Annotated in this window: 46 protein-coding genes (2 of these 46 running past the window's edge); 37 read left to right on the top strand and 9 right to left on the bottom strand. The window is 71.7% G+C overall.

From position 1 onward, the window contains the following. The 7 genes from miaA to hflX all read left to right on the top strand — a co-directional run. Window positions 1-324, top strand: the final stretch of a protein-coding gene (gene miaA, locus ACWCXC_RS13675; protein WP_450681924.1) for a tRNA (adenosine(37)-N6)-dimethylallyltransferase MiaA. 615 nt of this gene lie to the left of the window's left edge; the window shows 324 of its 939 coding nt (coding positions 616-939); its start codon lies beyond the left edge, outside the window; the stop codon is at window positions 322-324. A 107-nt stretch (window positions 325-431) separates the two neighbouring features. Beyond that, window positions 432-872 carry a hypothetical protein gene (locus tag ACWCXC_RS13670; protein WP_450681986.1) on the top strand — a complete coding sequence of 147 codons (441 nt, stop codon included), beginning with the start codon at window positions 432-434 and terminating at the stop codon, window positions 870-872. 51 nt (window positions 873-923) lie between these two features. Continuing rightward, on the top strand, window positions 924-1,796 hold the full coding sequence (dapF, locus tag ACWCXC_RS13665) for a diaminopimelate epimerase (RefSeq protein WP_450681925.1): 873 nt from the start codon (window positions 924-926) through the stop codon (window positions 1,794-1,796). 140 nt (window positions 1,797-1,936) lie between these two features. Then, window positions 1,937-4,051, top strand: coding sequence for a RelA/SpoT family protein (locus ACWCXC_RS13660; RefSeq protein WP_450681926.1), 2,115 nt, complete (start codon window positions 1,937-1,939; stop codon window positions 4,049-4,051). A gap of 212 nt (window positions 4,052-4,263) precedes the next feature. Next, entirely contained in the window at window positions 4,264-5,250 is a 987-nt protein-coding gene (locus ACWCXC_RS13655) for a quinone oxidoreductase family protein (RefSeq protein WP_450888760.1), read from the top strand. A gap of 102 nt (window positions 5,251-5,352) precedes the next feature. Then, window positions 5,353-6,816 (top strand): M1 family metallopeptidase, encoded by a 1,464-nt coding sequence (locus tag ACWCXC_RS13650; protein ID WP_450888758.1) that lies wholly within the window; start codon window positions 5,353-5,355, stop codon window positions 6,814-6,816. Window positions 6,817-6,949: 133 nt separating this feature from the next. Further along, window positions 6,950-8,470: a GTPase HflX gene (hflX, locus tag ACWCXC_RS13645; RefSeq protein WP_450681929.1), complete on the top strand. Its 1,521-nt coding sequence runs from the start codon at window positions 6,950-6,952 to the stop codon at window positions 8,468-8,470. Window positions 8,471-8,549: 79 nt separating this feature from the next. Here hflX and ACWCXC_RS13640 read toward each other — a convergent pair whose 3' ends face one another. Together ACWCXC_RS13640 and ACWCXC_RS13635 are read right to left on the bottom strand one after the other, a co-directional pair. Further along, the gene (locus tag ACWCXC_RS13640; RefSeq protein ID WP_450681930.1) at window positions 8,550-9,719 is read right to left on the bottom strand and encodes a trypsin-like serine peptidase; all 1,170 of its coding nucleotides are present in this window, start codon (window positions 9,717-9,719) and stop codon (window positions 8,550-8,552) included. A 220-nt stretch (window positions 9,720-9,939) separates the two neighbouring features. After that, entirely contained in the window at window positions 9,940-11,169 is a 1,230-nt protein-coding gene (locus ACWCXC_RS13635; protein ID WP_450681931.1) for a trypsin-like serine peptidase, read from the bottom strand. Window positions 11,170-11,512: 343 nt separating this feature from the next. On the opposite strand from ACWCXC_RS13635, the gene ACWCXC_RS13630 reads away from it, so the two are divergent. Genes ACWCXC_RS13630 through ACWCXC_RS13610 form a run of 5 tightly spaced genes read left to right on the top strand, consistent with a single transcriptional unit; the run spans window position 11,513 to window position 19,596 of the window. Beyond that, a complete protein-coding gene (locus ACWCXC_RS13630; protein WP_450681932.1) occupies window positions 11,513-12,889 on the top strand; it encodes a diaminobutyrate--2-oxoglutarate transaminase family protein in 1,377 nt (458 codons plus the stop codon). 28 nt (window positions 12,890-12,917) lie between these two features. After that, complete coding sequence (locus ACWCXC_RS13625) at window positions 12,918-14,816, top strand: IucA/IucC family protein (RefSeq protein ID WP_450681933.1); 1,899 nt, start codon at window positions 12,918-12,920, stop codon at window positions 14,814-14,816. Between the two features lie 59 nt (window positions 14,817-14,875). Next, complete coding sequence (locus ACWCXC_RS13620; RefSeq protein WP_450681934.1) at window positions 14,876-15,595, top strand: GNAT family N-acetyltransferase; 720 nt, start codon at window positions 14,876-14,878, stop codon at window positions 15,593-15,595. 48 nt (window positions 15,596-15,643) lie between these two features. Further along, window positions 15,644-17,575: an IucA/IucC family protein gene (locus ACWCXC_RS13615; protein ID WP_450681935.1), complete on the top strand. Its 1,932-nt coding sequence runs from the start codon at window positions 15,644-15,646 to the stop codon at window positions 17,573-17,575. Window positions 17,576-17,625: 50 nt separating this feature from the next. Beyond that, window positions 17,626-19,596 (top strand): ATP-dependent DNA helicase, encoded by a 1,971-nt coding sequence (locus ACWCXC_RS13610; RefSeq protein ID WP_450681936.1) that lies wholly within the window; start codon window positions 17,626-17,628, stop codon window positions 19,594-19,596. Window positions 19,597-19,765: 169 nt separating this feature from the next. On the opposite strand, the gene lexA is transcribed toward ACWCXC_RS13610, so the two are convergent. Further along, window positions 19,766-20,554: a transcriptional repressor LexA gene (gene lexA / locus ACWCXC_RS13605; RefSeq protein WP_383646491.1), complete on the bottom strand. Its 789-nt coding sequence runs from the start codon at window positions 20,552-20,554 to the stop codon at window positions 19,766-19,768. Between the two features lie 571 nt (window positions 20,555-21,125). On the opposite strand from lexA, the gene nrdR reads away from it, so the two are divergent. Then, a complete protein-coding gene (nrdR, locus tag ACWCXC_RS13600; RefSeq protein WP_383646488.1) occupies window positions 21,126-21,638 on the top strand; it encodes a transcriptional regulator NrdR in 513 nt (170 codons plus the stop codon). Window positions 21,639-21,799: 161 nt separating this feature from the next. Continuing rightward, on the top strand, window positions 21,800-24,700 hold the full coding sequence (locus ACWCXC_RS13595) for a vitamin B12-dependent ribonucleotide reductase (protein WP_450681937.1): 2,901 nt from the start codon (window positions 21,800-21,802) through the stop codon (window positions 24,698-24,700). 164 nt (window positions 24,701-24,864) lie between these two features. On the opposite strand, the gene ACWCXC_RS13590 is transcribed toward ACWCXC_RS13595, so the two are convergent. Together ACWCXC_RS13590 and ACWCXC_RS13585 are read right to left on the bottom strand one after the other, a co-directional pair. Further along, window positions 24,865-25,446, bottom strand: coding sequence for a suppressor of fused domain protein (locus ACWCXC_RS13590; RefSeq protein WP_450681938.1), 582 nt, complete (start codon window positions 25,444-25,446; stop codon window positions 24,865-24,867). Window positions 25,447-25,567: 121 nt separating this feature from the next. Further along, window positions 25,568-26,104 carry a TerD family protein gene (locus ACWCXC_RS13585; RefSeq protein ID WP_450888752.1) on the bottom strand — a complete coding sequence of 179 codons (537 nt, stop codon included), beginning with the start codon at window positions 26,102-26,104 and terminating at the stop codon, window positions 25,568-25,570. Window positions 26,105-26,309: 205 nt separating this feature from the next. On the opposite strand from ACWCXC_RS13585, the gene ACWCXC_RS13580 reads away from it, so the two are divergent. From ACWCXC_RS13580 to ACWCXC_RS13565, 4 genes are all read left to right on the top strand, one after another. Continuing rightward, window positions 26,310-26,915, top strand: coding sequence for a YdbC family protein (locus ACWCXC_RS13580; protein ID WP_450681940.1), 606 nt, complete (start codon window positions 26,310-26,312; stop codon window positions 26,913-26,915). Window positions 26,916-27,015: 100 nt separating this feature from the next. Beyond that, complete coding sequence (locus ACWCXC_RS13575; RefSeq protein ID WP_450681941.1) at window positions 27,016-27,675, top strand: histidine phosphatase family protein; 660 nt, start codon at window positions 27,016-27,018, stop codon at window positions 27,673-27,675. 10 nt (window positions 27,676-27,685) lie between these two features. After that, window positions 27,686-28,582 carry an ADP-ribosylglycohydrolase family protein gene (locus tag ACWCXC_RS13570; RefSeq protein ID WP_450681942.1) on the top strand — a complete coding sequence of 299 codons (897 nt, stop codon included), beginning with the start codon at window positions 27,686-27,688 and terminating at the stop codon, window positions 28,580-28,582. Window positions 28,583-28,974: 392 nt separating this feature from the next. Further along, window positions 28,975-30,870 (top strand): DUF4153 domain-containing protein, encoded by a 1,896-nt coding sequence (locus tag ACWCXC_RS13565; protein WP_450888802.1) that lies wholly within the window; start codon window positions 28,975-28,977, stop codon window positions 30,868-30,870. An 87-nt stretch (window positions 30,871-30,957) separates the two neighbouring features. Here the strand turns inward: ACWCXC_RS13565 and ACWCXC_RS13560 are convergent, their stop codons facing one another. Then, window positions 30,958-32,511 (bottom strand): MFS transporter, encoded by a 1,554-nt coding sequence (locus tag ACWCXC_RS13560; RefSeq protein WP_450681943.1) that lies wholly within the window; start codon window positions 32,509-32,511, stop codon window positions 30,958-30,960. A gap of 209 nt (window positions 32,512-32,720) precedes the next feature. On the opposite strand from ACWCXC_RS13560, the gene ACWCXC_RS13555 reads away from it, so the two are divergent. The 3 genes from ACWCXC_RS13555 (at window position 32,721) to ACWCXC_RS13545 (ending at window position 34,822) form a co-directional block, all read left to right on the top strand. Further along, window positions 32,721-33,347, top strand: a complete 627-nt coding sequence (locus tag ACWCXC_RS13555; RefSeq protein WP_450681944.1) for a TetR/AcrR family transcriptional regulator — start codon at window positions 32,721-32,723, stop codon at window positions 33,345-33,347. A gap of 83 nt (window positions 33,348-33,430) precedes the next feature. Beyond that, window positions 33,431-34,141, top strand: coding sequence for a ribonuclease HII (locus ACWCXC_RS13550; protein WP_450681945.1), 711 nt, complete (start codon window positions 33,431-33,433; stop codon window positions 34,139-34,141). A gap of 60 nt (window positions 34,142-34,201) precedes the next feature. After that, complete coding sequence (locus tag ACWCXC_RS13545) at window positions 34,202-34,822, top strand: hypothetical protein (protein WP_450681946.1); 621 nt, start codon at window positions 34,202-34,204, stop codon at window positions 34,820-34,822. Window positions 34,823-34,890: 68 nt separating this feature from the next. On the opposite strand, the gene ACWCXC_RS13540 is transcribed toward ACWCXC_RS13545, so the two are convergent. After that, window positions 34,891-35,520 (bottom strand): hypothetical protein, encoded by a 630-nt coding sequence (locus tag ACWCXC_RS13540; protein WP_450681947.1) that lies wholly within the window; start codon window positions 35,518-35,520, stop codon window positions 34,891-34,893. A gap of 340 nt (window positions 35,521-35,860) precedes the next feature. Between ACWCXC_RS13540 and ACWCXC_RS13535 the strand changes: the two genes are divergently transcribed. The 9 genes from ACWCXC_RS13535 (at window position 35,861) to ACWCXC_RS13495 (ending at window position 48,077) form a co-directional block, all read left to right on the top strand. Beyond that, window positions 35,861-38,020 (top strand): RecQ family ATP-dependent DNA helicase, encoded by a 2,160-nt coding sequence (locus tag ACWCXC_RS13535; protein WP_450888748.1) that lies wholly within the window; start codon window positions 35,861-35,863, stop codon window positions 38,018-38,020. A gap of 116 nt (window positions 38,021-38,136) precedes the next feature. After that, entirely contained in the window at window positions 38,137-38,742 is a 606-nt protein-coding gene (locus ACWCXC_RS13530) for a TetR/AcrR family transcriptional regulator (protein WP_450888746.1), read from the top strand. A 201-nt stretch (window positions 38,743-38,943) separates the two neighbouring features. Then, window positions 38,944-39,750, top strand: a complete 807-nt coding sequence (locus tag ACWCXC_RS13525; protein ID WP_450681950.1) for an SDR family oxidoreductase — start codon at window positions 38,944-38,946, stop codon at window positions 39,748-39,750. A 102-nt stretch (window positions 39,751-39,852) separates the two neighbouring features. Continuing rightward, window positions 39,853-41,208 carry a DUF4192 domain-containing protein gene (locus ACWCXC_RS13520; protein ID WP_450888744.1) on the top strand — a complete coding sequence of 452 codons (1,356 nt, stop codon included), beginning with the start codon at window positions 39,853-39,855 and terminating at the stop codon, window positions 41,206-41,208. Between the two features lie 185 nt (window positions 41,209-41,393). After that, window positions 41,394-42,158, top strand: coding sequence for an NUDIX hydrolase (locus ACWCXC_RS13515; protein WP_450681952.1), 765 nt, complete (start codon window positions 41,394-41,396; stop codon window positions 42,156-42,158). Window positions 42,159-42,310: 152 nt separating this feature from the next. Continuing rightward, window positions 42,311-44,170, top strand: coding sequence for an ABC transporter ATP-binding protein (locus tag ACWCXC_RS13510; RefSeq protein ID WP_450888741.1), 1,860 nt, complete (start codon window positions 42,311-42,313; stop codon window positions 44,168-44,170). A gap of 196 nt (window positions 44,171-44,366) precedes the next feature. Continuing rightward, on the top strand, window positions 44,367-45,227 hold the full coding sequence (locus ACWCXC_RS13505) for a FadR/GntR family transcriptional regulator (RefSeq protein WP_450681988.1): 861 nt from the start codon (window positions 44,367-44,369) through the stop codon (window positions 45,225-45,227). Between the two features lie 322 nt (window positions 45,228-45,549). Continuing rightward, window positions 45,550-47,100, top strand: a complete 1,551-nt coding sequence (locus tag ACWCXC_RS13500) for an RNA polymerase sigma factor (protein ID WP_450681954.1) — start codon at window positions 45,550-45,552, stop codon at window positions 47,098-47,100. A gap of 146 nt (window positions 47,101-47,246) precedes the next feature. Then, the gene (locus ACWCXC_RS13495) at window positions 47,247-48,077 is read left to right on the top strand and encodes a S1 family peptidase (protein ID WP_450681955.1); all 831 of its coding nucleotides are present in this window, start codon (window positions 47,247-47,249) and stop codon (window positions 48,075-48,077) included. 103 nt (window positions 48,078-48,180) lie between these two features. Here ACWCXC_RS13495 and ACWCXC_RS13490 read toward each other — a convergent pair whose 3' ends face one another. Further along, the gene (locus tag ACWCXC_RS13490; protein WP_018105354.1) at window positions 48,181-48,411 is read right to left on the bottom strand and encodes a DUF7455 domain-containing protein; all 231 of its coding nucleotides are present in this window, start codon (window positions 48,409-48,411) and stop codon (window positions 48,181-48,183) included. Window positions 48,412-48,845: 434 nt separating this feature from the next. On the opposite strand from ACWCXC_RS13490, the gene ACWCXC_RS13485 reads away from it, so the two are divergent. The 7 genes from ACWCXC_RS13485 (at window position 48,846) to ACWCXC_RS13455 (ending at window position 57,019) form a co-directional block, all read left to right on the top strand. Continuing rightward, window positions 48,846-50,966 carry a DNA gyrase/topoisomerase IV subunit B gene (locus ACWCXC_RS13485; RefSeq protein WP_450681956.1) on the top strand — a complete coding sequence of 707 codons (2,121 nt, stop codon included), beginning with the start codon at window positions 48,846-48,848 and terminating at the stop codon, window positions 50,964-50,966. Window positions 50,967-51,174: 208 nt separating this feature from the next. Then, entirely contained in the window at window positions 51,175-51,693 is a 519-nt protein-coding gene (locus ACWCXC_RS13480) for a DUF1453 domain-containing protein (protein WP_450888738.1), read from the top strand. Beyond that, entirely contained in the window at window positions 51,690-52,853 is a 1,164-nt protein-coding gene (locus ACWCXC_RS13475; protein ID WP_450888736.1) for a sensor histidine kinase, read from the top strand. The genes ACWCXC_RS13480 and ACWCXC_RS13475 overlap by 4 nt, the downstream gene beginning before the upstream one ends. Beyond that, window positions 52,850-53,527, top strand: coding sequence for a response regulator (locus tag ACWCXC_RS13470; RefSeq protein ID WP_450681959.1), 678 nt, complete (start codon window positions 52,850-52,852; stop codon window positions 53,525-53,527). Before ACWCXC_RS13475 ends, ACWCXC_RS13470 begins: the two co-directional genes overlap by 4 nt. A 98-nt stretch (window positions 53,528-53,625) precedes the next feature. Further along, window positions 53,626-54,102 carry a DUF485 domain-containing protein gene (locus tag ACWCXC_RS13465; RefSeq protein ID WP_450681960.1) on the top strand — a complete coding sequence of 159 codons (477 nt, stop codon included), beginning with the start codon at window positions 53,626-53,628 and terminating at the stop codon, window positions 54,100-54,102. Next, entirely contained in the window at window positions 54,099-55,691 is a 1,593-nt protein-coding gene (locus tag ACWCXC_RS13460) for a solute symporter family protein (protein WP_450681961.1), read from the top strand. The genes ACWCXC_RS13465 and ACWCXC_RS13460 overlap by 4 nt, the downstream gene beginning before the upstream one ends. Window positions 55,692-55,999: 308 nt before the next feature. Then, window positions 56,000-57,019: a LacI family DNA-binding transcriptional regulator gene (locus ACWCXC_RS13455; protein ID WP_450888733.1), complete on the top strand. Its 1,020-nt coding sequence runs from the start codon at window positions 56,000-56,002 to the stop codon at window positions 57,017-57,019. A 29-nt stretch (window positions 57,020-57,048) separates the two neighbouring features. Here the strand turns inward: ACWCXC_RS13455 and ACWCXC_RS13450 are convergent, their stop codons facing one another. Next, window positions 57,049-57,671, bottom strand: the 3' portion of a protein-coding gene (locus tag ACWCXC_RS13450) for a citrate/2-methylcitrate synthase (protein ID WP_450888731.1). It continues 718 nt past the right edge of the window; the window shows 623 of its 1,341 coding nt (coding positions 719-1,341); the start codon falls outside the window, past its right edge — the gene reads right to left on this strand; its stop codon occupies window positions 57,049-57,051.

The raw sequence follows: 57,671 nt of genomic DNA, 5'->3' as shown, positions 1-57,671 counted from the left end.
GAGCGCATCGCCCGGCGCGTCGACCGGATGTGGGAGGCCGGCCTGGTCGACGAGGTCCGCGCCCTGGAGGCGCGCGGGCTGCGAGGCGGCCGCACGGCCTCCCGGGCCCTCGGCTACCAGCAGGTCCTCGCCGCGCTGGCGGGGGAGTGCACCGAGGACGAGGCGCGCGCCGAGACCGTGCGCGCCACCAAACGCTTCGCGCGCCGTCAGGACTCCTGGTTCCGCCGCGACCCGCGCGTCCAGTGGCTGAACGGCGCCGTCGAGCACCGGGGGGAACTCCCGGGCCAGGCGCTGGCGTTGGTCGAACGGGCGGTTACAGCCTGATCACGTGATGGCATCGGGACGCCCTGCCCGTCAGTTCGGCGACCCGGAGCGTGCCATCATCGAGCATCGATCGACCAGTGGAGTCCGAGTTGGGAGGGCGCGTGGCGATGGAGGCCGGCCCTCGCGACACGGAACGAGACGCACCGCCGACGCGGCACGACGCGCGCGGCCTGAGCCCCGACGGGCCCGACGAGCCGACCGTGGCTCCCGAGGTCGAGGTCGAGCTGCGGCCCGCCCGGCGGCTGCGCATCTGGCAGCTCGCGCCCATCGTGATGCTCGCGGCCCTCGGCTCGCTCATGTTCGCCTTCCCGCTCGCCTTCGAGGTGGGCGACGGCGGCCCGGTGGTCGCCATGCTGGGTCTGCTGATCAGCGGCTGCGCGGCCGGCTGGGGCATGATGGCCGCCCGCCGCGTGGGCTACACCTGGCCCGGACTGCCGTCCAGGGGCGCGGGGGAGCGCGCCGACTGGCGCGTGGTGGCCCTGTACGCCGCCGTGGCGCTCGCGCTGGTCGCGCTGGCCGTCTGGCGCGTGGCCCGGCTGCGCGGCTGAGGACCCGGCGCGCGTTTCCCGGCGGTCGCTGCCGCCTCGTACAGTTGTCCCGTGACCACCTCGCAGATCGCCTTCCTCAAGGGCCACGGCACCGAGAACGACTTCGTGATCGTTCCGGACCCGGACAACGTCCTGGACCTGCCCGCGTCCGTCGTCGCCGGGCTGTGCGACCGCCGCGCCGGGATCGGCGGTGACGGACTGCTCCACGTGGTGCGGAGCGCCGCCCACCCCGAGGCGCGGTCCATGGCGGACGAGGCCGAGTGGTTCATGGACTACCGCAACGCGGACGGCTCCGTCGCCGAGATGTGCGGCAACGGCGTGCGCGTCTTCGCCCGCTACCTCCAGCGGGCCGGCGCCGTCGAGGAGGGCGACCTCGCCGTCGCCACCCGGGGCGGTGTGAAGAAGGTGCACCTCGCCAAGAACGGCGACGTGACCGTCGCCATGGGCGGCGCCGCCCTCCCGGCCGACGGCGTCACCGTCACGGTCGACGGCCGCAGCTGGGACGCCCGCAACGTGAACATGGGCAACCCCCACGCGGTCGCCTTCGTCGACGACCTGGCGCACGCCGGCGCGCTCACCGCCGAGCCGTTCTACGCCCCCGCCTCGGTCTACCCCGACGGCGTCAACGTCGAGTTCGTCGTCGACCGGGGCCCCCGGCACGTGGCCATGCGCGTCCACGAGCGCGGTTCCGGCGAGACCCGCTCCTGCGGCACCGGGGCCTGCGCGGTCGCCGTCGCCGCCGCCCGCCGCGACGGGGCCGACCCGGCGGTGACCGGCACGCCTGTGACGTACACCGTCGATCTGCCCGGCGGCACCCTGGTCGTCACCGAGCACCCCGACGGCGGCATCGAGATGACCGGCGCCGCCGAGATCGTCGCCGAGGGAACGATCGACCCGGCGTGGCTCGAAACGCTGAACGGATAGCACTTCGCTCGAATGGGTGATCCGTTTCACGCTGGGCGAGAGCGGCACTCCGCCCCGTGGTGGGCTCGGTAGCATCAAGCACCGGCCCGGAGGCGCGACCGCACCTCCCACCCGCCGGTCGACGCAGCCGGAGGTGCCCCATGAGCGCAGAGGCCACCAATCCAGGTGCTCCCGCCCGCAGGCGGAGCCGTCCCCGGATCGATCTGCGCCGGCTCGGCCGGGTCGCGCTGCTCGGCCCGGTCTCCCGGGACCGGCTGCCCGATGCCATCGGACACGTCGCCGAGGCCCACCGGGCCCACCACCCCGACGCCGATCTCTCGGTGCTGCGCCGGGCCTACGTCCTCGCCGAGAGTTCGCACCGGGGGCAGATGCGCAAGAGCGGCGAGCCCTACATCACCCACCCGCTCGCCGTCACCCTGATCCTCGCCCAGCTCGGCGCCGAGACCACCACCCTCACCGCCTCCCTCCTCCACGACACGGTCGAGGACACCGAGGTCACCCTCGACCAGGTGCGCGAGGAGTTCGGCGAGGAGGTCTGCTACCTCGTCGACGGCGTGACCAAACTGGAGAAGGTCGACTACGGGGCCGCCGCCGAACCCGAGACCTTCCGCAAGATGCTCGTGGCCACCGGCGACGACGTCCGGGTGATGTCGATCAAGCTCGCCGACCGGCTGCACAACATGCGCACCCTCGGTGTGATGCGCCCCGAGAAGCAGGCCCGGATCGCCAAGGTCACCCGCGACGTGCTGATCCCGCTCGCCGAGCGGCTCGGCGTCCAGGCCCTCAAGACCGAGCTGGAGGACCTCGTCTTCGCGATCCTCCACCCCGAGGAGTACGCGCACACCCGGACCCTGATCTCCGCCGCCGCCACGGGTGACGACCCGCTCACCGCCACCGCGGACCGGGTCGCCGCGGTCCTCCGCGAGGCCGGCATCCCCGCCGAGGTCGTCGTCCGGCCGCGCCACTTCGTCTCCGTCCACCGCGTCCGGATGAAACGCGGCGAACTGCGCGGCAGCGACTTCGGGCGGCTGCTGGTCCTGGTCGGCGAGGACGCCGACTGCTACGCCGTCCTCGGTGAGCTGCACACCTGCTTCACCCCGGTGATCTCCGAGTTCAAGGACTTCATCGCCTCACCCAAGTTCAACCTCTACCAGTCGCTGCACACCGCGGTGGTGGGCCCTCGGGGCGAGGTCGCGGAGGTCCTCATCCGCACCCACCGGATGCACCGGGTCGCGGAGGCCGGCGTCATCGCGCTCGGCAATCCGTACGCCGCCGACGCCACCGCCACCGCCGAACCGGCGGACGGGGAGCGGGCCGACCCCACCCGCCCCGGCTGGCTCTCCCGACTCCTCCAGTGGCAGCAGTCCGCCCCCGACCCCGACACGTTCTGGACCACGCTGCGCGCGGACCTGGCCGAGGACCGCGAGATCACCGTCTTCCGCACGGACGGCGGCACGCTCGGCCTGCCCGCGGGCGCCAGCTGCGTGGACGCCGCCTACGCGCAGTACGGCGACGCCGCGCACGCCTGTATCGGGGCCCGGGTGAACGGGCGGCTCGCCACCCTCGGCACGGTCCTCGGCGACGGCGACACCGTGCAGCTCCTGCTGGCCGAGGACGCCGCCTCCGGCCCCTCGCCCGCCTGGCTCGACCACGCCCGCACCCCCGCCGCCCGCATCGCCATCTCCGGCTGGCTCGACGCCCACCCCCAGGACACCGAGGACGCCGTTCCGGCCGACACGCGCGGGCCCGTACCGCAGCCCGACCGCCCGCCCCGCACCCAGCCCCCCGATGCGTCCGCCCGGACCGTCGGCGCCGTGGTCGACGCACCCGACACCCCGGTCAGGCTGGCCGGGTGCTGCACCCCGGAGCCCCCCGACGACGTCACCGGATTCGCCGTACGCGGCGGCACCGTCACCGTGCACCGGCTGAAGTGTCCGGCCGTCGGCCGGATGGCCGCCGTCGGCCGGGTGGCGGTCCCCGTCAGCTGGGGCGACGCCCCCGCCTGCCGGGTGACCCTGGTCGCCGAGTCCTTCGGCCGCCCCCGCCTGCTCGCGGACCTCACCGAGGCCATCGCCGGGGCCGACGCGGCGGTCGTCTCCGCCACCGTGGAACCCCCCAGCGAACAGCGCGTGCGCCACACCTACACGCTCCACCTCCCCGACGCCGCCGGACTGCCCGCGCTGATCCGCGCCATGCGCGAGGTGCCGGGCGTGTACGACGTGAGCCGCGTCCAGCACTCCGCCCCCGTGCTCTAGACGTATCGCCTCCTCAGGGTCGGGGACGCGGCGGGCGGCGCGTCCGTCGATCCTTGGACGCCTCGGTCTCCTGTCCCGGACCCGGTGCGAAGCAGGCGTCCCAGCACTGAACGGCGGCGGTGTCCGCTTGCCGGGAATCGGATCGCCACCCACGGGGTTGGTGGGGGACGAGCCGATATCGGAGGGGTCTGCGAGCGATTCAGGTGGACGAAGTGGGCGGTCCCGAGGTGCTGCGGGAGGCCGAGGTGGATCCACCGCGGCCGGGTCCGGGCGAAGCGGTCGTGGAGGTCGCCGCATCCGGGGTCAACTTCCTCGACGTCTACCACCGCGAGGGCCGATACCCCCTCCCGCTGCCCTTCACCCCGGGCGCCGAGGGCGCCGGCACGGCCGTCGAGGTCGGACCCGGTGTCGCCGACGTCGCGGTCGGGGACCGGGTCGGTTGGGTGGAGATCCCCGGTACGTATGCCGAGCGGGCCGTCGTGGACTCCTCCCGGCTGGTGCCGTTGCCCGACGACATCGACTTCGAGACCGCCGCCGCCGTGCTCCTCCAAGGCATGACCGCGCACTATCTCGTCAAGGACGCCTACCCGGTCCAGGAGGGCGACACGGTGCTCGTGCATGCGGCTGCCAGCGGCATGGGGCTCCTTCTGACCCAGCTCGTCACCCATCTCGGAGGCAGGGTGATCGGCACGACGTCGACCACGGCGAAGGCCGAGACGGCGAGGCGTGCCGGAGCGGCCGAGGTGATCCTTTCCTCCGCGGTCGGTGATCTCGCCGCCGAGGTGAGGCGGCTCAACGGTGGTCAGGGGCTGCCGGTCGTCTTCGACGGCGTCGGCGCGCACACCTTCGACGCGAGCCTCGCCAGCCTGCGAGCCCGCGGCCACCTCGTGCTCTTCGGCGCGGCGAGTGGTGCCGTGCCTCCGTTCGACCCGATACGGCTCGCCCAGGGCGGTTCGCTGACCCTGATCCGGCCCAGCCTCGGGGACTTCATCGCCGATCGGTCCGAACTGCTCGGACGGGCAGCCGATGTGTTCGAGTGGGTGCGCTCCAAGGCGCTCGACGTCACCGTGACGGGCCGCTACGCCCTGTCCGAGGCCGCCGGGGCCCACAGCGATCTGGAGGCTCGGCGTACGACCGGCAAGCTGCTCCTCGTACCCGGTGCGGCCGCCGGGGGACGCCCTGAGGAGACACAGGGCTGATCGCGGGTGACGAGATTCCCCCGTCCGCCGCGTCGGACCCCGTTCGAGTGGCGCGGCGCGCGCCGCCCCTGTAGTGAGGGGCGGCGCTGGTAGCCGTAGTCCATGCCGTTCCTCTCCCGCCCGCTGCGGGCCGCCCTGCTGGCCGCCGCAACGGTCCCCACCCTTGTCGCCGCCACCCTGCCCGCCCCGGTGCCCCTGGGCATCGGGGACCCGCTCTTCCCGCACCTCGGCAACCCCGGATACGACGTCCTCGCGTACGACATCGCCCTCGACTACCGGGGCGACAACGACAAGCCACTGGAGGCCGTCACCACGATCGACGCGCGCACGACCGAGGCACTGGACCGGATCAACCTCGATTTCACCCGGGGCACCGTGCGCTCCGTCGCCGTCAACGGAGTGCGCGCCGACTTCCGGGTCTCCGGCGAGGACCTGATCGTGGAACCGCTGGGGCGCCTCCCCGAGGGCGTGCCCGTACGCCTCACCGTCCGGCACACCAGCGACCCCGGGGGCGAACGCGACACCGGCGGCTGGGTGCGGACCGCCGACGGGCTCGCCATGGCCAACCAGGCGGACGCCGGCCACCGGGTCTTCCCGGGCAACGACCACCCCGCCGACAAGGCGTACTTCACCTTCCGGGTCACCGCTCCCCAGGACCTGACCGTGGTGGCCAACGGGGTGCGGACCGGCAGGGACCGCCACGGCGACCGCACCACCTGGACCTACCGCACGGCGCACCCGATGGCCACGGAACTGGCCCAGGTCAGCATCGGCCGTTCCGCCGTCGTCGAACGGACCGGCCCGCACCGGCTGCCCGTGCGCGACGTCGTTCCGGCCGCCGACCGGGAGGAGCTGGAGCCCTGGCTGCGGAAGACGCCCGGCCAGCTGGAGTGGATGGAACGCCAGGTGGGCCGCTATCCCTTCGAGAACTACGGCGTGCTCGTCGCGGACACCGAGACCGGTTTCGAGCTGGAGACCCAGACCCTCTCCCTGTTCGAGCGCCGGATGTTCACGGACGCCTTCCCCGCCTGGTACGTCGACTCGGTCATGGTCCACGAACTGGCCCACCAGTGGTTCGGTGACAGCGTCTCGCCCCGGACCTGGTCCGATCTCTGGCTCAACGAGGGGCACGCCAGCTGGTACGAGGCGCGCTACGCCGAGGAGCACGGCGGCCCGGCGCTGGAGGAGCGGATGCGCGCCGCCTACGCACGCTCCGACGACTGGCGGGCGGCCGGAGGCCCGCCCGCGCGCCCCGCTCCGCCGTCGCCCGGCCACAAGATCAGCCTGTTCCGGCCGGTCGTGTACGACGGCAGCGCCCTCGTCCTCTACGCGCTCCGCCAGGAGATCGGCGCCGATGCCTTCGGCCTGCTGGAGCGGCTCTGGGTGCGCCACCACCGCGACGCCAACGCGACCACGGCCGACTTCACCGCCCTCGCCTCCCGGGTCGCCGGCCGCGACCTGACCGCGTTCCTCCGGGGGTGGCTGTACGGAGCGACGACACCGCCGATGCCGGGGCACCCCGACTGGCGCGCGGAAACGCCGCCGGCGGCGGGGAAACCCGCGTGACGTCCCCGGGCCGCCGTGCCACTATCAACGGGTCGCCCCCGCGGCCGGACCGGAGAGTTCCCCGTGCGGGAATCATCCCGGGAGGTCACGCGTTGTGACTGATGAAACCCACTCCTTTCGACGTAAGGATCCAATGACCTCCTCTTCTTCCCTTCCCCAGGACGCGCGGAACGCGCGGAGTGCCACGGAGAATGTCACCGAGAGCCTCACCGAGAGCCTTCGGGCCGACGCCCTGATGGAAGAGGACGTCGCCTGGAGCCACGAGATCGACGGAGCGCGGGACGGCGAACAGCTGGACCGCTCCGAGCGCGCCGCCCTGCGGCGTGTCGCGGGACTCTCCACCGAGCTCGAAGACGTCACCGAGGTCGAGTACCGACAGCTTCGTCTGGAGCGCGTGGTCCTCGTCGGTGTCTGGACCTCGGGCACGGTGCAGGACGCCGAGAATTCCCTCGCGGAGCTCGCCGCGCTCGCCGAGACGGCAGGCGCCGAGGTGCTGGACGCGGTCTACCAGCGCCGCGACAAGCCCGACCCGGCCACCTACATCGGTTCCGGCAAGGCCCTCGAGCTGCGTGACATCGTGATCGAGTCGGGCGCGGACACCGTCGTCTGCGACGGTGAGCTGAGCCCCGGCCAGCTGATCCATCTGGAGGACGTCGTCAAGGTCAAGGTGGTCGACCGCACCGCCCTGATCCTCGACATCTTCGCCCAGCACGCCAAGTCCCGCGAGGGCAAGGCGCAGGTCTCGCTGGCCCAGATGCAGTACATGCTGCCCAGGCTCCGCGGCTGGGGCCAGTCGCTCTCCCGTCAGATGGGCGGCGGCGGATCCAGCGGCGGGGGCGGCATGGCCACTCGCGGCCCCGGTGAGACCAAGATCGAGACGGACCGGCGACGGATCCGCGAGAAGATGGCGAAGATGCGCCGGGAGATCGCGGAGATGAAGACCGGCCGCGAGATCAAGCGCCAGGAGCGCAAGCGCAACAAGGTCCCCTCGGTGGCGATCGCCGGGTACACCAACGCGGGCAAGTCCTCGCTGCTCAACCGGCTGACCGGTGCGGGCGTGCTGGTGGAGAACGCGCTGTTCGCCACCCTCGACCCGACCGTGCGCCGGGCCGAGACGCCCAGCGGGCGGGTCTACACCCTCGCCGACACCGTCGGGTTCGTACGGCATCTGCCGCACCACCTGGTCGAGGCGTTCCGCTCCACCATGGAGGAGGTCGGGGAGTCCGACCTCATCCTGCACGTGGTGGACGGCTCGCATCCGGTCCCGGAGGAGCAGCTGGCCGCCGTGCGCGAGGTGATCCGTGAGGTGGGCGCCGTGGAGGTGCCCGAGATCGTGGTCGTCAACAAGGCGGACGCGGCCGATCCGCTGGTCCTCCAGCGGCTGCTGCGCAACGAGAAGCACGCTATCGCGGTGTCGGCGCGGACCGGCGCCGGTATCGACGAGCTGCTCGCGCTGATCGACAGCGAGCTGCCGAGGCCCTCGGTCGAGGTCCAGGCGCTCGTGCCGTACACCCAGGGCGGACTGGTCTCCCGGGTGCACGCCGAGGGCGAGGTGATCTCCGAGGAGCACACGTCGGAGGGCACCCTGCTCAAGGCCCGGGTGCACGAGGAGCTGGCGGCCGAGCTGTCCACCTTCGTGCCCGCCGTGCACTGACCTTCGCGTACAAGAAAAAGGCCCCGCCCCCCACAGGGGGAGCGGGGCCTTTCGCCTACCGTGCCACGGGGGCCGCCGGTCAGCGGCCGCCGAACTTGTCGCTCATCATCGTGAAGATCTGCTCGGCGCCCTCGCCCAGGTGGGGTCCGGCCAGCCAGCCCGAGGTCACCGGGCCGATGGAGGTGTTGGACACCAGCGCGAGCTTGCCGTTCGACGCCTCGCTGAACCAGCCGCCGCCGGAGGAACCGCCGGTCATCGTGCAGCCGATGCGGTACATCGTCGGGGTGGACGGGCTGATCGAGAGCCGGCCCGGACGGTCCACGCACTTGTGCATGATCAGACCGTCGTACGGCGGAGCGGCCGGGTAGCCCCAGGCGCCCATCGCGCTGATCTGCGCCACCTCGGGGGCGTCGAAGTTGACCGGCAGGGCGTTGCCCACGGTCTCCTCCAGGGACTTGGTGCCCTTCTCCGGCTTCACGTGCAGCACCGCATAGTCGTACGGGGCGCCCTCGCCGCCGGTGGGACCGCCGTCGCGCATCCACTCGCCCGAGGTCGCGGCCCAGTCCGCCCAGTACGCGCCGTACGGGGCGATCTCGTACTGCTGCGCGCTCTCCAGCGCCGCGGCGTCCTTGCCCTTGTCGTTGTACGCGGGCACGAAGACGATGTTGCGGTACCAGCCGCCCTTGGAACCGGCGTGGACGCAGTGGCCGGCCGTCCAGACGAGGTTCGACCTGCCCGGGTTCTTCGGGTCCTTGACGACGGTGCCCGAGCAGACCATGGAGCCCTCGGGCGAGTCGAAGAAGACCTTCCCGACCGGCGCGGCGTAGTTGTGGTACGGCGTCTTCTCGGCCTGGGCCCGGACCGGCCTGGGCTCGGGGTCGGTGACGCCCTGGTCGCCGGAGAAGTCACCGGCGGACATGGTCTTGGCGGGGTCCTTGGCGGACTTCATCCGGTCGGGCTTCCACAGCCCCTCGATGACCGGGTTGACGAAGTCCTTGGCCTCACGCAGCCAGGTCTCCTTGTCCCAGTTCTTCCACTCGCCGTTCTTCCACTTGTCGAGGTCGACGCCGTGCTTCTTGAGCGTGTCGGCCAGACCGTCGGGCAGACCGCCGGAGCCGTCCTTGGCCGCCGAGGCCGAGGCGCTCGGCTTGGCGGACGCCTGGTCCTCCTCCGGACCGCAGGCGGTGGCCGTCAGCGTGAGCGCGGCGACGAGTCCGGCCGCGGTGAGCAGCGGACGTATGGATCGCATGGTGAAAATCCCCCTGAAAACATGGAAAGTGGCATGAACGTGTCATGCCGCAGAGCGGGCCGGCCGCATGCCGGCCGCGGTGCGGGCACCACCCTATGACGGGCGGAAGGGTGTTCGACGCCACGTCTGCGGCGCGAAGCGGCTCAGGGGCCCTCGGCCGACGCACGCCGAAGGCCCCTGAGGGAACGTCATCCGCCCCCGGGCGGACGGAGATCCGGTGTCACTCGCCCGCGTACTTCTTGCTGACCGCGTCGTAGACGCCCTTGGCTTCCTTGCCCAGGCGCGGTCCGGCCAGCCAGCCGGCCGTCACCGGGCCGATGGAGGTGTTGGAGACGAGCGCGGGCTTGCCGTCCCGCCCGGTCGCGACCCAGCCGCCGCCGGAGGACCCGCCGGTCATCGAGCAGCCGATGCGGTACATCGTCGGGTCGTCCTCGGTCAGCGAGAGCCGGCCCGGCTTGTCCTGGCAGCGGTAGAGCTTCTGGCCGTCGTACGGCGGGGCCGCCGGGAAGCCGGTCGCCGTCATCGCGGCGATCTTGGGCACCGCCGGGGCGTTGAACTCGACCGGAAGCGCCGAACCGACGGTCTCCTCCAGGGACTTGCCGTCCGACCCCTTCTCGGGCGTCACGTGCAGCACGGCGAAGTCGTACGGCGCGCCGAGGCCGCCGACCGAGGCGCCCTGGTCGATCCACTGCTGCGAGGTCTGCGCCCAGGAGCCCCACCACACGCCGTAGGGCGCGATCTTCTCCTTGGGCGGGTTCTCGCGCAGCTCGTCGATGGACAGGCCCGTGTTGTTGTACGAGGGCACGAAGGCGATGTTCCGGTACCAGCCGCCCTTCTTGCCCGCGTGCACGCAATGGCCCGCCGTCCACACCAGGTTGGACTTGCCCGGGTGCGCGGGGTCCCGCACCACGGTCGCCGAGCAGACCATGGAGCCCTCGGGGCTGTCGAAGAACAGCTTCCCCGACTCCGGGGCGGCGTCGTGCAGCGGTGTCCGCACGCCCACGGCCCGCACCGGCGCGGGCGTCGGGTCCGTCACGCCCGCGTCGCCGGAGATGTCGTTGTCGACGGGCTGCTCGGGCGCCTTGTCGGCGTCCCGCATCCGGTCCCCGTCCCAGAGCCCCTCGATGATCGGGTTGACGAAGTCCTTGGCCTCACGCAGCCAGGTGTCCTTGTCCCAGTTCTTCCACTCGCCGTTCTTCCACTGGTCGAGGTCGATCCCGTGCTGCTTGAGCCGGTTCTTCAGATCGTCCGGAACGGTGATCTTCCCGTCCGACGACGAGCCCGTGGCGCTGCTGCTCGGCTCGGACGCCGCTTTCTCCTCGTCCGGCCCGCAGGCCGTCGCGGTGAGGGCGAGGACCGCGGTGACCGCGGCGACGGCCAGCACGGGGGAGGGCGCGCGGCGCGCGCCCCTGCCCCGGCGTGCGGTGAACCCTGGTCGTATGAGTCGCATCTGGTGATCCCCCTGGGACTTCGTAACTCGGCGTTTCCGTACTGCGCGTGCGGCCCGTCAGGACCCGGTCCGCCGGACGGCGGCTCACCCCCGGGCGGACACGCCGCGGCCGCCGGGAGGCGTCCCGGGCCACGGCACGGCCCCCCCACTATGCCGGTGCCGCCGACGCCGGAGTGCGGCAGGGCGCCGTTCCGCGAGGATCTTCGGATTTCCCCGTGATCTCCGGCCCCCGGCGTCGTTGGTACGTACGGGGGACACGCAGACAGGGTTCACCCGTGCGGTCCGTCCGTACGGAATCGTGCCGACGTGCAACGCAACTGTTACAGCGGGAGGAACAACAGCCGTGGCCGTGACCGAACCAGTTCCGGCACCGCACCCGGCGCCGCACGAGGGCATCCTGCGCCGTCAGTCGCTGCGGGAGTCGTCCGCGCGCACCTACGCGCGCTCGCTGCCCATCGTTCCGGTGCGGGCGCGCGGGCTGACCATCGAGGGCGCGGACGGGCGGAGGTATCTGGACTGCCTGTCCGGGGCGGGCACGCTGGCCCTCGGGCACAACCACCCGGTGGTCCTCGAAGCCATCAAAAAGGTCATCGACTCCGGCGCCCCGCTGCATGTCCTGGACCTCGCCACCCCGGTCAAGGACGCCTTCACCACCGAACTGTTCGCCACCCTGCCCCGGGAGTTCGCGGACAACGCCCGCATCCAGTTCTGCGGCCCCGCCGGAACGGACGCGGTCGAGGCGGCGTTCACCCTGGTCCGCGCCGCCACCGGCCGCAGCGGGCTGCTGGCCTTCACCGGCGCGTACCACGGGATGACGGCGGGCGCCCTCGCCGCGTCCGGCGGCGCCGAGGACGTCCGGGTGACCCGGCTGCCCTTCCCGCAGGACTACCGCTGCCCGTTCGGCACCGGCGGCGAGCGCGGCGCGGAGCTGGCCGCGCGCTGGACGGAGAGCGTGCTCGACGACCCCAAGAGCGGCACCCCCACCCCGGCCGGCATGATCCTCGAACCCGTCCAGGGCGAGGGCGGCGTGAACCCCGCCCCGGACGGCTGGATGCGCCGGATGCGTGCGATCACAGCCGCCCGCTCCATCCCCCTGATCGCGGACGAGGTGCAGACCGGCGTCGGCCGGACCGGGGCCTTCTGGGCCGTCGAGCACAGCGGCACCGTCCCCGACGTGATGGTCATGTCCAAGGCCATCGGCGGCTCCCTGCCGCTCGCCGTCGTCGTCTACCGCGCGGAACTCGACACCTGGCAGCCCGGCGCCCACGCCGGCACCTTCCGGGGCAACCAGCTCGCGATGGCCGCCGGAGCCGCCACCCTCTCCTACGTCCGGGAGAACCGCCTCGACCGCCGCGCCGCCGAACTCGGCGCCCGGATGCTCGCCGGACTGCGCTCCCTGGCCGGACACCACCCGAGCATCGGTGACGTCCGGGGGCGCGGTCTGATGATCGGCGTGGAGCTGGTCGACCCGGAGGCACCCGCCGACACCACGGGCGCCGCCCCGCCCGACCCGGCCCTCGCCACCGCCGTCCAGCAGGAATGCCTCCGCCGCGGACTCATCGTCGAGCTGGGCGGCCGCCACTCCACGGTCGTCCGCCTGCTCCCGCCCCTCACGCTCACCGACGAACAGGCGGCGGCGGTCGTCGACCGCCTCGCCGACGCGCTGGCCGCCGCCGAGCGCTCCCCGTACCGACGGGCCGCGACCGGGTCGGTCCGCTGATTCCGCACACCCCCACAGAAAGACCGCCGTGAACCCCACCCCCGCGCCCGAGGCCGACGGCCCGACCTGCACCCACCACCGGGGAGAAGCCGAGCCAGCAGGCCAGCTCGCCGTGGAACCGTCGACCGTGCCGCGCCAGAAGGAGGTGCCGCACGCCCAGTGGCACACCTCCAGGACCGTGTCCCACGCCCCGGCACAGTCCACCGACCCCCTGGACCACCCCGATCCGCTCCGCGCCGCCGACGCCGCCGGCATCGAGAACCTGCTCCGCTGCTGGGTCCGCGAACGGGACCTGCCCCGCCCCGAGGGCGACACCCTGCGCGTCCCGCTCCCCGCCAGCGGTACCGCCCTGCTCGTCCCCGTACGCCACTGGTCCGCCACCGGCTGGCACCGCTTCGGCCCGCCCGCCCTGGAGACCGCCCCCGTCGACGCGCCCACCGTCGACGCGGTCACCGTCGCCGCCCTGCTCGGCCGGGAGGGCGGCCACCGCGAGAGTGCCGACATGGTCGGCAGGGTCGCCGATTCGGTGCGGCGCACCGCCGGGTTCATCGAGGTGAGGCGCCGCCGCCCCGCCGCCCCGGCCACCGCCGACCTCTTCCTCACCGCCGAGCAGTCGCTCCTGTTCGGCCACCCCCTGCACCCCTCGCCCAAGAGCCGGGAAGGACTCTCCGACACCGAGTCCCGCCTCTACTCGCCCGAGACGCACGGCTCGTTCCCCCTGCACTGGACGGCCGTCGACCGGTCCGTCCTGGCCACCGATTCCGCGTGGACCGTCCGCGGCCGTACGATCCCGGCGGCCGAGCTGGTCGCCCGGCACGCCGAGGGGCTGCTCCTCCCCGCCGGCACCGTGCCGCTCCCGCTCCACCCCTGGCAGGCCCGCGACCTGATGAGCCGCCCGGAGGTCGCCGCCCTCGCGGACTGCGGACTCCTTCACGACCTCGGTTCGCACGGCCCCGCCTGGCACCCCACCTCCTCGGTCCGCACGGTCCAGCGCCCCGGCACCGATCTCATGCTCAAACTCTCCCTCGGCGTCCGCATCACCAACTCCCGCCGGGAGAACCTCCGCAAGGAACTCCACCGGGGTGTCGAGGTCCACCGCCTGCTGCGCACCGGCCTCGACCGGGTCTGGCGCGACGCGCACCCCGGCTTCGACATCGTCCGCGACCCCGCCTGGCTCGCCGTCGACTCCCCGGAGGGCGATCCCGTCCCCGGTCTTGACCTGATGCTCCGTCACAACCCCTTCGGCCGGAACGACGACGCGGTCTGCATCGCCGCCCTCACCGCGCCGCGCCCCTGGCCGGACCGCCCGGAGATGCGCTCCCGCCTCACCGACGTCGTCCGCCGGCTGGCCTCCGCCACCGGCCGCTCCACGACCGCCGTCGCGGCCGAGTGGTTCCTGCGCTACCTGGACCGGGTCGTCCACCCCGTCCTCTGGCTCGACGGCCATGCCGGAGTCGCCCTGGAGGCCCACCAGCAGAACACCCTGGTCCTGCTCGACGCCGAGGGCTGGCCGGTCGGCGGCCGCTACCGTGACAATCAGGGCTACTACTTCCGCGAATCCCACCGCCCCGCGCTCGACCACCGTCTCCCGGGCATCGGAGCGGCCAGCGACACCTTCGTCTCCGACGCCGTCACCGACGAACGCTTCGCGTACTACCTGGGCATCAACAACGTCTTCGGACTCATCGGAGCGTTCGGTGCCCAGCGCCTGGCCGACGAACAGGTGCTCCTCGCCGCCTTCCGGCGCTTCCTGGGCTCGGCCGCCGTCACCGCCACCGGATCCCCGCTCCCCGTCCACCTCCTGGAAACCCCCCGACTGCGCTGCAAGGCCAACATGCTGACCCGCCTCCAGGGCCTCGACGAACTGGTCGGACCCGTCGACACCCAGTCCGTCTACGTCTCCGTCGGCAACCCGCTGCACGGCTGAGCACCGGCCCCCGCCCGCGCCGGGAACCGTCCGTACCTCCGAGAGAGGAGAGCCCCGCCGTGCCACCCGCCGATGCGCCCACCGGCCCCGGCCCCGCCCCACTGCCGGGTCCGGGCACCGAGGACACACCGGAGCCCCGGCTCACGGCGGGACCCCTCGCGCTGCTGGGGACGGAGGCGCCCGCGCCCCGGCGTGGCGCGCGGGACCCCGGCCTCCTCGACCGGCCCGGCGCATGGCCGTCCGTCCCCACACCGGCCGGCGCGTTCCAGCTCGTCCCCGCGACGCTGGAACGCGACCTGCCCACCCTCACCGGCTGGATGAACGACCCGGCCGTGGCGGCCTTCTGGGAGCTCGCCGGGGACGAGAGCGTCACGGCCGCGCACCTCGCCCCCCAGCTCGACGGCGACGGCCGCAGCGTGCCCTGCCTCGGCGTCCTCGCCGGCGTCCCGATGAGCTACTGGGAGATCTACCGCGCCGACCTCGACCGGCTGGCCCGCTACGGCCCGATCCGCCCCCACGACACCGGCATCCATGTGCTCATCGGTTCCGCCGCCCACCGGGGCCGGGGCCTGGGCGCCCTCCTGCTGCGGGCCGTCGCCGACCTCATTCTGGACCACCGCCCGCGCTGCACCCGCGTCGTGGCGGAACCCGACGTCCGCAACACCCCGTCCGTCTCCGCCTTCCTCGGCGCCGGATTCCGCTACTCCGCGGAGTTCGCACTCCCGGAGAAGCGGGCCGCGCTGATGGTCCGCGACCGAGCCCACCGTGCCCAGTTGTGAACCCTTCACCGCACCGCTCGCATCCCGTCGGTCCCCTGAGGAGTCCCCGTGCCGAAATATCCCGTGAGCCGTGACGCAGCGGCCCCCTCGCCCGTGCTGCTCAGCACCCCGGAGCTCAACCCGGCGGTCTGGGACCGGGCCGCCGCCCGGATGCTCGCCAAGATGCTCGGCGAGTTCGCGTACGAGGAGGTGATCCGGCCCGTGCCCCGGGCCGTCGGGGACGACGCGTACAGCCTGGTCCTCGACGACGGCGGGAGCCTCCGCTTCACCGCACGGCGCGGGGTCTACGGCAGCTGGCGCGTGGCGCCCGAGTCCATCCGCGCGGCGGGCATCGCCGCCACGGAAGCCGAGGCGGCCGCCGCCGCGGCCAGGGCCCGGGGAGCGGCGGACGGGACAGGGGGAGCGGCGGCCGGCGGAGCGGTGGACGATCCCGAGGCGGACAGCGTCCCCTTCCACGACCCCCTGCGGTTCCTCGCCCGGTCCCGGCGGCTCCTCGGTCTGGACGGCGCCACCCTCGGCCACCTGGTCCGCGAGCTGACGACCACGCTCGCGGCCGACGCCCGCCTCGACCACCGGGCGCTGTCCGCCGCCGAGCTGGCCGACCTCGACTACGCCGCGCTGGAGGGCCACCAGACCGGCCATCCGTGGATCGTCGCCAACAAAGGGCGGCTCGGCTTCTCCGCCACCGACGCCTCCCGCTACGCGCCCGAGGCCCGCACCCCCGTCACCCTGCCGTGGATCGCCGTCTCCGAGCGGATCGCCGAATACCGGGGCACCGGCCCGCTCACCGACCGCGAAACGCTCTACGCCCGGGAGCTGGAACCGCGCATCCGCGCCTCCTTCGCCGCGTCGCTGCGCGAGCGGGGCCACGACCCCGACGGCTACCTCTTCCTCCCCGTCCACCCCTGGCAGTGGGACGAGTGGATCGTGCCGCTGTTCGCCCCGGCCATCGCGGCGGGCGACATCGTGCCCCTCCACGCCGACGAGGACCTGCGCCTGCCCCAGCAGTCCATCCGCACCTTCGCCAATGTCGCCCGCCCCGACCGGCACACGGTCAAGCTCCCGCTCTCCATCCTCAACACCCTGGTCTGGCGCGGCCTGCCGACCGAACGCACCGTCGCCGCCCCCGCCGTCACCGCATGGGTCCAGGGCCTGTGCGACAACGACCCCTTCCTCCGCGACACCTGCGGCGTCATCCTCCTGGGAGAGGTCGCCTCGGTCACGGTCGAGCACCCGCTCTACGACCACCTCCCCGAGACGCCCTACCAATACAAGGAGATCCTCGGCGCGATCTGGCGCGAGCCGCTGCCGCCGCGCCTCGCCCCCGGCGAGCGGGCCCGCACCCTCGCCGCCCTGCTGCACACGGACCCTCGGGGCCGTTCCTTCACCGCGGAGCTGGTTGCCCGCTCGGGACTCACCCCCACCGCCTGGCTCACCCGGCTCTTCGCCGCGCTCCTGCCGCCGCTCCTGCACTTCCTCTACCGCTACGGCACCGTCTTCTCCCCGCACGGAGAGAACGCCATCGTCGTCTTCGACGGGAACGACGTCCCCGTCAGGCTGGCGATCAAGGACTTCGTCGACGACGTGAACGTCAGCGCCCGGCCGCTGCCCGAGCACGACACCATGCCCCGCGACGTGCGCGACGTCCTGCTCACCGAGGAACCCTCCTTCCTCACCCAGTTCATCCACTCGGGCCTCTTCACCGGCGTCTTCCGCTTCCTCTCCCCGCTCTGCGAGGAACAGCTGGGCGTCCCGGAGGACGCTTTCTGGTCACTCGTGCGGGCGGAGATCCTGCGCCACCACGCCCGGTTCCCGGAGCTGAAGGAACGCTTCGAGCTGTTCGACATGCTGACGCCGCGGATCGAGCGCCTCTGTCTCAACCGCAACCGCCTGCATGTGGACGGCTACCGCGACCGGCCCGCCCGCCCGCACGCGGCGGTCCACGGCAGCGTCGCCAACCCGCTGCACCCCGCCCCCTGAGTCCAGGAATGACCGTCGGTGTCAGTGGCGCCCCGTAGGCTGGCCCGGCTATGACGAAGCCAACCCTCCCCGAGCTCCTGCACGCCGCCGTGACCGCCGTCGGCGGTACGGAGCGGCCCGGCCAGGCCGCCATGGCCGGTGCCGTCGCCGAGGCCGTAGACGACCAATCCCACCTGCTCGTCCAGGCGGGCACCGGCACGGGCAAATCGCTCGGCTATCTGGTGCCCGCTCTGGCGCACGGCGAGCGCGTCGTGGTGGCCACGGCCACCCTGGCGCTCCAGCGGCAGCTCGTGGAGCGCGATCTTCCCCGGACGGTCGACGCCCTCCATCCGCTGCTGCGCCGCCGTCCGCAGTTCGCCATGCTGAAGGGCCGGTCGAACTACCTCTGCCTCCACCGCCTCCACGAGGGCGTGCCGCAGGACGAGGAGGAAGGGCTCTTCGACCCCTTCGAGGCGGCGGCCCCGTCGAGCAAGCTCGGCCAGGACCTGCTGCGCATGCGGGACTGGGCGGACGAGACGGAGACAGGCGACCGGGACGACCTCACGCCCGGTGTCTCGGACCGGGCCTGGGGCCAGATCTCGGTCTCCTCGCGCGAATGCCTGGGCGCCTCCAAGTGCGCGTACGGAGCGGAGTGCTTCGCCGAACAGGCCCGGGAGCGGGCGAAGCTCGCCGATGTCGTGGTGACGAACCACGCGCTCCTGGCCATCGACGCCATCGAGGGCGCCCCGGTCCTCCCGCAGCACGAGGTCCTGATCGTCGACGAGGCGCACGAGCTGGTCTCCCGCGTCACCGGCGTCGCCACCGGCGAGCTCACGCCCGGCCAGGTCAACCGCGCGGTGCGCCGGGCGGCGAAGCTGGTCAACGAGAAGGCGGCCGACGCCCTGCAGACCGCCTCCGAGGGCTTCGAACGAGTCATGGAGCTGGCGCTGCCCGGCCGCCTGGAAGAGGTCCCGGAAGACCTGGGGTACGCGCTCATGGCGCTGCGCGACGCCGCCCGTACGGTGATCACCGCGCTGGGCTCCACCCGCGACAAGTCCGTCCAGGACGAGGACGTGGTCCGCAAGCAGGCCCTGGCCTCGGTGGAGACGATCCACGGCGTGGCCGAGCGCATCACCCAGGGCTCGGAGTACGACGTGGTCTGGTACGAGCGGGACGACCGCTTCGGCGCCTCGGTGCGGGTCGCCCCGCTCTCCGTCTCGGGGCTGCTGCGCGAGAAGCTCTTCTCCGAGCGCTCCGTGGTGCTGACGTCCGCGACGCTCAAGCTGGGCGGGGACTTCAACGGGGTGGGCGCCTCGCTGGGCCTCTCGCCGGAGGGCACCACCGGCGACGACGTCCCGCAGTGGAAGGGGCTGGACGTCGGCTCGCCCTTCGACTACCCGAAGCAGGGGATCCTGTACGTCGCCCGCCATCTGGCGACCCCGGGCCGGGAGGGTTCCCGGACCGACATGCTGGACGAGCTGGCCGAGCTGGTCGAGGCCGCCGGAGGGCGCACCCTGGGCCTGTTCTCCTCGATGCGGGGGGCGAAGGCGGCCGCCGAGGAGCTGCGCGGCCGGCTGGACAAGCCGATCCTGCTCCAGGGGGAGGAGACCCTGGGCGAGCTGATCAAGAACTTCGCGGCCGACCCGGAGACCTGCCTCTTCGGCACGCTCTCGCTCTGGCAGGGCGTCGACGTCCCGGGCCCGAGCTGCCAGCTGGTGGTCATGGACAGGATCCCGTTCCCGCGCCCCGACGACCCGCTGATGAGTGCCCGGCAGAAGTCGGTCGAGCAGGCCGGCGGCAATGGGTTCATGGCCGTGGCGGCGACCCACGCGGCGCTGCTGATGGCGCAGGGCGCCGGCCGTCTCGTCCGGGCGACGGGCGACAAGGGTGTCGTCGCCGTGCTCGATCCCAGGCTGGCCAACGCGCGCTACGGCAGCTATCTGCGGGCCTCGCTCCCCGACTTCTGGTACACGACCGACCGCAACCAGGCGCGCCGCTCGCTCGCCGCGATCGACGCGGCGGCCAAGGCCGACGGGAAGTAGCCGGGGGTCGCCGGGCGCGTACGGGAGGGCGGAGAGCCGGCCCGTACGCGGCCCGGGGGCGCCCGGGACCGCTCATGGCGCACGCGACGGGGCCCTTGGGGACCGGCAGACGCAGCCGGCCCTCAAGGGCCCCGTCGGATGTGCTCGGAGGGTGGTGTGCGGCTCTGCCTCACACCCGGCGCAGCACTGCCACGACCTTGCCGAGGATGGTCGCCTCGTCGCCGGGGATCGGCTGGTACGCGGCGTTGTGCGGGAGCAGCCACACATGGCCGTCCTCGCGCTTGAACCGCTTCACCGTGGCCTCGCCGTCCAGCATTGCGGCGACGATGTCACCGTTCTCCGCGACCGGCTGGCGGCGCACCGTGACCCAGTCCCCGTCACAGATCGCGGCCTCGATCATCGAGTCACCGACGACCTTCAGCACGAAGAGCTCGCCGTCGCCGACCAGCTGGCGGGGGAGGGGGAACACGTCCTCGACCGACTCCTCGGCGAGGATCGGGCCACCGGCGGCGATCCGGCCGACCAGCGGCACGTACGAGGCGGCGGGCTTGCCGGTGGTGTCCGTGGGCTGCGTGCTCGGCTGGTCGGAGCCGCGCACCTCGTAGGCACGGGGGCGGTGCGGGTCGCGGCGGAGGAAACCCTTCCGCTCCAGCGCCATCAGCTGGTGGGCGACGGACGAGGTGCTGGACAGACCGACCGCCTGGCCGATCTCTCGCATCGACGGAGGGTAGCCCCGCCGCTGGACGGAATCCCGGATGACCTCGATCACGCGCCGTTGCCGGTCCGTGAGCCCCGAGCTGTCCGCCCTGATTCCGGGAGGCCGTCCGGGGAGCGAGCGCGCTGGGCGCGCGGGCTCCTCCGCGTTCGTGACTGAGTCATTCATGGCATGCACCGGCTCGAGTCGGCTCTGCGAGCGGTCCTGGGCAGTGATGATGGCACTGTCTGCGGTGGTGGTCACGTCGGCCCCTCTCGAATGGTCTCCCTAGCTGGACAACGGTAGTAGCTTTCGAAAGGTTGCGCCAAACACACGTTCGAGTGAAAAACGAATAAAAGTCTGCCAGGGGTTCGACGTGAGGTGTATGAGCGACGCCGTGCCGCCTCTCGGCGGGGCCCCTCTATGCGTGCGGGCGGACCAGCGGGCAATTCGGACGATCACGCTAGCGTGCGCCCGCGAGGTGCGAGGGCGCGGGGGTGGTTTCCGGGAATGCCCCAGGGGTTCCGCGCGCTGTCTCCCGAGTGGTCCGGGGGGTCCGGGAGGGGGTGCCCCGCGATCGGTGGCGCAGCGCGCTTCCCGTACCCTCGTGGTCGGCCGTACGCTGCCTTCCGGCCGCCCGGGGCGCGCGACACGCGCTAGGGCCAAATGCGCGGCCCAACCCAAGATCTAGTGGTTGGATTGCTCCAGCCACCCAGAAGTTGTGGTCCCCGTCCATCGGGGGTGTGGTCATCGCCTATGCTTGAGACCGCTTCGAGGGCCCGTCGCCGGGCCTGAAGAGGCTATTCAGTCGTGCTGTGAAGGAGGGTTGGGAGCCATGCACTGCCCCTTCTGCAGGCACCCCGACAGCCGGGTCGTCGACAGTCGCACCACCGACGACGGGACCTCGATCCGCCGGCGCCGCCAGTGCCCCGACTGCTCCCGCCGTTTCACGACGGTGGAGACGTGTTCGCTCATGGTGGTCAAGCGCAGCGGTGTCACCGAGCCCTTCAGCCGCACCAAGGTCATCTCCGGCGTCCGTAAGGCGTGCCAGGGGCGGCCGGTCACCGAGGACGCGCTCGCCAAGCTCGGCCAGCGGGTCGAGGAGGCGGTGCGCGCCACCGGCAGCGCCGAGCTGACCACCCACGACGTGGGCCTGGCCATCCTCGGCCCCCTGCAGGAACTCGACCTCGTCGCGTACCTGCGGTTCGCGTCCGTCTACCGGGCGTTCGACACGTTGGAAGACTTCGAGGCCGCCATCGCGGAGCTCCGCGATGGACGGCCTCCCGCGCAAACCCGCGGGACCGGCGAGACCCTCGAGGTCCCCGTTCCCGCCGTCGCCGCCGACTGAGCGGCACCACCTGTCCGCCCGCCCGGTCCGACGACCGGCGGCCGGACGGTACATAGACCTGCTCCGGATGCTGTGCGTGGCGTCCGAGGCATCAGAGACAGACTGTGCCCGGGGAAGTTCTCGGCACTTCAGGGCGTTTTTGCCCACATATGGGAGGCGGCATGACAGAGACGGCGAGCGGCCCGGCACGAGGTTCCCGAGGTAAGGGAGCCAAGTCGACTGCGACCAAGCAGGGCCTGCGTATCGAGCGCATCCACACCACCCCCGGAGTGCATCCGTACGACGAGGTGGTCTGGGAGCGTCGTGACGTCGTCATGACCAACTGGCGCGACGGCTCGATCAACTTCGAGCAGCGTGGCGTCGAGTTCCCCGACTTCTGGTCGGTGAACGCGGTCAACATCGTCACCAGCAAGTACTTCCGCGGGGCCGTCGGCACTCCCCAGCGCGAGACCGGTCTGCGTCAGCTGATCGACCGGATCGTGAAGACGTACCGGAAGGCCGGCGAGGACTACCACTACTTCGCCTCCCCCGCCGACGCCGAGATCTTCGAGCACGAGCTGGCGTACGCCCTCCTGCACCAGATCTTCAGCTTCAACTCTCCCGTCTGGTTCAACGTCGGCACGCCCCAGCCGCAGCAGGTCTCCGCCTGCTTCATCCTGGCCGTCGACGACTCCATGGAGTCGATCCTCGACTGGTACAAGGAAGAAGGGATGATCTTCAAGGGCGGCTCCGGCGCCGGCCTGAACCTCTCCCGGATCCGCTCCTCCAAGGAACTGCTCTCCTCCGGCGGCAACGCCTCCGGTCCGGTCTCCTTCATGCGCGGTGCCGACGCCTCCGCGGGAACCATCAAGTCGGGCGGCGCCACGCGCCGCGCGGCCAAGATGGTCATCCTCGACGTCGACCACCCCGACATCGAGAACTTCATCGAGACCAAGGTGAAGGAGGAGGAGAAGATCCGCGCCCTGCGCGACGCGGGCTTCGACATGGACCTGGGCGGTGACGACATCACGTCCGTCCAGTACCAGAACGCCAACAACTCGGTCCGCGTGAACGACGAGTTCATGAAGGCCGTGGAGTCCGGCGGGAAGTTCGGGCTGCGCGCCCGGATGACCGGTGACGTCATCGAGGAGGTCGACGCCAAGTCCCTCTTCCGCAAGATGGCCGAGGCGGCCTGGGCCTGTGCCGACCCCGGCATCCAGTACGACGACACCATCAACCAGTGGCACACCTGCCCGGAGTCCGGCCGGATCAACGGCTCGAACCCGTGCAGCGAGTACATGCACCTGGACAACACCTCGTGCAACCTCGCCTCGCTGAACCTGATGAAGTTCCTCAAGGACGACGGCAAGGGCAACCAGTCCTTCGACTCGGAGCGCTTCGCCAAGGTCGTCGAGCTGGTCATCACCGCGATGGACATCTCCATCTGCTTCGCCGACTTCCCGACCGAGAAGATCGGCGAGAACACCCGCGCCTTCCGCCAGCTCGGCATCGGCTACGCCAACCTCGGCGCCCTGCTGATGGCGACCGGCCACGCCTACGACAGCGACGGCGGCCGGGCGCTCGCCGGTGCCATCACCTCGCTGATGACCGGGACCTCGTACAAGCGCTCCGCCGAGCTGGCCGCCGTCGTCGGCCCGTACGACGGCTACGCCCGCAACGCCGAGCCGCACCAGCGCGTCATGAAGCAGCACGCCGACGCCAACGCCGCCGCCGTCCACGGCGACGACCTGGACAACCCGATCTGGGCCGCCGCGACGGAGGCATGGCAGGACGTCCTCCGGCTCGGCGCCAAGAACGGCTTCCGCAACGCGCAGGCCTCGGTCATCGCGCCCACCGGCACCATCGGTCTCGCGATGTCCTGCGACACCACCGGCCTGGAGCCCGACCTCGCCCTGGTCAAGTTCAAGAAGCTCGTCGGCGGCGGCTCGATGCAGATCGTCAACGGCACGGTCCCGCAGGCCCTGCGCCGCCTGGGCTACCCGGAGGAGCAGATCGAGGCGATCGTCGCCCACATCGCCGAGCACGGCAATGTGATCGACGCCCCCGGCCTGAAGACCGAGCACTACGAGGTCTTCGACTGCGCGATGGGCGAGCGTTCCATCTCCGCGATGGGCCACGTCCGCATGATGGCGGCCATCCAGCCGTGGATCTCCGGCGCGCTCTCCAAGACGGTGAACCTGCCCGAGACAGCCACCGTCGAGGACGTCGAGGAGGTCTACTTCGAGGCGTGGAAGATGGGCGTCAAGGCGCTCGCGATCTACCGCGACAACTGCAAGGTCGGCCAGCCCCTCTCCGCGAAGACCAAGGAGAAGGAGAAGGAGGCCGTCACCGCCAAGGCCGAGGAGACCATCCGTACCGCGGTCGAGAAGGTCGTCGAGTACCGCCCGGTCCGCAAGCGTCTCCCCAAGGGCCGTCCCGGCATCACCACCTCCTTCACGGTGGGCGGCGCCGAGGGCTACATGACCGCCAACTCCTACCCGGACGACGGTCTCGGCGAGGTCTTCCTGAAGATGTCCAAGCAGGGCTCCACCCTCGCCGGCATGATGGACGCCTTCTCCATCGCCGTCTCGGTGGGCCTCCAGTACGGCGTTCCGCTGGAGACCTACGTCTCGAAGTTCACCAACATGCGCTTCGAGCCGGCCGGTATGACGGACGACCCGGACGTGCGGATGGCGCAGTCGATCGTCGACTACATCTTCCGCCGCCTGGCGCTCGACTTCCTGCCCTTCGAGACCCGCTCGGCCCTCGGCATCCACTCCGCCGAGGAGCGTCAGCGCCACCTCGACACCGGCTCCTACGAGCCGACCTTCGAGGAGGAGCAGCTGGAGGCCGAGAGCCTGTCCCAGTCGGCCCCCGTCCAGGCGGAGCCCCTGAAGGCCGTCGCCCCCCTCGGCGCGGAGACCCCCGCCCCGAAGACCGCGCACACCTCGGCGGAACTCGTCGAGATGCAGCTCGGCATCAGCGCGGACGCCCCGCTCTGCTTCTCCTGCGGTACGAAGATGCAGCGCGCCGGCTCCTGCTACATCTGCGAGGGCTGCGGCTCGACCAGCGGCTGCAGCTGACAGCGGGCGCACCCGCGGCCGATGCCTCGCTGAGCATCGGCCGCGGACGCCCTTGACCTGCCGATGAGAGAGGGAGCCGACCACCTGGCGGCTCCCTCTCCCACGTCTGCCGGCCGACACCCGGCCGAAGTCCACCGGCCGGTGCCCGTGCCGGTCACCCGCGCTCAGACGACCGAGGCCCGGAACGGGTCGGTCGGGACGATCCCCACGTCGTCGAAGAGCTGCTCCAGCGCCTCGTGCCCGTGTTCCCTGCGGAAGTCGATCTCGGCCGCGGTGACGGGCAGCACCCACAGGACGCGGGCACGGCCACCGGGGACGGGGCAGTGCTCCAGACCGGGGCCGTGGAGGTACGGCAGCGTGATCAGCACATGGTCGCAGGACGAGCCCGGCAGCCACGGCTCGCCCAGAGGCATGCTGTGCCGGAGGCCGAGTGGGTGCCCGCTGCGATGGTAGAAGGCGGTCATCGCCACGAGATCGATGAAGCGCCGGTCGCGGACCCGCGCGGTCATCACGAACTCGAGCCCCTGCTCCCCGGGGCCGGCTACGAAGCCGCAGCCGGCGGTCACGTACGCCCAGCCGGAGTCACGCGGGCCGGGACCCACGACGAGCACGCGCAGACCGGGGAGCGCCCACCGCCGCTCCGCCCCGACGTCGTAGTCGACGACGTCGACGGAGTGGCCGGCGAAGAAGTCCCGGACATGCGATTCGACGGCCTCCGCCACCCGGGCCCACGTGTCCTCGTTCATGGTGTGATCATTCCGGACGAGCGTTCCGGCCGACCACCGGACCCCGGGTGACCGCGCGGGCCGTTCGGGCGGTGGGGCGCGGCCCGGACGATACGGTCCCGGCGCCGCCGCGCCCCCGCGTTCAGGCTCCGGGCGGGCGCTTCCCCATGGAGGCGGCGAACGTGTCGGCGTCCCCGTCGAATCCGCGTACCGCGCCGTGGAGCCGCCACGCCCCCGACGGGTCCCTGACGAACTCGGCGACCACGGCGGCCGTCGCCGTGCCGACGGACGAGAAGTCGTCCTCCGCCAGGACGGTGTACCCCTCGCGGATCTGGACACCGGTGTTCGCCACCTCGGCGAAGGTCCTGCGCCCGTCCCGCTGCTGTATGGCGACGCCGACGACGACCCGGCCGTACGACTCCGAGACCCGGTGCAGCTCCACCGTCATGCTCTCGTCGTAACCGAGGCCCTGTCCGGTCCTGCTGTCGCGGTTGAGGGTGATCGTGCCGTCGGGAGCACGGCTGTCGAAGTGCACCAGGTACGCGGGGTCACCGTAGGGATCGTCCGCCGGATAGGTCGCCGCGATGATGTCGAGGTCGTGATCGGGCTCGCCGTGGGGGCTGGGATCCCATTTGAGCCGGACCTCGACCTTTTCGATGTCCTTGTTCGGAGTGCTCATCCGACTTCGCTCCTTCACACGGGGCCGTCGCTCCGGTTTTACCACCCGATGATGTCCGTAACGGTCCGTGGAACCAACCGCCTTGGGTTCCATGGGCGTATTCGGGCCACCGCCGCTCGGTCCTCCGCGCGGCGGTGCTGACCGGTTCTGACGTACTCCGTCCGAGCGTGACCCATGCCACGTCCGGGGCCCGTACGATGGCGCGGTGCTGGTCAAGTGGATTCGCTGCAACGTGGTGGACCGTCGTGGTTTCGAGCGGGGGCAGCGGAAGTGGGCGGGGCTGCTGGGTGAGCCGGGCTTCAGGGGGCAGGGCGGCGGCTGGAGCCGCACCAGGCCCGAGGTGGCGCATGTCTTCGCCTTCTGGGAGAACCGGGTCTTCTACGACTCCTTCATGGCACGCGGGCACGACGCCCTGGCCGCCGCACAGGCGGGGACCTGCACGGATGTCCAGGTGAGGCTGTTCGAGCACCGTTTCGACGTGAAGACCGGATTCGAGCCCGGTTTCGGCGACGTCGACGTGATCAGGGTGGCGCACAGCACGGTGCACGAGGAGCGGGTCGACCACTTCGCGTTGATGCAGCAACGGGTGTGGAACCCGGCGATGGCCGGATCGCCCGGGATGGTGCGCGGGGTCTTCGGAGAGGCGCCCGGCCACGAGTTCCTGGTCCTGTCCATGTGGCAGTCCGGCGCCGAACGCGGGAAGTACCGGCCGGGAAGCGTCGACCGGCTGTCGCAACGTGCCCAGCTGGAGGAGGACGTGGCGGCCCTGGCCGGCGACGTCGTCCAACTCGAACCGTCGTGGACGGTGTGAGCTTCGTGGACGGTGTGACGGAGGGGGTTCCGTCGATGCCGCGCGGCATCGATTTCCGGACAATTGCTCGAACCGTGCCGACTCGATCTAGGGTCGAGTCATGGCACGACCGCAACGCATCGTCCTCGTCCGGCACGGGGAGTCCGAGGGCAACGCCGACGACACCGTCTACGAGCGCGAGCCCGACCACGCGCTGAGACTCACCTCGACCGGTCTGCGGCAGGCCCGCGAGACCGGGGCGCGGCTGCGCGAGCTCTTCGGCGACGAGCGGGTCAGCGTGTACATCTCGCCCTACCGCCGCACCCACGAGACGTTCCGCTCGCTCGGACTGGACCTGGAGCGGGTCAGGGTGCGCGAGGAGCCCCGACTGCGCGAGCAGGACTGGGGGAACTGGCAGGACCACGACGACGTGCGGCTCCAGAAGGCCTACCGCGACGCCTACGGGCACTTCTTCTACCGTTTCGCGCAGGGCGAGTCCGGCGCCGACGTGTACGACCGCGTCGGCGCCTTCCTGGAGAGCCTGCACCGCAGCTTCGAGGACCCCGACCACCCGCCCAACGTCCTGCTCGTCACCCACGGACTGACCATGCGCCTGTTCTGCATGCGCTGGTTCCACTGGTCGGTCGCCGAATTCGAATCACTGTCCAATCCCGGCAACGGGGAGTCCCGGACGCTGCTCCTCGGCAAGGACGGGCGGTACACCCTGGACCGGCCCTTCGAGCGCTGGCGCACACCTGAGCCCTACGGCATCACCGGATAGAGTGGAAACGATGACCGAATCCACTTCCGACCAGCGCGTGGACCGCGCCCTCGCCAGCCTGCGCGGCCTGTCCGTGGGAGACGCCCTGGGCTCCCAGTTCTTCGTGCCCGCCAACTATCCGCTCCTGAAGGACCGCGCGCTGCCGCCCGGTCCCTGGCAGTGGACCGACGACACCGAGATGGCCGCCTCGGTCGTGGCCGTGCTGCACCGGCACGGCCGGATCGACCAGGACGCCCTCGCCCACTCCTTCGCGACCCACCACGACTTCGACCGCGGTTACGGCCCCGCCGTGAACCGTCTCCTCAGGCTGGTCCGGGAAGGCGGTGACTGGCGCGAACTCGCCTCCTCGCTGTTCCAGGGCCAGGGATCGTGGGGCAACGGCTCGGCGATGCGCATCGCGCCCCTCGGAGCCTGGTACGCGGACGACCCCGAGCAGGCGACGCACCAGGCGGAGATCTCCTCGTACACCACGCACCAGCACCGCGAGGCCGTGGTCGGGGCGATGGCGGTCGCGGCCGCCGCGGCCCTCGCCGCCTCGCCCTCGGGCCCTCCGCCGGCGACGGACCTGCTGGACGGCGTGATCGCTCTGGTGCCCCGCAGCGCGGTCGGCGCCGGGCTGCGCAGGGCCCGCGACATGCTGGACTACGACGACGCGGGCACGGTCGCCGCCGTCCTCGGCAACGGCCGCCGCACCAGCGCCCACGACACCGTCCCCTTCGCCCTCTGGTCCGCGGCGCGCGGCCTCGGGGACTTCGAGCAGGCGTTCTGGGTCACCGCCCAGGCGGGCGGAGACGTCGACACGACCTGCGCGATCGTCGGCGGAGTGGTCGCCGCCGGGTCCACGGGTGCGCCTCCGGCGGCCTGGGTCGCCCAGACGGAGGACGTGCCCGACTGGACGACCGGCTAGTACCGGACCGCTCTCTCCCGGTGGTGCCCGTCCGGACGGCTCGGGCGGGCGCAGCCGCGTCCACGCGCGGCACCCGGTTCACGTTTCGACTGTCACGGTCCTGCCACAGCCCCGCCGCGAACGGCTGACACCGCTCGCACAGGGTTACTCTTTCGGCCACGCCGCCCTCGGTGATCATCTCGACGGCGCGCATCGAATGAGACGCCGGGGGACAGCGCGGCCAGTGGCCGCGCGAGCGGACCCCGGTGGGGAGGGGTCCCGTGTCCGACCACATACCAGAGCCGCCCCGGCCGGAGCGCGCGTCCACGCCGCCCGCCGCCGTGGGCCCGAATGACGCGCCGGAGCCGGCGCCCGGCCCGTCGCCGTCACCGGCCCCGGCACCCGCTCCGTCCCTGGCCGGGACGACGGGTCCGGAACCGTCACCGGACGCGGACCCGTCCGCGCCCCGGACGCCGAGCCCGGAAGGTTCATCGGGCCCGGTCTCCGCGGGTGGGCAGGGCGCGCGAGACGCCGAGACGGCTCCTGCCCCGCAGACGGGCGGAACGGAAGCCTCCACCGCTGCGGCGCCCGCTTCCCCGGCCGCGCCGACCGCTACGACCGCGCCGGCCGCCGAGGCCGCGCCGCCGCAGGCGCCCCAACCCACCGCGACGCACGGCGCACCGTCCCCGGTCCCGGAGCCGCCGAGCATCCCCGCCTACGCCCGCCAGGGACAACCCGCCGCCGGCAAGGACCCCTGGGGCAGGCCGAACGGGACCGCGCGGACGACCCCGTCGGACGTCCCGCGGCTCCGCACGGGCGCGCCCGGCACCATTCCCGTCGGCACCCTCTGGTCCGGGCTCGCGACCGCGCTGCTGAGCGCCGCGCTCCTCGGCGACGGGATCGGCCTGAACCTGCTCTTCGTGGCGATCCCCGCAGCGCTCGCCACGTACTTCGCGGTCCGCTCGACCACGCGACGACTGCGGCCCTGGACCGCTGTCTGGGCGGTCGGCGGACTCGCCCTGCTCGCCGTGCCTGCCCTCAGGGACGCCGGCTGGCCGAGCTTCCTCGCCATCGTGTCCGCCTTCGCGCTCGGCTCGTTGGCGCTGCACGGAAGCCGCAGCTGGATCGGGGTCTTCCTCGGCTCCCTGGGGGTCCTCACGTCTCTCGCCGACGCGCTGGGCTGGGCGGCACGGGGTGTGCGCGCCCGGATGACCGGTTCCCGGGGCCGCTGGGGCGTCGTCCTGCGCTCCGCCGCCGTCGCGGTCGTGCTCCTCATCGTGTTCGGCGCGCTCTTCGCGAGCGCCGACGCCGCCTTCGCCGACGTTCTCGGCGATCTGATGCCCGATGTGTCGATCAGCGACAGCCCGTGGCGGTTCTTCCTCGGCCTGCTGGGTCTGGTCGGCGCACTCGCCGCCGCGTACACCGCTGCCGCGCCCGTGCACTGGGACGGACTGACGACGGAGCCGGGCAAGCCGCGCGGACGGCTGGAATGGGCCCTGCCGCTGATTGTCCTGAATCTGCTCTTCGCCGCCTTCCTCGCCATTCAGCTCACGGTGCTGCTCGGCGGCTACGACAAGGTGATGGCCGAGACCGATCTCAGCTACTCCGAGTACGCCCGCCAGGGCTTCTGGCAACTGCTCTGGGCCACGCTGCTCACCCTCCTGGTCATCGCGCTCGCGTTGCGCTGGGCACCGCGCGGCGGTCCCAACGACCGCACTCTGGTCCGAGGAGTCCTGGGCACGCTCTGCCTGCTCACGCTCGTCGTCGTCGCCTCGGCGTTGCGACGCATGGACCTCTACGTCGACGCATACGGACTGACGCGGCTGCGGATCTCCGTGGCCGCCGTCGAACTCTGGCTGGGCGTGGTGCTGGTCCTCATCATGGCCGCCGGCGTCTTCGGGGCCCGGATGCTGCCGCGCGCCGTCGCGGCGAGCGCGGCCCTCGGCGTCCTGGTCTTCGGGCTCGTCTCACCCGACGGCCTCATCGCCGAACAGAACGTCCAGCGCTACCGCGACGACCATTCCATCGACATCGCCTACCTCCGCGGTCTCTCGGCCGACGCGGTCCCCGCGCTGAACACCCTGCCCGAGCCTCTGCGTTCCTGTGCCCTGGAGGAGATCCAGCGGGGGCTGCGCGATTCGGACGAACCGTGGTACGCCACGAGTTGGGGCGAGGCCAGGGCCCGGGACATCCTGGGGGACTGGGAGCCGGTCCACCGGTTGCGGGACTGCGGATCCCTGAGCACGGGCGACAACGGCGACCGCCGAGGCGGGAGCGACGAGCCGTACGACCCCTACGACCCGTACTGATCCCCGTTCGGACCGGTCCGGTGCGGTGTCCCTCCGGTCGGCGCGATGCCCGCGTCGACCGGAGGACTCGCCGTGGTCCGCACGCTCCTATGCGACCGGCCCTCCGGCTGCCGCGTTCCCGCTGAGCGCGTCCAGGTCGCTCTTGCGCACCCGGATCACCAGCACGGCCGTCAGCAGGGCGAGGGCGGCCATGGCCACCGCGGCCAGGAAGGCGGTCGATATGCCCTGGGCGAGCACGGTGTGGCCCCAGCTTCCGGGCAGCTCATGGGTTCTGGCGAACTCGGCCTTCTGCTCCGGCGACGCCTCGGCCAGGAACTTCGGGACCTGCTTCTCCGCCTCGTCGCGGCTGGCCGTGCCGAAGACGGTGACCAGGATGGACAGCCCCAGTGAACCGCCCACCTGCTGACTGGCGTTGAGCAGGCTGGAGGCGGCACCCGCCTCGTGCGGGGCGACACCGGAGACCGCCGTCAGGGTGAGGGTCACGAAGTTCAGCCCCATGCCGACACCGAACACGAGCATCGGACCGAGGACGCCGGAGAGGTACGAACTGTCCGGCGAGATGAACGTCAGCCATATGAGGCCCACGCCCGTGAACGAGGCACCGGTGACCATGAAGGGCTTCGGGCCCAGCACCGGAAGGAACCGCTGCGAGAGCCCCGCGCCCACCACGATCGCGACGGTCACGGGCAGGAACGCCAGACCGGCCTCGATCGGCGAGTACGCCAGGACGTTCTGGGCGAACAGCACGATGAAGAAGAACATGCCGAACATGGCGGCGGCCAGGCTGAGCATGATCACATACGTGCCGGAGCGGTTGCGGTCGGCGAACATCCGCAGGGGCGTGATCGGTTCCTTGGCCCGCATCTCGATGAGGACGAACGAGGCGAGCAGGATCACCGCGGCGCCGAACGAGCCCAGAGTGAGGGAGTCCCGCCAGCCCTGCTCCGAGGCCCGGATGAAGCCGTACACGAGCGAGGCCATACCGAGCGTCGAGGTGAGGGCCCCGGCGATGTCGAATCGGCCCGGGTGCTTCTCGGACTCGTTGATGTACATCGGGGTCAGGACGGCGATCAGCACACCGATCGGCACATTGACGAAGAAGACCCAGCGCCAGTCGAGCCATTCGGTCAGCACTCCGCCGCCGAGCAGGCCGATGGCGCCTCCGCCCGCGGACACCGCGGCGAACACGCCGAAGGCGCGGTTGCGTTCGGGGCCCTCGGGGAATGTCGTGGTGATGAGGGCGAGCGAGGTGGGTGAGGCGATGGCGCCGCCGATGCCCTGGAGCGCGCGGGCCGCCAGCAACTGCCAGGGCTCCTGGGCGAAACCGCCGAGCAGCGAGGCCAGGGTGAAGACCAGGATGCCGGTCAGGAACACCCGGCGGCGGCCCAGGATGTCGCCGGCCCGTCCGCCGAGCAGCAGCAGTCCGCCGAAGGTGAGCGTGTACGCGCTGAGGACCCACGAAAGATCCGTGGTCGAGAAGCTGAGTGCGTTCTGGATGTGCGGGAGGGCGATGTTGACGATCGTGGAATCCAGCACAACCATCAACTGACAGGCGGCGATGACGGCCAGGGCGATCCCCGGTCGGCCCTGCCGGCGTGCCGCACCCGGCCCGCTCCGTGCTTCTAACTGAGAGGTGGTCACTACGGTTCCCCCACAAATGAATTAGTGAACGCATCCGTTCACTGTTGCGTCTACGGTAGTGAATCCCCCTCAAGGAACGCAAGCGTTCACTGAGTCCTCGTCGTCGCGCGGTGTCCCGATCCCCCGAACCGGCCGGCGGGTTACCCGCCTTTCCCGCCCCGGTCCGTCGAGCCACCCCGACCCGCCCCGTTTCCGATGGAGTGAAACTCATGGCTACTTCGCGATCGGCCGCCGCCGCCCGGCAGCCGGTGGTGGCCCCGCGCCGCCGCGGACCCGTTCTGGAGCGCGCGATCCTCGACGCCGCGCTGGAGCGGCTCAGCACGGTCGGCTGGAGCGGTCTGACCATGGAAGGGGTCGCGGCCGGCGCCCAGACCGGCAAGGCCGCCGTCTACCGGCGCTGGTCCTCCAAGGAGGAACTGGTCGCGGAGGCGCTCCGCAGCGCCCTGCCCCCGATCGGTGACGCCCCCGACGGCGGGAACGTCCGCGACGACCTCTTCCAGCTCTGCTGCCGGCTCCGCGACGCCATGCTCTCCACCTCGGGCTCCGCGCTGCGCGCGGTCCTTCACGAATGCGACGCCGATACGGCCGAGCGCTTCCAGTCGGTGATCCTCAACGGCGTGATCGCCCCGTCCACCTCGCTCATCAGGCAGGTCCTGGGCCGAGGCATCGAACGCGGTGAGGTCCGTCCCGACGCCCTCTGCGCCCTCGCCTTCGACGTCATCCCCGCGATGATGATGTACCGCAGCAAGGTATGCGGAAGCGAATGGACGGACGAGGAGATCACGGACCTGATCGACCAGGTCGCGGTGCCCTTCTACCGCTCCGGCGCGGGCTGAACCGGCCGCGCGGTGCCCGCCGCCCCTTCCCGGCCGACCCGGGGTGTTGCCGACGCCCCCATCGGCGTACTCTTGCTGGCGCCATGCCGTACGAACCACCCACGCACACCGTCGAGCGCTCACTGCGCGCCACCACCGGTGCCAAGACCGTCGCCGGTGTCGACGAGGTCGGACGCGGAGCGTGGGCGGGCCCGGTCACCGTGTGTGCGGCGGTCACCGGCCTGCGCAGACCTCCTCCCGGACTCACCGATTCCAAGCTGATCACCCCCAAGCGCCGCGCGGAACTCGCTCCGCTGCTGGAGCGCTGGGTCACGGCGTACGGACTCGGGGACGCCTCGCCGGAGGAGATCGACGAGCTCGGGATGACCGCCGCGCTGCGGCTGGCCGCCGTGCGCGCCCTGGAGGCGCTTCCGGTGCGCCCGGACGCGGTGATCCTCGACGGCAAACACGACTACCTGGGCAGTCCCTGGCAGGTCCGCACCGTGATCAAGGGCGACCAGTCCTGCATCGCGGTCGCGGCCGCCTCGGTGATCGCCAAGGTCCGCAGGGACACGATGATGGCCGAACTCGGCGCGGGGTCCGAGGAGTACACGGACTTCGCCTTCGACGCCAACGCCGGATATCCGTCCCCGGTGCATCGGGCCGCACTGGAGCGGAGGGGGCCCACGGCCCACCACCGCCTCTCGTGGTCCTACCTCGACGCGCTGCCCCGGTGGCGGCACCTCAAGAAGGTCCGTATCTCCGCCGAGGCGGCCGCACTGGAAGACGGGGGCCAGCTCGGCTTCGACTTCTGATCGTGCGCAAATCGCCCCCCGCCGATGCCCCGTGCGACGGCGTTTGATAGACAACCACCCATGCCTCTCATCCCCGAGGAGCCTCAGATTCACGAGAGCGCCCAGGGTCCCCGCGCCACTCCGGCCACCGGCCGCACCGCGTCGACCCCTCGTCCCGTACCCGGTCCGCGTTCCGCGGCCACGCCGCGTCCCGGTCACCCGGGTCCCGGCCCCGCGAGGCCCGCGCCCCCGGCGCCGCGCCCGCACCCCGTTCCCGCCCCGCCCCGCGCGGCCCGGACGGAGAATCGTTCCGCGCCGCAGTTCCAGCTGATCCCCGCGGCGGTCGGCGGTGCGCTCGACGCCGCCGACGAAGCGGTGGACCTGCTGCTCGACTCCGGTCGCGCACCCGGCGACATCCTGGTGCTCACCACCGGTGACCCGCACCCGTGGGCGACGCACGAGCTGTCCTTCGGCGAGGCCGCCTACTGGGCCCAGCACGAGGCGGGCGACGACGTGTTCTTCGCCGGCGCCGCTTCGCTGGACCGGGTGGCGTCCCGCCCGGTGGTGATCGTCGCGGTGAACGGAACCGTCGACACCGCTGCCACCCGCGCCCTGTCGGAGGCCCGCGACCGTGCGGGTGCCCTGCTGATCGTCTGCGGGGACCCGCAGGAGGTCAACGCCGCGCTCGGCGCGGCGGTCTGAACCGGGGCGCGGTCACCCGACCGCAGTGACCCGGCCGCCCGCACGGGCGGCCGGGGCCGCGTCCCCGTTCAGCGGGCCGCGGCGCGGTGCAGGGCCTGGACCGCTCCACCACCCGTGCGCAGCGGCGCGTTGTCCTGGTCCGGCACGGTCTCGGAGAGAGCGGCCGGCCGAGAGGTGGAGTTCGGCCGTCGGCCGCCGCGCCCCTCGCCCAGCACCTGCCAGCCACCGCGCGTCAGCGTGATGTAGGCGCCGCAGCGCAGTCCGTGCAAGGTGCAGGCATCTCTGAGCCCCCACATCCAGGCGCCGTCCTCCTCCGTCCAACGTTCGTCGCCCTCGCGGCAGTAGAGCAGGACGGCCGTACGCACCGGAGTGCGGCGGCGCAGATCGTGCGGGATGACCCGGCGCAGGTGCGCGAGCAGCGCGTTGCGGAACTCCCAGCCGTCGGCCGTCACCGAACGGCGGGGGAACGAGGCGCTGGCGGTCAGCCGCTCCTCGTGATCGAGCACCGCGACGACGGCCGTCGCCGGCGTCGGGTGGTGCCGGGAGTGCAGGCCGCTGACCACCTCGCGCGGACTGCGCAGCAGCGGTATGCCCGCCTCGGCCCATTCGGCCGGTTCGAGCATCCTTGCAAGGCGGTTGGCGGAGTCGGCGGCGGGCGACATCGAAGTGGCCGCGGACGAGGCGAATCCGAAGGTCACGGTCCTCCCTTCGCATACGCGCCCACGATGCGGGCAGGGTCGGGTGAGGGCGCGCCGCGGCACAGCCCTTCCGGGCCCGCGAAAAGACCGTGCGGGGAGCGACTCCAATTCTTCCTGGCGTATCGGCGGGCGGCAACGAGCAATTGGCGAGGCTGACGGTAATCAGCCGGAATGACACGCATATCCCTGCCCAGTCCAGCCGCGGATGACGCCACCCGTCCCGCCCGAACGCCGAGGACCAGCGGAAACACCTGCGGATTCCGGTTCCGGAGCGCGTGTGAGGGCCCGGTCACGCGGGGTGAAGTCGTCGATTGTCAGAGCCATCGGGTTGCATGGAGTCATGGACAACCTGGAGCTCCGCACTGAAGCCGATGCCGTTCTCGCCGAGCTCGTGGGTGCCCCCGAGGGCACGGCGCGGCTGCGGGAGGACCAGTGGCAGGCGGTGGCCGCACTGGTGCGGGAGCGGCGCCGCGCGCTCGTGGTGCAGCGCACGGGATGGGGGAAGTCGGCCGTCTACTTCGTGGCCACCGCGCTGCTGCGCAGACGCGGCTCCGGCCCCACGGTGATCATCTCGCCCCTGCTCGCCCTGATGCGCAACCAGGTGGAGGCGGCCGAGCGTGCGGGCATCCGGGCCCGCACGATCAACTCGGCCAACCCGGAGGAGTGGGAGACGATCTACGGCGAGGTCGAGCGCGGCGAGACCGATGTCCTCCTGGTCAGCCCCGAGCGGCTCAATTCCGTGGACTTCCGCGATCAGGTGCTGCCCCGGCTCGCGGCGACGACGGGCCTCCTCGTGGTCGACGAGGCGCACTGCATCTCCGACTGGGGCCACGACTTCCGCCCCGACTACCGCCGGCTGCGGGCGATGCTCACCGAACTGCCCGAGGGCGTGCCCGTCCTGGCCACCACGGCGACGGCCAACGCGCGCGTCACGGCGGACGTGGCCGATCAGCTGGGCACGGGAGCGGGCGAGGCGCTGGTGCTGCGCGGCGCGCTGGACCGCGAGAGCCTCCGCCTGGGCGTGGTCCGACTGCCCGATGCCGCTCACCGCCTGGCCTGGCTCGCCGAGCATCTGAACGACCTGACGGGTTCCGGGATCATCTACACGCTCACGGTCGCCGCGGCCGAGGAGGCGACCGCCTTCCTCCGGCAGCGCGGCTTCCCCGTCGCCTCGTACACGGGCAAGACGGAGAACGCGGACCGTCTGCAGGCCGAGATCGACCTGCGGGAGAACCGGGTGAAGGCCCTGGTCGCCACCTCGGCGCTCGGCATGGGCTACGACAAGCCGGACCTCGGCTTCGTCGTGCATCTGGGCTCACCCTCCTCGCCCATCGCCTACTACCAGCAGGTCGGCCGCGCCGGGCGCGGTGTGGCCCATGCCGATGTGCTCTTGCTGCCGGGCCGGGAGGACGAGGCCATCTGGCGCTACTTCGCCGATACGGCGTTCCCGCCCGAGACCCAGGTCCGGCAGACCCTGGCGGCCCTGGACGCGGCGGGGCGTCCGATGTCCGTGCCGGCGCTGGAAGCGGCGGTGGACCTGCGGCGCAGTCGGCTGGAGTCGATGCTGAAGGTCCTGGATGTCGACGGCGCCGTCAAGCGGGTCAAGGGCGGCTGGACGGCGACGGGTGCGCCCTGGGTGTACGACGCGGAGCGCTACGCATGGGTCGCCAGGCAGCGGGACGCTGAGCAGCAGGCCATGCGGGACTATGCGACGACCACCGACTGCCGGATGGAGTTCCTGCGCCGGCAGCTGGACGACGACGGGGCCGCTCCGTGCGGGCGCTGCGACAACTGCGCCGGTCCCTGGGCCGACAGCGCGGTGTCGGCGGAGGCGCTGACCGGGGCGGAGAAGGAGCTGGACCGGCCGGGCGTGGAGATCGAGCCGCGCCGGATGTGGCCGACGGGGATGGCGGCCCTCGGGGTCGACCTCAAGGGGCGCATTCCGGCCAAGGACCAGAGTGCCACGGGGCGTGCGCTCGGGCGGCTCTCCGACATCGGCTGGGGCAACCGGCTGCGCCCCTTGCTGGCCGACGGCGCTCCGGACGGGCCCGTTCCGGACGACGTGCTCCGGGCCGCGGTGGCGGTCCTCGCCGACTGGTCCCGGTCCCCGGGCGGCTGGGCTCCGAACGTGGCGGACGCCACGGACCGCCCGGTGGGCGTCGTGGCCGTGCCCTCGCTGACCCGCCCGCGGCTGGTCGGCTCCCTCGCCGAGGGCATCGCGAACGTGGGCCGGCTTCCGTTCCTGGGCACACTGGAGCACACCGGTCCTGACGGCACACACGCGGCTCGTCGCAGCAATTCGGCCCAGCGCCTCAAGGCGCTGTCCGACGCCTTCGTCGTCCCCGACGGATTGGTGGGTGCCCTGGCCGCCACCCCCGGGCCGGTCCTGCTCGTGGACGACCTCACGGACTCCGGCTGGACCCTCGCGGTCGCCGCTCGTCTGCTCCGTCAGGCGGGCAGCGCGCAGGTGCTTCCCCTGGTCCTCGCCACGGCGGGCTGAACCGGTGGGCCCCGACGGAACAGGGAACTGCGGGAAGGAACAGCCCGGGAAGGGCGCCCCTCCAGCATTTTCAATCACTGATTGAAAGTTTGCCCGAGGGGTGCTCTCATGGGGTTATGTCCACAGATTCCACCCGGGCTGCGCTGCTCGACGCCGCGGAGCGCCTGTTCCTGGCCAAGGGGTACGAACAGGTCTCGGTCCGTGCAGTGAACGCGGCGGCCGGGATGAACCCGGCCGCTGTGAACTACCACTTCGGCACCAAGCAGGACCTGGTCGCGGCCCTGCTGGAGCGTCGTCTCGGTCCCCTGTGGGCACAGCCGCTCGCGAGCATGGAGCAGCGGCTGGCCGAGGGGCGCCCCGCGACGGTCGAAGAGCTCGTCGACCTGCTGGTTCGCCCGCTCGACGAACTCACTTCCCGGCCGAAGGGCCGAATGCTGATGCATCTGCTCGCCCGACTCGTGCTGCGCCGCCGCGAGCTTCCGTTCGAGGCGCGCTGGTTCGCGCCGGAGCCGTGGAACGCACTGCTGGCCGCGGCCCGGCCCGAGCTGTCCCGCGCCGAGGTCGCCGACCGCCTGCGGATGACCTACGACCTGCTGCTCTCCGTCTACGGCGAGCCGCAGTCCGACGACGCCGACCTCGGCCGCATGCCGCATCCGCCGGTGTCCGGCGTCGTGGCCTTCGTCACGGCGGGCCTGAACGCCCCTCCTTCGTACGGGGCCTGAACCCGCCTCCTCGTACAGGACGGCCCGGGGCGCCGCTGACGGCGAGCCCGGGAACACCGCCTCCGGCGCGGCCCGCTGCGCACAGCGCGGACTGCCCGGTCCCACCCCGCTCCGGCGCGCACCACGTGCCGGCCGGCCTCGGTGAGCCGATCGGCCCGCCGAAGCCGTACCCCCCCACCCGAATATCTGGAGAACACCATCATGGGAACCATCGCCGTCACCGGAGCCGCCTCCGGAATGGGCGCGTCCATAGCCGCCCGACTGACCGAACAGGGCCACCGCGTCATCGGCGTCGACCTGCGCGGCGCCGACGTGGAGGCCGATCTCGGCACCCCGGAGGGCCGCACCGCCGCAGCGGCCGAGGTGACCCGCCTGGCGGAGGGGCGCCTCGACGGCCTGGTCCCCTTCGCGGGCATCTCGGCCGCGCAGGGCCGGCCCGCGAGCCTGCTGGTCTCGGTCAACTACTTCGGCGCGATCGGACTGCTGGAGGAGCTGCGCCCGGCGCTCGCCGCGGCGGGGGAGTCCTCCGTGGTGCTCGCCTCCTCCAACTCCACGACCACCCAGCCCGGCTGGAACCCCCGGCTGGCCGAGGCGTGTCTGGCGGGTGACGAGAAGGCGGCGCGCGCCCTCGCCGACTCCTTGGACGACGCCGGAGGAGTCCTCACCTACCCGGCTACCAAGGCCGCCATCGCCTACTACACGCGCACGCGTGCGGCCGACTACATCGCCGACGGCATCCGCCTCAACGCGATCGCGCCCGGCTTCATCGACACCCCGATGACCGAAGCGGCCCGCAAGGACCCGCGCACCGCCGCCGGCATCGAGGCATTCCTCAAGTCCATCCCGGCCGGACGGGCCGGGATGCCCGAGGAGGTCGCCGAACTGCTGCTCTTCCTGCTGTCGCCCAAGTCCGGCTATTGCGTGGGCACGCTGATGTACTGCGACGGCGGTTTGGACGCCCGGCTGCGCGGCCTGGACTGGCCCAAGGTGTGGGTGCCGGAGTCCTGACCGGCCGCTGGGACGGCGATCACGACCAGCATTGATTACCGCCTGTGTATAAGTTATCCACAGGGGGTAGTGGGAATCGCGAGAACGCGGGATCGTCGTCCCATGAACAAGCACCACGAATCCTCCGGCCCGTCCGACGAACAGCAGATCACCCTGCGAGGCCCTGCCGAACTGGCCGATGCCCTTCCCTACCTGATGGGATTCCATCCGAACGACAGCGTGGTCATGGTCGCCCTGCACGGCGGCCGGGGCAGGTTCGGCGGGCGGCTCAGGCTGGGGATCCCCGAGTCCCCGCAGGAATGGCCCTCGGTCGCCGAGCAACTCGCGGAGTGCCTGATCAAGGGCAGCGAACGGCGCGGCGGGCGCCCCGACGCGATTGTCGTCTTCCTCTGCCAGGACCCGGCGGAGGGCGAGAGCGGAAGCGGGCCGATGGAGCGCCTGCGCCCGTTCGCCCAGCGGCTGCGGACGGCCTGCGGAGCGCTGGACGTCCCCGTTCTCGAAGCGCTCTGCATCTCCGGCGACCGGTACTGGTCATATGTCTGCCCCGACACCCGGTGCTGCCCCGCCGAGGGCAACCCGCTGGCCATGTCGGGCACCTCGGTGATGGCGGCCGCGGCGACGTATGCGGGTATCCAAGTGCGCGGTTCGCTGCGCGAGATGGAGGCCAGGCTGGCCCCCCGGACCGGGGAGTCGGGCCGTGCCCAGCAGCGGGCGCTGGATTCGGTCGGCGCCGCGCTCGTGCCGAAGCTCCTCGACGGGACCGGCCACCGGGAGGTCGGGGAGGCGACCCTCGTCCTGGCCCGGAAGCTGATGACACGTCTCGGCGCGGCCCAGGCCGCCACGACCTCGCTCGGCGACATCGACGACGACCGGCTGATCGGTGACGAGGAGGCCGCCGAGGTGATCCTCGGCCTTCAGGACCGGGACACCCGGGACCGCGCCGCCGAGTGGATGGAGGGACCGGACGCGGGACCGGCACTGAGGCTGTGGCGCGCACTGGCGCGGCGCTGCGTCACACCGTACGAGGAACACGCTGCCGCGCCGCTGACCCTGGCGGGGTGGGTGGCGTGGTCGACCGGTGACGAGCCGGCGGCCCGCGTGGCTCTGGGCCTGGCCCTGCGGGCGGACCCGGGATACACGTTCGCCCAGCTTCTGCACGAGGCATGCAATCAGGGGCTGGACCCGGAGACCCTGCGGCGTTGCCTGCGGGGCGAAGGCGGTAAGCGAGACGCGTGCGAGGTCCCCCGGGACCGTCCGGCGGGCGGCGCGCGCCCGGCGGCGCGGACGAGGGGTGGCCGAGGTGCGGTACGGGTCGCGGGGGCCCGTTCGGCACCGATGCGGCGGGCGGCCCGGCGCCGGGCCCGTTCCACGTCCACACGTCCGGCCACGGCGGTGGGAGAACGCCGGGTGCCGGGGCCGCGCACCCGGGGGCGGCGCGGGACCAGGACCGGCCGCTGACGCGGCGGGTGCGGTGGCGGGTACCGGCCGCCGCACCCATCCCGCAGAGGGAACGGCGTGCACGGACGATCCCGCCGCCACCTATGGGCGGGGCGCGGCCCGCGCGGGTGCGACGGGACGCCGTGGATCAAGAAGATGGTCATGAAGGGAGTGTTTATCGTCAGGCAGACGACTATGATCACGGCATGCCGCCCTACGACCCGTCGACCTTTCCGCCCTTCGCTGTCACCGTCGACCTGGTCGTGCTCACGGTGCGCCGTCATGCCCTCTGCGCGCTGGTGGTCCGCCGGGGCGAGACGCCTTTCCAGGGGCGATGGGCGCTGCCCGGCGGGTTCGTCAGAGCCGACGAGGACCTCGGTGCCGCGGCGGCACGCGAGCTCGTGGAGGAGACGGGGCTCTGCGCGCACGATCCGGAGAACCCGGAGGCCGGCAACGGGGCGCATCTCGAACAGCTCGCCACGTACGGGGACCCGCAGCGCGATCCCCGGATGAGGGTCGTCAGCGTCGCTCATCTCGCTCTCGCCCCCGATCTGCCGGCGCCGCGGGCGGGCGGGGACGCGCACAGCGCGCGCTGGGCGCCTGTCGACGATCTGCTGGCGCCGGAGGGGGGCTACGGGCAGGACGGCGAACGGCACGCTCCGCTGGCCTTCGACCACGCCCGGATCCTGGCCGACGGCGTGGAGCGCGCCCGTTCCAAGATCGAGTACTCCTCGCTGGCCACGGCGTTCTGCCCGCCCACCTTCACGGTCGGGGAGCTGCGCCGGGTGTACGAGGCTGTCTGGGGCGTGGTGCTCGATCCGCGGAACTTCCACCGCAAGGTGACCGGCACGCCCGGTTTCCTGGTGCCCGCGGGTGGAACGACCACGCGGCAGGGGGGACGCCCTGCCCAGCTGTTCCGGTCGGGTTCCGCCACGGTGCTGAACCCGCCGATGCTGCGCCCCGAGGTCTGAAACGCCCGCGCACTGACGACTGCGATCCCGCGAGGTGCCGGGGTGAGGACCGGATCGCCGCGACGGCGGGTCCACGGAAAGTCCGGTATGTCGGGTTATCGTACTGCGGTACGCCCTGCCGTCGAGCGGTCTCACCTCCTGCGAGAGAAGCGATGCTCCAGGCCATCGGACTCACCAGCGCCCGCCACCACGGACTGCCGCCCGCCGTGGACGACCTCACGTTCGAAGCGGAACCAGGCTGTGTCACCGCGCTGCTGGGCCCGGCCGGTTCCGGGAAGACCTCGGCCCTGCGGCTGATGCTCGAACTCGAACCGGGGCGGGGCATCACCTACTTCCGGGGCAGGCCGCTGCACCGTGTGGCTCATCCGGCCAGAGAGGTCGGGGTGTTGCTCGGTGACGTACCGGGTCACCCGGCCCGCACCGCTCGTGGGCAGCTCCGCATGCTCTGCGCGGCAGCGGGAGTGCCCGCTTCCCGGGCCGACGAGCTGCTCGACACGGTCGGTCTCGACGGGCTGGGGGACCAGCGCATCGGCACGCTCTCCCTCGGCATGGACCGCAGACTCGCCCTTGCCTCCGCCCTGCTCGGAGACCCGCACACGCTGATCCTGGACGAGCCCGCCGACGGTCTCGTCGCTCGGGAGGCGGACTGGATGCGCGGAATGCTCCGGTCCCACGCCGCGCGCGGCGGCACGGTCCTGTTCGCCACGCGCGATCCCAAGGAGGCCGCCCGGACGGCCGGCCGCGTAGTGACTCTCGATGCGGGCCGGCTCGTTGCCGACCAGGGCGTCGAGGACTTCTCCCGTACCCGGCTGCGCCCCCGGGTGGCGGTCCGCTCGCCCCATGCCGCCCGGCTGGCATCGATCGTCCGCCGCGAGGCGCGCGTGTCACGCCGCCCCGTCGAGGTCGTCACCGAGGCGAGCAGCAGTCTGATCTCCGTCTATGGAAGCAGCTGCGCGGAGATCGGCGACGTGGCCTTCCGGCACGGCCTCCCCGTTCATCTGCTGGCCGACGGGACCGGTGACACCTGTCCGCCCCGCCCCGGAGCGGCCGACGCGTCCATCCCCTCCACCGGCACCACGACGCTCCCCGATGCCGATGCCGATGCCGATGCCGATGTCGATGTCGATGTCGATGTGCGAGGCGGTGTTGGTGTCGTTGGTGGGGCTGGCGGGGACGGGGTGCCCGAGCCGGTACGGGCGGGCGCCGCCGCGCCCGCTCCGCCGATCCGGCGGCGTCCGGCGCGTGGGCCGATGCGGCCGGTGCGTTACGAGCTGCGCCGCCTGTTCGGCGTGAGAACCACGACGATGATCATCCTCACCACGCTCGTGCTCTCGGCAGCGGTGTCGGTGCTGCTCGCGCGCGACGGCCGTACGCCGCTGCCGCAGGTGCTCGCCGGCTGGCCCTCGCTGCTGCCGCTGCCACCCGCCGCGCTCGGGGCCGGACTGCTCGGCGCGCTGTCCTTCGGTGACGAGTTCCGCTACCCCGCGCTCGCCGCAGGCCGGGGAACCGTGCCCCGGCGGCTCGGGCTGCTTCTCGCCAAGCTCCTGGTGTCGGGATGCGTCGCGCTGGTTCTGGCCCTGCTCGTGGTGGCTGTGTCGACGGAGTCTGTGCGCCTTGTCTACGGGGCCGACTTGGTCCGGACCCCGCCGAACGCGCTGACGCTGGGCGCCAGTTGGGTCGCGCTCACCATGGGCTGCGCCTGGGCGGGACTGCTGGCGGCCGGGATCTTCCGGGTGACGGCGGCGGGGGTGGCGGCGGTTCTCGCCGTTCCCGTCCTGATGGTTCCGCTGCTCCAGGCGGTGCCAAAGGGGCCGACGACCCGTTCGGTGAACGGACTTCCGGGCCGGCTGAGGGAACTTGCCTGGCCGCGATGGCCGCACGAGGTCGACCGGTGGCTGCTTGCCGGAGCGCGTGTGGTGGCGCACCCCGTCGGGGTGGCACTGGCGCTGTCGTTGTCGGTCCTTGTCTGCGCGTATCTGTTCACGAGCCTTCGCGGCAGAGTGCGTTGGTGATCGCGGAGAGGACGTCGGAACGCCCGAAGATCACCAGCAGCCTCAGAACTCCATTGAAAATGCCCGTTTTATACCACTTAGGCGTCAATTGGGAGGTCGACGCCGATCACCCTTTCGTGTGCTTTTCACCAAAGACCTCAAGGGGCGGCGGAGCGGCGCCGACAAATGATGCGTGAGTACCCTTGCGCACACCCCGATGACCGCCGCCCGTACCGTCGACTCCGGCCTCGCCGGTCCGGGCGAACCCGACCGATTCACCTACGCGGAGGCGCCGTCCGGCGAGCGAGCCGCCGCCCGGTCCTGGGAGGGGGCCGATACGGAGCTGGGCCGGGTGGGCCGACGCGGCACGGCCAGCCGGGGCCGGGGCCTGCACGGCCAACTTGTTCAGCAGCTGGGACAGATGATCGTCTCCGGCGACCTGGGGGCCGACCGGCCCCTGGTGCCCGAGGAGATCGGCCAGCGATTCGAGGTCTCCCGCACCGTGGTCCGGGAGTCGTTGCGCGTGCTGGAGGCCAAGGGCCTGGTCAGTGCCCGGCCCAATGTCGGTACCAGGGTCCGGCCCGTCTCCGACTGGAATCTGCTCGACCCCGACATCATCGAATGGCGCGCCTATGGCCCGCAGCGCGAGGACCAGCGCCGCGAGCTGGGTGAGCTGCGCTGGACGATCGAACCCCTCGCCGCGCGCCTGGCGGCCGGTCACGGGCGCGAGGACCTTCAGCAGCGCCTCGTGGACATGGTCGAGATCATGGGGCACGCGATCGGACAGGGCGATGTGATCACCTGTGCGCGGGCGGACGCCGAATTCCACTCGTTGCTCATCCAGGCGGCGGGCAATCGCATGCTGGAGCACCTTTCCGGAATCGTCTGCGCCGCCCTTCAGGTCTCCGGCGGGCCGGTCACGGGCTGTGACCGGCCCAGCGACGCCTCCCTCGCCCACCACGCCCGTATCGTCGACGCTCTCGCGGCGGGCGACCCCGACGCGGCCGAGGGCGCCATGCGTCAGCTGCTGGTGGTCCAGCCCGAGCCGCCCGTCGTGCCGGCGCCGCGCGAGCACTGATCGCGGCGCGTCCGGAGCGCGCGGGCCCTGTGCCGCCGGACGGCCGAGTCCGGCGGCACAATGGCCGAGTCGTGCCACTTCCGCCCCGTTCGTGGCAAATGGGGTGTGACTCGGGCCACGCGGATTGGGCGTAACACTCCTCGAAACAGCGCGATGACTTAAGAGGTGACCGCCTCGGAAGGAATACAGCAGCTGTTCCACGCGCTGTGGAGTTCTGAGGCCCAACCTGCGCGCCGTCGGTACATTCCCAGCCCGGCGGTCGTCGGTTCCAGCCCTCCGGGGCCGGACCGGAAGCCGTTTCCATCGTTCCGAGAGGTTGTTCGTGTCGGCCAGCACATCCCGTACGCTCCCGCCGGAGATCGCCGAGTCCGAATCTGTCATGGCGCTCATCGAGCGGGGAAAGGCTGATGGGCAGATCGCCGGCGACGACGTGCGTCGGGCCTTCGAGGCTGACCAGATTCCGCCAACCCAGTGGAAGAACGTTCTGCGCAGCCTCAACCAGATCCTCGAGGAAGAGGGTGTGACGCTGATGGTCAGTGCAGCGGAGCCGTCGAAGCGCGCCCGCAAGAGCAGCGTCGCGGCGAAGAGCCCGGTCAAGCGCACCGCGACCAAGACCGTCGCCGCCAAGACGACCGTGACCCGGACCGTCGCGGCCACCGCCGCCTCGTCCAGCGAGACGGTGGACGCCGCGGCCGATGACACCGCCGCTGCCGCGCCCGCGAAGAAGGCCGTCGCCAAGAAGGCGGCGGCCAAGAAGACCGCCGTGAAGAAGACGGCGGCCAAGAAGACCGCCGCCAAGAAGGCCGGCAAGCAGGACGACGACATCCTCGACGGCGACGACGTCGTGGAAGAGGTCAAGGCCGGCAAGGTCGAGGAAGAGGAGGGCGAGGGCGAGAACAAGGGCTTCGTCCTCTCCGACGACGACGAGGACGACGCGCCCGCGCAGCAGGTCGCCGTCGCCGGTGCCACCGCCGACCCGGTCAAGGACTACCTGAAGCAGATCGGCAAGGTCCCGCTCCTCAACGCGGAGCAGGAGGTCGAGCTCGCCAAGCGCATCGAGGCCGGTCTCTTCGCCGAGGACAAGCTGGCGAACGCCGACAAGCTCGCCCCCAAGCTCAAGCGCGAGCTGGAGATCATCGCCGAGGACGGCCGCCGCGCCAAGAACCACCTGCTGGAGGCCAACCTCCGTCTCGTGGTCTCCCTGGCCAAGCGGTACACCGGTCGCGGCATGCTCTTCCTGGACCTCATCCAGGAGGGCAACCTCGGTCTGATCCGTGCCGTCGAGAAGTTCGACTACACCAAGGGCTACAAGTTCTCCACGTACGCCACCTGGTGGATCCGGCAGGCGATCACCCGCGCCATGGCCGACCAGGCCCGCACCATCCGTATCCCGGTGCACATGGTCGAGGTCATCAACAAGCTCGCGCGCGTCCAGCGCCAGATGCTCCAGGACCTGGGCCGCGAGCCCACCCCGGAGGAGCTGGCCAAGGAGCTCGACATGACCCCCGAGAAGGTCATCGAGGTCCAGAAGTACGGCCGTGAGCCGATCTCTCTCCACACCCCGCTGGGTGAGGACGGGGACAGCGAGTTCGGTGACCTCATCGAGGACTCCGAGGCGGTCGTCCCGGCCGACGCGGTGAGCTTCACGCTCCTCCAGGAGCAGCTGCACTCCGTGCTCGACACCCTGTCCGAACGTGAGGCGGGCGTGGTCTCCATGCGCTTCGGCCTCACCGACGGCCAGCCGAAGACGCTGGACGAGATCGGCAAGGTCTACGGCGTGACGCGTGAGCGCATCCGTCAGATCGAGTCCAAGACGATGTCCAAGCTCCGGCACCCGTCGCGCTCGCAGGTACTGCGCGACTACCTCGACTAGGCCGTATCCCGGCGGGGTGGCGCGCAACGCAACAGAGGCCGGGGCCCGGATCCATGGATCCGGGCCCCGGCCTCTGCGCGGGTGCGGGTTGGGGTCGGCGGAATGACTCTGGGTAGGCACAGTCCATCACAGAGTCAGGAGCACGCATGTTCCGTACAGTCGTCCGCGCCGTGACCGGGGCACTCGCCCTCACTGCCGCAACGGCGGTGATACCCCTCGCCTCCCCCGCCCCGGCGGTCGCGGACAGCATCATCATCGGCGGTCGGCCCGCCCATGTGAAGGACAGTCCGTGGGTGGTGGCGCTCGCCAGCCGTGACCGGTTCGGAGGTACCCGTGCAGGTCAGTTCTGCGGCGGCGTCCTTGTCGAGCCCAAGAAGGTGCTCACGGCGGCCCACTGCCTGAGCCGTGAGGCGCTGGGCGGCGATGTCGCACAGGTCCCTGATCTGCGGGTCATCGCGGGCCGGGACGAGCTGAACGGTGCGGGCGGCAAGGAGATCGCCGTCAGCGGGACCTGGGTCAACCCGGGGTTCGACGCCTCCACCAACAGCGGGGACATCGCCGTGCTCACTCTCGCCGAGGCGCTGCCCGAACAGAACACGATCCCGCTGGCGAAGGCCGGTGACCCCGCGTACACGGCGGGGACGGCGGCAGCCGTCTACGGATGGGGCGACACGACCGGCAACGGTGACTACGCGTCGTCGCTGCGCTCCGCCGACGTGACCGTGCTGCCGGACAGTTCCTGCGAGCGGGCCTACCCCGGCGGCAGGACGGGCACGTACGAGGCCTCGTCGATGCTCTGCGCCGGTGAACCCGAGGGTGGGTACGACGCCTGCCAGGGGGACAGCGGAGGCCCTCTGGTGGCCCAGGGGAAGCTCGTGGGGCTGGTGTCGTGGGGGAACGGCTGCGGCCAGGCGGGCAGCCCGGGGGTCTACACCCGGATCTCCGCCGCCATCGAGTGGATGAAGGGTGCCGCCTGACGGCGACGGCCCCATGCGTACGAGAACGGGCGGCTCCCCTGCGGGGGGAGCCGCCCGTCGGCCGGTAAGGAACCGGTCCCTGGCTCGTCGTGGATGCGAGGTGTCAGTGTTCCTCTTCGGCGGCCTGGGCCTGGACGGCCGTCAGCCGGTCGGTCTCATCCTGTATTTCCGCGGCGATCTTCTTGAGTTCCGGCTCGAACTTGCGTCCGTGGTGGGCGCAGAAGAGCAGTTCACCGCCGCTGATCAGCACGACGCGCAGGTAGGCCTGGGCGCCGCAACGGTCACAGCGGTCTGCTGCGGTCAGCGGGCTCGCGGGGGTCAGAACAGTAGTCACGTCGCCTCTTCTCTAGCTCGACGAGCTGTCGTACCAGGGTCAACATCCAACCAGGCCGAAAACGTTCCCGCTCGTGGCATTTCTTCGAAACTTCTTCTCAGGATGGCTGTCTGTTGCCGGTTCGCGGCGAATGTGCCGTATTGCGTAGCGCTACGGTTTCGCGTTGCTGGGGTGGGTCGGTCCCGCCGGCTGGCTTGCCGGTGTGTTCATGAGGACGTGCCCGGAGCCTAAATGGTTCATGCCTGGAAGGGAACGTGATGTGCGCGTCACTCCAAGGAGGGATCGAACGTGTATGCGAGGCTGGACTACTGTGAGGGTTCTCCGAGGGTGGCGTGACAACCGCTCTACCAGGGCTCGGTACCCTCTCAGCGGCGACCGAAGCCGAGCCCGTTACCCACTGGGCCCCATGTGAAATTCAGCGAGGAGCGAACCGCGTGACCGCCGATACGTCCGTGCCGTCCACTGCGCTGCTGACCGGAGCAGACCGAGACGGTTCCAACTACACCGCGCGGCATCTGCTCGTACTCGAGGGGCTCGAAGCGGTTCGCAAGCGCCCCGGCATGTACATCGGGTCCACCGACAGCCGCGGCCTCATGCACTGCCTCTGGGAGATCATCGACAACTCGGTCGACGAGGCCCTCGGCGGCTACTGCGATCACATCGAGGTCGTCCTCCACGACGACAACTCCGTCGAGGTCCGGGACAACGGCCGGGGCATCCCGATCGACGTGGAGCCCAAGACCGGTCTCTCCGGCGTCGAGGTCGTCATGACCAAGCTGCACGCGGGCGGCAAGTTCGGCGGCGGCTCCTACGCCGCCTCCGGCGGTCTGCACGGCGTCGGCGCCTCCGTCGTCAACGCCCTCTCCGCCCGTCTCGACGTCGAGGTCGACCGCAACAGCGCGGTCCACTCGATCAGCTTCCGGCGCGGTGTTCCCGGCATCTTCACCGAGCAGGGCCCCGACAGCCCCTTCGACCCCGCCAACGGCCTGCGCAAGGGCAAGCGTGTCCCGAAGACTCGCACCGGCACCCGCGTCCGCTACTGGGCCGACCGCCAGATCTTCCTCAAGGACGCCAAGCTCAACCTGGAGACCCTCCACCAGCGGGCCCGCCAGACGGCCTTCCTCGTCCCCGGCCTGACCATCGTCGTACGCGACGAGCGCGGCCTGGACGGCGAGGGCAAGACCGAGGAGACCTTCCGCTTCGACGGCGGCATCAGCGAGTTCTGCGAGTACCTCGCCCAGGACAAGGCCGTCTGCGATGTCCTTCGCCTGACCGGGCAGGGCACGTTCAAGGAGACCGTGCCCGTCCTCGACGACCGGGGCCACATGACCCCGACCGAGGTCACGCGGGAACTCGCGGTCGACATCGCGATGCGCTGGGGCACGGGTTACGACACCACGGTGAAGTCCTTCGTCAACATCATCGCCACCCCCAAGGGCGGCACCCACGTCACCGGCTTCGAGCGTTCCGTGACCAAGACCGTCAACGAGGTCCTGCGCTCCGCGAAGCTCCTCCGCGTCGCCGAGGACGACATCGTCAAGGACGACGCCCTGGAGGGACTCACTGCGGTCGTCACGGTCCGCCTGGCCGAGCCGCAGTTCGAGGGTCAGACGAAGGAGGTCCTCGGCACCTCGGCGGCCAACCGGATCGTCGCCAACGTCGTGGCCAAGGAACTCAAGGCGTTCCTGACCTCCACCAAGCGGGACGCGAAGGCCCAGGCCAGGGCCGTTCTCGACAAGGCCGTGGCAGCGGCGCGCACGCGCATCGCCGCCCGCCAGCACAAGGACGCCCAGCGCCGCAAGACGGCTCTGGAGTCCTCGTCCCTGCCCGCGAAGCTGGCCGACTGCCGCAGCGACGACGTCGAGCGCAGCGAGCTGTTCATCGTGGAGGGCGACTCCGCGCTCGGTACCGCCAAGCTCGCCCGGAACAGCGAGTTCCAGGCCCTGCTGCCGATCCGGGGCAAGATCCTCAACGTTCAGAAGGCATCCGTCTCGGACATGCTGAAGAACGCCGAGTGCGGGGCGATCATCCAGGTCATAGGAGCCGGGTCCGGTCGGACCTTCGACATCGACGCGGCGCGCTACGGCAAGATCGTGCTGCTGGTCGACGCCGATGTCGACGGCGCCCACATCCGCATCCTGCTGCTGACCCTCTTCCAGCGGTACATGCGGCCGATGGTCGAGGCGGGGCGGGTCTTCGCCGCGGTGCCCCCGCTGCACCGGATCGAGCTCGTCCAGCCGAAGAAGGGCCAGGACAAGTACATCTACACGTACTCGGACAACGAGCTGCGCCAGCGGCTGCTGGAGCTCCAGCGGAAGAACGTCCGGTACAAGGACTCGATCCAGCGCTACAAGGGCCTGGGCGAGATGGACGCCGACCAGCTGGCCGAGACGACGATGGACCCCCGCCACCGCACCCTGCGGCGCATCAACATCGGGGACCTCGAATCGTCCGAGAAGGTCTTCGATCTGCTGATGGGCAACGAGGTGGCGCCGCGCAAGGAGTTCATCACCAGCTCCGCGGCCACGCTCGACCGCTCGCGCATCGACGTCTGAGGTGCCGGAGGGGCGATCCCGGCGCATCGCCGTCCGGCACCGCCCCGGGCGGACACCCCACCGGTCCGGACCGGGCCCAGGAGCCGTTGTCTCCACCCACGGGTGGAGACAACGGCTCCACCCGTGATCCACCCCCGGGCCGATCACGCGGCCGGTGACTTTCCGTAGCGTCGAAGGCACAGAACTTCCTCGCAATCCGGAGGCGCCCATGTCCGGGCTCGTCAACGCCGTGGTGCTCGTCGCGGTCGTGGCCGTCGTCGCGGTCCGCCAGTTCTCCGCCGGGCCGGTCACCTGCGACCGGCGCCGATGGATCCTGCCGGGCCTGCTGCTCGTGATGGCACTGCGCGAGCCGGGTCCCCTCGACGCGCACCACGAGGCATCGGCCGCGGTCGTCCTCGGCGCGGAGTTGTTCGTGGGCGCGGTCACGGGCGCCGGCTGGGCGCGCACCACGCGCGTCTGGCGGGCCCGGGACGGAACGCTGTGGAGCAGGGGCACCAGAGCGACCGTCTATGTCTGCGCCGGCGGCCTGGGCCTCCGTGCGGCTCTCTACGGGCTCGCGGCGGCCCTGGGCGTTCATCAGGGCAGTCCCGCCCTGATGATGGCTCTCGCTGTCACCCTGCTGGTGCGTGAGGGCCTTCTGGCCCGACGGGCCGCCCTCGCGGAGCCGTACGGTGTCCCCGCCGGGGGCGCTTCGCCCAGGCAGCCGGTGGGGAGGGACCTCCTGTGACATCAGCTGCCTGGACGGTCTGGCCGTCGAGAGAGGCACTCGCCCGCGAGACGCGCACCCGATCCCGGGCCGTGATCGGCTGGGTGGTGCGGCTGGGGCTGCTCGTCCTGATGCTCTGGGGGACCTTCACGGGCGGCCGGTTCGGGCCGGTCGAGATCCTGGTCGGCCTGATCGGGGTGGCCGGGTGCGCGACCGTCGCCGTGGCGTTCTTCCGGAGCAGCCTGGAGCACCGGCTCTGGCCCTCGCTCGGCCTGCTTGCCCTCCTCATGCTCGCGGCGCTCGGGGCGCAACAGGCCGGGGCGGGGGTGCCCGCGGCCGTGCTCTGGTGCGGCTGCGCGGTCACCGCGCTGGAGCGGCTGCCGTTCTCGGCGGGGCTGCCCGCCACCGCGGTGGCGCTGGGGGCCTACGCCGTGATCAACACCGACGACTGGGTGTCCACCGCGGCGACCGCGGTCGGGCTCTGCCTCGCGGGCTATGTGCTGCGCCTGGACGCCGAGGCGCGCGGGGCCGCGCAGCGGCTCCTGGCCCAGGAGCGGGCGGCCCGTGCGGCGGAGGCCCGGAACGCCGCGCTGGACGAGCGGTCGAGGATCGCCCGGGAGATCCATGATGTGCTCGCGCACAGCCTCTCCGCGCAGCTCGTGCACCTGGAGGCGGCACGGCTGCTGATCGAGAGGGAACCGGCGGGGGAGTTCCGCGACCAGGTCCTGGCCCGGGTCGTCGCGGCCCGCTCCATGGCCCGGGAAGGGCTCGCGGAGACCCGCCAGGCGCTCTCCGCGCTGCGCGGGGAGGTGTCGCCCGTGGAGGACTTCCTGAGGCAACTGGTGGCCGCGGAGCCGGCCGAGGTCAGGGTCGAGGGGGAACCGCGCACGCTGACCGCCGAGGCATCGCAGACGGTCAGACGCGTGGCGCAGGAGGCGATGACCAACGTCCGCAAGCACGCCCCCGGCTCCAGGGTCGTGATCAGACTGGAGTACCGGTCCGACGCGGTCGCCCTGGAGGTCAGCGACGAGGGCGGGGGAGGAGCGGAGGGGGAGCTGGCTGTCAGCGGCTCCGGCTACGGTCTGCTGGGGATGCGTGAGCGTGCCGAACTGCTGGGCGGGACGCTGGACGCGGGACCCGGCGAGGAGGGGTTCGTGGTGAGTCTGCGGGTGCCCGCGTGAACGCGCGGGTGGTGGTCGCCGACGACCAGGCGGTGGTCCGTGAGGGCATTGTCATGCTGCTGGGCCTGCTGCCCGGGATCGAGGTGGTCGCATCGGCGAAGGACGGGGACGAGGCGGTGGCCCTCGTCGCCGAGCACGCGCCGGACGTGGTGCTGATGGACCTGCGGATGCCCCGTTGCGACGGGGTGGAGGCGACGAGACGGATCCGCGCGGAGTTCCCCGGTACGCAGGTGGTGGTGCTCACGACGTTCGCGGACGACGACTCGCTCTTCCCCGCGCTCAGGGCCGGGGCTCGCGGCTATCTGACCAAGGACGCCGGGGGAGAAGAGATCGTCCGGGCCATCCAGGCGGTGGTCTCGGGCGAGGCGGGGCTCTCGCCCGCCATCCAGCGCCGGCTGCTGGAGCAGGTCACCGCGGAGCCCCGCCCCGCCGGGAGCGGCGGCGAGCCGGAGCCGCCGGACGGGATGACACCGCGCGAGGCCGAGGTGCTGGCGCTGATCGCCGAGGGCATGTCCAACGCGGAGATCGCCCGCAGCCTCCACATCTCGCAGGCGACCGTGAAGAGCCACATCAACAATCTGTTCGCCAAGGCGGGGCTGCGGGACCGGGCCCAGGCCGTGCGGTACGCGTATGTTCGAGGGCTCGCACGGCTACCCGGAAGATCCTTCACCTGAAGAGGTGAAGTCCGGGGAATGGCGCGCCCGAGTTCTTCCCGATCCGCCCATTCTTGGGTACGCGGCCGAAGTGGTCCGTGGATCAGGGGAGTTGTTCGGTGGAGAAGGAAGCAGGGCGCGAGGCGGCGGGGACGCGCCTCGACGACCCGTGGGACGACGCGACGGCCTCCGGATGGGGGGAGACGGAGGGAGCGGGAGGCGCCGCGCCCGGCCGGGTGCCCGGCCCCGCCGCCCCGGGGCGCGGCCCCAGCGCGGCGGAGATCTATCTGGAGGTGCAGCGCAGCGAGGCGTTCCAGGAGGTGCGCCGCCGGTACCGGCGGTTCGTGGTCCCCGCCACCCTCGCCTTCCTCGTCTGGTACCTCGCCTACGTCGTCACGGCGGTGACCACGCCCGGGCTGATGGACCGACAGGTCGTCGGGGCGGTCAATGTGGCGATGGTCGTCGGGCTCGGACAGTTCCTGACCACGTTCCTGCTCACCGGGGCATACGCGCGGCACGCACGGCTGCGCAGGGACCGGGCGGCGCTCGATCTGCGCTGGGACACCCAGGAGATGACGCGGGGGATCGGGCGTTGAGCGGGAACCACCAGACACTGGCGCTGCTGCTGTTCAGCGCATTCATCGCGGTGACCCTCGGCATCACCACCTGGGTGAGCCGCAACCGGCACGGTTCGGCGGAGGAGTTCTATGCGGGGGGCCGGTTGTTCTCCCCGATGGAGAACGGTTTCGCCATCGCGGGCGACTACATGTCGGCCGCCTCGTTCCTCGGGATCTCCGGGCTGATCGCGCTGTTCGGCTACGACGGGATGCTCTACTCGGTGGGTTTCCTCGTCGCCTGGCTGGTCGTTCTGCTGCTCGTGGCCGAACTCGTGCGCAACTGCGGCCGGTTCACGCTGGCCGACGTCGTGGCGGCGCGGATGGCCGAGCGCCCGGTGCGGATCGCCGCGGGCACCTCGTCGGTCACCGTGTCCGTGCTCTACCTGGTGGCGCAGATGGTCGGCGCGGGGAGCCTGGTCGCCCTGCTTCTGGGCGGTGCCAGCGGCGCCGCGCGGTCCTGGACGGTCATCGGCGTGGGGGCCCTGATGGTGGTCTACGTGTCCCTCGGCGGGATGCGTGCCACCACATGGATCCAGATCGTCAAGGCCGTCCTGCTGATGGCGGGGACCGTGGTGCTCACGGTGCTGGTCCTCGTGCGCTTCCACGGCAACATCAACGAGTTGCTGAACTCGGCGGCCGACAGCAGCGGATACGGGAAGGACTTCCTCGCGCCCGGTCTGCGCTACGGCGGGAGCTGGACGGCCCGCTTCGACTTCATCAGCCTCGGGCTGGCCCTGGTGCTCGGTACGGCGGGGCTGCCGCACATCCTGTCGCGCTTCTACACCGTTCCCACGGCGCGGGCCGCGCGCCGTTCGGTCGTGTGGTCCATCGGCCTCATCGGCAGCTTCTACCTGATGACGATCGTGCTCGGCTTCGGGGCCGCGGCCCTGGTCGGCACGGCGGACGTCCGGGAGTCCAACGCCGCGGGCAACACGGCCGTCCCGCTGCTCGCCATGGTGCTCGGCGGCGGCGAGGGCTCGACCGGCGGGACGATCCTGTTCGCCGTGGTCGCGGCCGTGGCGTTCGCGACGATCCTCGCCGTCGTCGCCGGGATCACCCTCGCTTCCTCCGCCTCCGTCGCCCACGATCTCTACGCCTCGCTGAGGCGGCCCGGCTCCCGGCAGTACAGCGAGGTCGCTGTCGCCCGGGTCGCCGCGGCGGGCATCGGGGTGGCCGCCATCGCTCTGGGGCTCGTCGCCCAGAATCTGAACGTCGCGTTCCTGGTCGGTCTCGCCTTCGCCGTCGCGGCCTCGGCCAATCTGCCGGTGCTGCTCTTCTCGCTGTTCTGGCGGAAGTTCACCACCCGGGGCGCGGTCTGGTCGGTGTACGGCGGCCTGATCCCGGCCGTGGCGCTGGTGCTGGTCTCGCCGGTCGTCTCCGGCAGCCCCACCGCGCTCTTCCCCGGTGTGGACTTCCAGCTCTTCCCGTTGGAGAACCCCGGTCTGGTCTCCATCCCGCTGGGCTTCCTGGCCGGCTGGATCGGCACCCTCACCTCGGACGAACCGCCCAACGAGGCCAAGCACGCGGAGACCGAGGTGCGGGCGCTCACCGGCGCCGGTGCGGTGTGACCGTGGTCGGGGAGCCTCGGATGCAAGGCCGTCGTGCGGGGTGCGATCGAGGGGTGCCGCAAGGAGGGCGGTGGCGAGTACGGTGACCGCACGGGGTGACGGACTTTCGGGGTGACGGCCCCGAGGACGCGTTCACCGGTCCGGGCGGTGCGGCACCGAGACGGGCAGGGACAGGCGTACGGCGTGGGACGGCGGAGCGCGGGGCGTGCGGCGCGGTACGGCGGACCGCGCCTCGTATACGTTCCGAAAATCGTCTTGTTTCCTCCTTCACGCAATCTTCTTGCGCTTCTTGCGCTAATCTTGCATACATGACGCGACGACTTGCTCAGGTTGCCCAGAAGGTTGGAGTCAGCGAGGCCACGGTCAGCCGGGTGCTCAACGGCAAGCCAGGGGTGTCCGACGCCACGCGACAGGCCGTGCTGTCCGCGCTGGACGTCCTCGGCTACGAGCGCCCGACCCAGCTGCGCGGGGAGCGGGCCCGGCTGGTCGGCCTCGTCCTGCCCGAGCTGCAGAACCCGATCTTCCCGGCCTTCGCCGAAGTGGTCGGCGGCGCGCTCGCGCAGCAGGGGCTGACCCCCGTTCTGTGCACCCAGACCAAGGGCGGGGTCTCCGAGGCGGACTACGTCGAACTGCTCCTTCAGCAGCAGGTGTCGGGTGTGGTCTTCGCTGGTGGCCTGTACGCCCAGGCCGACGCGCCGCACGACCACTACAAGGTGCTCGCCGACCGCAAGATCCCCGTCGTCCTGATCAACGCGGCCATCGCGCACCTGGGCTTCCCCTGCGTCTCCTGCGACGACTCGGTTGCCATCGAGCAGGCCTGGCGCCATCTCGTCTCGCTGGGCCACGAGCGCATCGGCCTCGTGCTCGGCCCCTCCGACCACATGCCCTCGCAGCGCAAGCTGGCCGCCGCCCGGGCGCTCGCCGAGGAGGCCGGACGCTCGGTGCCGGACGCCTGGGTGGCCAGGGCCATGTTCTCCCTGGAGGGCGGTCAGGCCGCCGCCGCCCGGCTGCTGGACGACGGCGTCACCGGAATCATCTGCGCCAGTGATCCGCTGGCCCTCGGTGCCGTGCGCGCGGCCCGCCGCCGGGGACTCTCGGTGCCCGCCGACGTCTCCGTGGTGGGGTACGACGACTCGGCGTTCATGAACTGCACCGAGCCGCCGCTCACCACCGTCCGCCAGCCCATCGAGGCGATGGGGCGGGCCGCCGTCGAGCTGCTCTCCGTACAGATCGGGGGCCGCAAGGTGCCCTCCGACGAGCTGCTCTTCGAGCCCGAGCTGGTGGTCCGGGGCTCCACGGCCCAGCCCCCGCGCAACGCTTCCCACTGATCGTCGGATATTTGCGCCTCGGGAGCCGTCTATTGCGGAGGTGTTTCCGTTCGGTCCGGACCTGAGGTCTCGGGGCCGTCCGCGGAGGGAAGCGGCTGGGGCGGCCGGGGGCCGGTGTACTGCCCGCTCGGCCGCATCCGCAGCGGATGCTCCCCGTACTCCTCCAGGGCGTGGGCGATCCAGCCCGCCGTGCGGGCCACCGCGAACACCGTCTCGCCCGCCTCGGCGGCCATCCCCGAGGAGACCGAGAGTACGGCCAGCGCGAGGTCGACATTGGCGTGCAGGGGCATGTGGCGGGCCGCCGTGGCGACCACGTCCCGGGCGGCGTCCAGGGCGGGCCCGGCCGCCGGAACCCGTTCGAGCAGGCGGAACAGGGTGCCGGCCCGGGGGTCCTCGCCGGTGTAGAGCCGGTGCCCCAGGCCGGGCACCCGCCGCCCCGTCCGCAGATGGTCCGCCACCACCGGGGCCGCCCCGCCCCGCTCCAGCGCCTCGGCCAGCATGCGGTGCGCCAGCCCGCTCGCCGCGCCGTGGAGGGGGCCTTCCAGGACGCCGAGCCCCGCCGAGACCACCGCGTACGGATGGGCGCGGGCCGAGGCCGCGACCCGGGCCGCCAGCGTGGACGCCGCCAGATCGTGGTCGATCAGCAGCCCGA

This window comes from Streptomyces sp. NPDC001515 (assembly GCF_053597115.1).
This window is presented reverse-complemented; position numbering and strand designations above follow the sequence as displayed.

What these genes read in the sequence shown, in the direction of transcription:
- ACWCXC_RS13535 (WP_450888748.1), top strand. Translation starts at nt 35,861, where the DNA reads ATGGACAACCTGGAGCTCCGCACTGAAGCCGATGCCGTTCTCGCCGAG.
- ACWCXC_RS13525 (WP_450681950.1), top strand. Translation starts at nt 38,944, where the DNA reads ATGGGAACCATCGCCGTCACCGGAGCCGCCTCCGGAATGGGCGCGTCC.
- ACWCXC_RS13495 (WP_450681955.1), top strand. Translation starts at nt 47,247, where the DNA reads ATGTTCCGTACAGTCGTCCGCGCCGTGACCGGGGCACTCGCCCTCACT.
- ACWCXC_RS13455 (WP_450888733.1), top strand. Translation starts at nt 56,000, where the DNA reads ATGACGCGACGACTTGCTCAGGTTGCCCAGAAGGTTGGAGTCAGCGAG.
- ACWCXC_RS13670 (WP_450681986.1), top strand. Translation starts at nt 432, where the DNA reads ATGGAGGCCGGCCCTCGCGACACGGAACGAGACGCACCGCCGACGCGG.
- ACWCXC_RS13545 (WP_450681946.1), top strand. Translation starts at nt 34,202, where the DNA reads ATGCCTCTCATCCCCGAGGAGCCTCAGATTCACGAGAGCGCCCAGGGT.
- ACWCXC_RS13570 (WP_450681942.1), top strand. Translation starts at nt 27,686, where the DNA reads ATGACCGAATCCACTTCCGACCAGCGCGTGGACCGCGCCCTCGCCAGC.
- ACWCXC_RS13555 (WP_450681944.1), top strand. Translation starts at nt 32,721, where the DNA reads ATGGCTACTTCGCGATCGGCCGCCGCCGCCCGGCAGCCGGTGGTGGCC.
- ACWCXC_RS13585 (WP_450888752.1), bottom strand. Translation starts at nt 26,104, where the DNA reads ATGAGCACTCCGAACAAGGACATCGAAAAGGTCGAGGTCCGGCTCAAA.
- ACWCXC_RS13660 (WP_450681926.1), top strand. Translation starts at nt 1,937, where the DNA reads ATGAGCGCAGAGGCCACCAATCCAGGTGCTCCCGCCCGCAGGCGGAGC.
- ACWCXC_RS13575 (WP_450681941.1), top strand. Translation starts at nt 27,016, where the DNA reads ATGGCACGACCGCAACGCATCGTCCTCGTCCGGCACGGGGAGTCCGAG.
- ACWCXC_RS13530 (WP_450888746.1), top strand. Translation starts at nt 38,137, where the DNA reads ATGTCCACAGATTCCACCCGGGCTGCGCTGCTCGACGCCGCGGAGCGC.
- ACWCXC_RS13510 (WP_450888741.1), top strand. Translation starts at nt 42,311, where the DNA reads ATGCTCCAGGCCATCGGACTCACCAGCGCCCGCCACCACGGACTGCCG.
- ACWCXC_RS13650 (WP_450888758.1), top strand. Translation starts at nt 5,353, where the DNA reads ATGCCGTTCCTCTCCCGCCCGCTGCGGGCCGCCCTGCTGGCCGCCGCA.
- ACWCXC_RS13640 (WP_450681930.1), bottom strand. Translation starts at nt 9,719, where the DNA reads ATGCGATCCATACGTCCGCTGCTCACCGCGGCCGGACTCGTCGCCGCG.
- ACWCXC_RS13610 (WP_450681936.1), top strand. Translation starts at nt 17,626, where the DNA reads ATGACGAAGCCAACCCTCCCCGAGCTCCTGCACGCCGCCGTGACCGCC.
- ACWCXC_RS13480 (WP_450888738.1), top strand. Translation starts at nt 51,175, where the DNA reads ATGTCCGGGCTCGTCAACGCCGTGGTGCTCGTCGCGGTCGTGGCCGTC.
- ACWCXC_RS13515 (WP_450681952.1), top strand. Translation starts at nt 41,394, where the DNA reads ATGCCGCCCTACGACCCGTCGACCTTTCCGCCCTTCGCTGTCACCGTC.
- ACWCXC_RS13520 (WP_450888744.1), top strand. Translation starts at nt 39,853, where the DNA reads ATGAACAAGCACCACGAATCCTCCGGCCCGTCCGACGAACAGCAGATC.
- nrdR (WP_383646488.1), top strand. Translation starts at nt 21,126, where the DNA reads ATGCACTGCCCCTTCTGCAGGCACCCCGACAGCCGGGTCGTCGACAGT.
- ACWCXC_RS13595 (WP_450681937.1), top strand. Translation starts at nt 21,800, where the DNA reads ATGACAGAGACGGCGAGCGGCCCGGCACGAGGTTCCCGAGGTAAGGGA.
- ACWCXC_RS13590 (WP_450681938.1), bottom strand. Translation starts at nt 25,446, where the DNA reads ATGAACGAGGACACGTGGGCCCGGGTGGCGGAGGCCGTCGAATCGCAT.
- ACWCXC_RS13505 (WP_450681988.1), top strand. Translation starts at nt 44,367, where the DNA reads ATGACCGCCGCCCGTACCGTCGACTCCGGCCTCGCCGGTCCGGGCGAA.
- ACWCXC_RS13635 (WP_450681931.1), bottom strand. Translation starts at nt 11,169, where the DNA reads ATGCGACTCATACGACCAGGGTTCACCGCACGCCGGGGCAGGGGCGCG.
- hflX (WP_450681929.1), top strand. Translation starts at nt 6,950, where the DNA reads ATGACCTCCTCTTCTTCCCTTCCCCAGGACGCGCGGAACGCGCGGAGT.
- ACWCXC_RS13550 (WP_450681945.1), top strand. Translation starts at nt 33,431, where the DNA reads ATGCCGTACGAACCACCCACGCACACCGTCGAGCGCTCACTGCGCGCC.